This is a genomic window from Thioalkalivibrio sp. ALJ12 (assembly GCF_000378305.1).
Taxonomy (GTDB): domain Bacteria; phylum Pseudomonadota; class Gammaproteobacteria; order Ectothiorhodospirales; family Ectothiorhodospiraceae; genus Thioalkalivibrio.
Map to the genome: position 1 here is coordinate 279,887 of NZ_KB899538.1, position 57,378 is coordinate 337,264.

Genomic DNA, 57,378 nt, shown 5'->3' on the forward strand with positions numbered 1-57,378 from the left:
CACCCGAGAGCAGCGCGGCCTTCTGCCCGTTCACGTTCAGCCAGTCGCAGACCTTCTCGGCCCCGTGCTTGGTGTTCACGAACACGATGGCCCGCTCCGGCTTGAGATCGCGCGCCAGCCCCAGCAGCAGCGGGATTTTTTCCTCGTTCGCCGGGTAGTAGATCACCTGGCGCACGCGATCCGCGGTCAGGGTCTCGGCCTCGACCTGGACCTTTTCCGGGTTGCTCATGTGCTCGTAGGCCAGCTCCATCACACGCAGCGACAGCGTGGCCGAGAACAGCATGGACAGCCGCTCGCTGGCCGGCGCGCAGCGACGCATCAGGAAACGCACGTCCTTGATGAAACCGAGATCGAACATGCGATCGGCCTCGTCCAGCACCACCACCTCGGTGTGCCCGAGCCCGAACACCTTCTGCTTGAAGTAGTCGATGATCCGGCCCGGCGTACCAATCAGGATGTCGGCCCCGGCCTCCAGCTGCTCGCGCTGGCTGTCGTAACCGGTACCACCATAGGCCAGCGCCAGCTTGAGCCCGGTTTCGCGCCCCAGCATCTCGGCATCCTTGTGGATCTGGATGGCGAGTTCACGCGTCGGGGCGACGATCAGGGCGCGCACATCGGTCGCCCGGCGATCGGGCGCGGGCGCCTGGCGCAGCAGACGGTTGAAGGTGGCGATCAGAAAGGCCGCGGTCTTGCCCGTACCGGTCTGCGCCTGCCCGGCGACATCCCGCCCGGCCAGCGCAATGGGCAGGGTCAGCGCCTGGATCGGCGTGCAGGTCTCGAAACCGGTGGCGCGGATGCCCGCCTGTACGGCCTCGGGCAGATCGAGCTGGTCGAAGCGGGGCGTTTCCTGCGCGGGATCGGTCATGTGAATCCTCTATTACTTGAACTGTCTGGCGATCATCGTCGATAGTAAGAGCCGTGCAGCCGGCGTTGCGGGCTGTTCCCCCAACCCAAGTGATGAGGGCTCGGAGTGAGCGACAAAATTGTGTACACGTCAGACGCCGGTTTCGACGAAGACGTCCTGAAGGCGGATCAGCCAGTCCTGGTGGACTACTGGGCCGAGTGGTGCGGGCCCTGCAAGATGATCGCCCCCATTCTGGATGAAATCGCCGAAGAATACGCCGGCAAGGTCAAAGTCGCCAAGCTGAACATCGACGAGAACCCGTCCACGCCGCCGAAGTACGGCATTCGCGGGATCCCGACGCTGATGCTGTTCAAGAATGGCGATGTCGAAGCCACCAAGGTCGGCGCATTGTCCAAGTCGCAGCTGACCGCTTTCCTGGACCAGCACCTCTGATCCGGCATACCCCGGGGTCGCATGCGGCCCCGGGGTTGCAGTACCAAAAAAACGACGCCACCAGGCCTTGCCCCAAGCGGGCGCGTCGCTTACCATCGGTTCAGTTCAGGCGGTCGCCAGACCGCAACCTGCCCCCGATACTCAATCCAAGGCAAGCCGAGCGGCCATCCCCGGTCGCCGATCATCCACGTTGAACACAGCACCCCACGAATGAACCTGACCGAACTGAAGCGGATGTCCGCTGCCGATCTCGTCGCCTTTGCAGAAGAAAAAGGCATCGACAACATGTCCCGCGCCCGCAAGCAGGAGATCATCTTTGCCCTGCTGAAGGCCCATGCCAAAAGCGGTGAAGCCATCTACGGTGACGGAGTCCTGGAGATCCTCTCCGACGGCTTCGGATTCCTGCGCAGCGCCGACAGCTCCTATCAGGCCGGGCCGGACGACGTGTACGTCTCCCCCAGCCAGATTCGACGCTTCGGGCTGCGTACCGGCGACACCATCGCCGGCAAGATCCGCCCGCCCAAGGACAACGAGCGCTACTTCGCGCTGCTGAAGGTCTCGGAGATCAACTTCGAACCACCGGAGAATGCCCGGCACAAGGTGCTGTTCGAGAACCTCACGCCGCTGCACCCCTCCAAGCGCATGCGCATGGAGCGCGGCAACGGCTCCACCGAGGACATCACCGCCCGCGTCATCGACATCGTGGCGCCGTTCGGCAAGGGCCAGCGTGGCCTGATCGTCTCCCCGCCCAAGGCGGGCAAGACGCTGATGCTGCAGAACATCGCCCAGAGCATCGCGACCAACTACCCCGAGTGCTACCTGATCGTGCTGCTGATCGACGAGCGCCCGGAGGAAGTCACCGAGATGGACCGCATGGTCCAGGGCGAAGTGGTCTCGTCGACCTTCGACGAACCGGCCCAGCGCCATGTGCAGGTCGCCGAGATGGTGATCGAGAAGGCCAAGCGCCTGGTCGAGCACAAGCGCGACGTGGTGATCCTGCTGGACTCCATTACCCGCCTGGCGCGCGCCTACAACACCGTCGCCCCCAGCTCCGGCAAGGTGCTGACCGGTGGCGTGGACGCCAACGCCCTGCACCGTCCGAAGCGCTTCTTCGGTGCCGCGCGCAACGTGGAGGAAGGCGGCAGCCTGACCATCCTCGCCACCGCGCTGGTCGAGACCGGCTCGAAGATGGACGAGGTGATCTACGAGGAGTTCAAGGGCACCGGCAACATGGAAGTGCACCTGGAGCGCCGCATCGCCGAGAAGCGCATCTACCCGGCGATCAACGTGAACCGCTCCGGCACCCGCCGCGAAGAGCTGCTGACCGCCCCGGACGAGCTGCAGAAGCTCTGGATCCTGCGCAAGTTCCTGCACGGCATGGACGATATCGAGGCGATGGAATTCCTGCTCGGCCGCATGCAGTCCTCGAAGACCAATTCCGAGTTCTTCGACCAGATGAAGCGCAGCTGACGCGAAGCGGGCACCGCCCGCCTCCCGTCATCGCGAGCGCCAGCGAAGCGATCTCCAGGGGCGGGCCATACGCTCGCCGCGCAAGGCCGGCGTATCAGCCGGGCACCGGCTCGAAGCTGACCAGGCGATCCAGCCGCCACCACTGCCGTCGACCCTCGGCGTCACGCAGGATCAGGTACTCGGCCCCGCGCCGCGTGCGCAGATCCAGCGGCCGCACCACCGCAATCCGATCCATTTCGCCCCGGCGCCAGTGGGTACGCAGGTGCTGCCCGCGCAGGATCGCCAGCTCCAGCTCGGAGTAGCGCTCGCAGGCGATCGGCGTATACGGCGGGGCCACACTCATCCTCCCTCCCGAATGGCCTCCACCTGCGGGATCTCGGCATCCGGGGCCTCGACGCGCCGAAACACGATGGGCGCGCAGCACACGGCGCAGTCCTCGATCCATTCCCGGTCCGCGCTGACCATATCCACCGTCGTCTCGCCCGGTTCGCCACACCAGGGGCAGGTAAAGCCGACAAACTCCACCGGTCGCATCACCGCACCTCCTCCGGACCCTTCATTACCTGGGCACCGGCTGTCACACCCGCCGCATCCGGCAAAAAACGCTCCAGAATGTCATTGAGAAAGGCCAGGCCGCGTTCGGTCGGCTGCAGGCGCTGCGGATCGGACACCAGCAGACCCTCTGCCCGTAGCTCGCCCAGGGCCGGTTCCAGCGTAGTCAGGTCCAGACCGCAGCGCTCCTGGAAGCAATGCGCGGGCACTCCCTCCACCAGACGCAACGCGTTGAGCATGAACTCGAACGGGAGCTCGGCCTCGGGGACCGCCTGGTCGCGGTGCTGGTCGGGCGTCTCCAGGTAGGCTGCGGGCTGGCGCGGCTTGGTCCGCCGCAGCACCCGCCCCTGGGACGGCAACGTCAGCTTGCCGTGGGCCCCGGCCCCGATGCCGAGGTAGTCGCCGAACGTCCAGTAGTTGCGGTTGTGCCGGCATTCCCGCCCCCTCGTGGCGTACGCGGAAACCTCGTATCGAGTATAGCCAGCCGCAGCCAGCGCACATTGTCCTTGTGTGAACAATTCCTCGATCGTGGAATCCGGCGGCAATACCGGGGGCCGGGCTGCGAAATAGGTATTCGGCTCCAGGGTCAGCTGATACCAGGAAATGTGCTCGGGTTCCTGTTCGATCGCGGCCCGGAGATCCGCCAGCCCTGCCTCGACGGACTGCTGCGGCAGGCCGAACATGAGATCCAGATTGATGTTGTCAAACCCCGCGGCACGGGCATGCTCGACCGCGGCATGGGCCTCGGCCCCGCCGTGGATGCGCCCCAGTCGCTCGAGCATGACGTCGTCGAAGCTCTGGATACCCAGCGACAGCCGGTTGACCCCGGCCTCGCGGTAGCCATGGAAGTACGCGCGATCTGCGGTGCCGGGGTTGGCCTCCAGCGTGATCTCGGCATCCGGGCGCAGGGGCAGCCGCGCACGCAGACCGGAGAGCAGGTCCGCCAGCGCCTCGGGCGGGAACAGGCTGGGGGTCCCGCCGCCGATGAACACGCTGTCCACACGCCGCCCCCAAACATCCGGCAGCTGCGACTCGAGGTCGCGCATCAGCGCCTCGACATACGCGTCGAACGGGACCTCGCCCCGCGGCTCGTGGGAGTTGAAGTCGCAGTACGGGCACTTGCGCACGCACCAGGGCAGGTGCACGTACAGGGCTAGGGGCAGCGGGGTCGGGAATGCGCTCATGCCGCGAGCATAGGCGCCGGCTCAGTGATCGGCACGTTCCCGCAGTTGTGCCACCAGTTTGGCCAGGGCCTGGCCGCGATGGCTCAGGCGATTCTTGGCCTCCGGACTCAGTTCGGCCGAGGTGCAGCCCTCCTCGGGCACAAAGAACAGCGGGTCGTAGCCGAAGCCGTTGGCACCGCTGGGCTGCTCGACGATACGACCCGGCCAGACCCCTTCGGCGATCAGCGGAGAAGGGTCCTCGGCATGTTCCAGAAACACGACGACTGCGCGAAACCGCGCGGCTCGCTGGGCCTCGGGGACACCCGCCAGCGCCTTCAGCAGCCTGGCGTTGTTCGCGGCATCGTCCGCCTCCGGCCCCGCATAACGCGCGGAGTAGATGCCCGGCTGGCCGCGCAGGGCATCGACCTCCAGGCCGGAATCATCGGCGATTGCGGGCAGGCCGGTATGCTGCGCGGCGTTGCGTGCCTTGAGGATCGCGTTCTCGACAAAGGTCAGCCCGGTCTCGTCGGCCTCGGGCACCGCGTGCTCCGACTGCGGCTCGATCGCCAGCCCCAGCGGCTCCAGCAGGGCCCGGATCTCACGCAGCTTGCCGGGGTTGCCGGTGGCGAGGACGACGCGACGGGACGGGTCCATGACTCAGCCCCAGGGAGACACTGACTGATGGACACGTTCGCGCTCGAGTCGATTTTGCGTGCTGACAAGGCGTGGTGAGCGACGTGTAGCCGAGCTACATAAGCGAGCCGCAACGCAGTCAGCGGGCAAAATCGGCCGAGCCCCGTCCGTCAAGAATTTGTGGGGTTGGCACCCCATGTTCCCCGATCCTGCGTTGCGCCGCTTGCCGGTAGCACCACTACCGACTGCGCGCCGCGCCTGGTCTCGGGAAACATGGGGCGCCAACGCGAACGTGTCCATCAATCAGTGTCTCCCTTGGCCAGCGCCGCCCGCTGGGCCTCGACGATCTGCTGGATGCCCTTCTCGCCCAGATCCAGCATCTGGTTCAGCTCGTCGCGGCGGAAGGCATGGCCCTCGGCCGTCCCCTGGATCTCGATCACGCCGCCGGCCTCGTTCATCACCAGGTTCAGGTCGGTCTCGGCCTGGGAGTCCTCGTCGTAATCCAGGTCGAGGACCGGCGCACCGTTGAAGATGCCCACCGAGATCGCCGCCAGGTGCCCGTGCAGCGGGTCCTTGCGGATCATGCCCTGCTCGCGCGCCTTGCGGATCGCGTCGCGCAGGGCGACATAGGCACCGCTGATCGAGGCGGTACGGGTCCCGCCGTCAGCCTGGATGACATCGCAGTCGACGATGATCTGGCGCTCGCCCAGGGCCTCCAGGTCAACCACGGCGCGCAGGGAGCGGCCGATCAGACGCTGGATCTCCATGGTGCGTCCGCCCAGCTTGCCGCGCGCGGCCTCGCGCGCCATGCGGTCGTGCGTCGAGCGTGGCAGCATGCTGTACTCCGCCGTCACCCAGCCGCGACCCTTGTTCTTCAGCCACGGCGGCACGCGCGACTCGATGGTCGCGTTGCACAGCACCCGGGTGTCGCCGAACTCCACCAGCACGGAACCCTCCGCGTGCCGGGTGAAATGGCGGGTAAAACGCACCGGGCGCATCTCGTCGGCTTGTCGGCCACTGGGTCGCATGCTTGATCCTTGCTAGATTGGAGTGGCGCGCAGTATACGGGAGACGGGAGAGGCTCTCACATGAGCGCGCCCGCGGCGGATCTGGGGCAAAGGCGGCCGAAGACGCCAGCAAATCACACGCGCACCGGGCTGTTACCACGCGCAGGGCTATCAACAGGGGACCTTATGATCGCGAGCATGACCGGCTTCGCCCGGCAGCCGATGACGCTGGACCAGGGCGTTTACGACTGGGAACTGAAGAGCGTCAACCATCGCTATCTCGAGTTGCGCATCCACCTGCCGGAGGCCCTGCGGGCGCTGGAGCCCGAGGTGCGCAATCGCCTCAAGAAACGGCTGAGTCGGGGCAAGGTCGATGTGGTGCTGCGCGATCGCGGCCAGTCGGGCGGCTCGCCCACCGCATTCGACGTGGACCGCGTGCAGTCGCTGATCGAGGCGACCGAATCCGTCGCCGACATGATGAAACACGATGCCAGCGTGTCGCCGCTGGATATCCTCGCCTGGCCCGGGGTGCTGGAGGGGGCGAAAATCGACACCGACCGCCTCGCCGGCCCCATTCTTGCCGAGCTCGACAGCGCGATCGACGCCCTGGTGGCGATGCGCGAGGCCGAGGGCCAGGAACTGGTCAACGGCCTGCGCGATCGCCTGGAGGCCCTGGCCGAGCATGTCGTGCTCATCCGCGAGCGGCGCGAGCCGATGCTGGTCGAACAGCGCGAACGCACCCTGAGCCGCATCAACGAGCTAGACCTGAGCCTGGACCCGAAGCGGCTGGAGCAGGAGGTGGCGCTACTGGCACAACGCCTGGATATCGCCGAGGAGCTGGATCGCATCGACGGCCACGTGAAGGCGGTGCGCGAGATCCTGGGCAAGGACGGCCCCAGCGGGCGGCGCCTGGATTTCCTGATGCAGGAGTTCAACCGCGAGACGAATACCCTCGCCTCCAAGTCGCATGACCTGGAGATCACCCGCGCAACCGTCGAGATGAAGGTCCTGATCGAGCAGATGCGCGAGCAGGTACAGAACCTCGAATAATCGGTGTTTCCTTAATGCATCGCTACCGCGTGCACCTGTCCATCTCGCGCCACGAGATGGAGGACTACTACACCGGGCGCGCGGCGGTCGTCTACGCCGAGTCGGAAGGCGGCATCAGCGTGCAGTTTCCCGCCCGGCTGCTGCGTCAGCACCTCGACCAGCGCGGCGTCTATGGCGTGTTCGAGTTGGTCACCGACGACCAGCATCGCCTGCTGGATTTCCGCCGCCTCACACGGCCCTGACAGCGCGCCGCAGCCCCCTTTCCCACCCCTTGAAATTTACCCGGCGGCCCCTATCTCCATGGGTGAGTCAGAGTTGACACCCGGAAGAGGAGGGTAAAGCCATGACAATGATGCGTTACGAACCGTGGAGCCTGCTGGGTCAGCTGTCGCGCGAACTCGGCCGCATGCCGGATATGCCCGGCACGGACGACTCCGCCGCGACGTCCGACTGGGCGCCTGCCGTCGATATCCGCGAGGAGACCGATGCCTACGTGCTGCACGCGGACATCCCCGGCGTGGACCCGAAGGACATTGAACTCCACATGGAGAACGGCGTGCTGACCCTGCGCGGCGAGCGCAAGCACGAAAGCGAAGAGGAAAAGAACGGCTACAAGCGGATCGAGCGGGTGCGCGGCACCTTCTTCCGCCGCTTCTCGCTGCCGGACACCGCGGATGCCGAAAACATCTCCGCGCGCTCCGAAAACGGGGTGCTGGAGGTTCGTATTCCGAAACAGGCACGCGTACAGCCACGCCGGATCGAGATCACGGGCTGATCCGGCACCAACCCTGCCGGCAGCCGTCACGGCTGCCGGAATTCGGGCGCTGCCGGCGCAAGCGGGCGGCGCCTCGTTTTTTGATGGCGGCAACAGGATCATCGCCACCCGTTTCATGAAGCCGATGCACGGGTGACAGCCGAATCCCGGCTATCATGGGAAAGATCGGGTACGGGCCGACAACCACCAAGGGATCCGGGTGTCCCCCGGGGATCGGACAGAGGCAACTCTGGGAGTGCAATGGAATACAAGGACTACTACAAGATCCTCGGCGTCAGCCGCGACGCCAGCCAGGACGCCATCAAGAAGGCGTACCGCAAGCTGGCGCGCAAGTATCACCCGGACGTCAGCAAGGCCCCGGATGCCGAGACCCGAATCAAGGAGGTCAACGAGGCCTACGAGGCCCTGGGCGACCCGGAAAAGCGCAAGGCCTACGACCAGCTCGGCTCCAACTGGCGCCAGGGGCAGGACTTTCGTCCGCCGCCTGGATGGGACGGCTGGGCCCAGCACCGTGGCGCGGGCGCCGGAGGCGGAGCCGATTTCGGCGGCTTTTCCGACTTCTTCGAGTCCATCTTCGGCGGTGCCGGGATGGGCGGCGCGGGCCGTCGCCGCGGTGCGGGCGGCTTCAACATGCGTGGTGCCGACCGCGAGGGTAAGGTCGAGATCACGCTCGATCAGGCCCTTAAGGGCACGGAGATCTCCGTCAACGATGCCGACGGGCGCGTGCAGCGCGTGCGTATCCCGGCCGGGGCCAAGGACGGCTCGCGCCTGCGCGTGCGCGGCCAGGGCGACCCGGGCGTGGGCACCGGCGGCTCTGGCGATCTGCTGCTCGAGATTCGCATCAAGCCCGACAGCCGCTACCGCGTCGAGGGCCGCAACCTCTCCCGCGACATCCCGATCACCCCCTGGGAGGCCGCACTGGGCGCCACCATCGAGGTCCCCACACCGCACGGCTGGGTCAACCTGAAGATCCCGGCGGGTTCGCAGTCCGGCAAGCAGATGCGTCTGAAGGGCAAGGGCCTGCCGGGCAAACCGCCCGGCGACCTGTACCTGAAGCTGATGATCCAGGCCCCGCCCGAGGACGAGGCCGGCGACTGGTACCGCAAGATGGCGGAACAGTCCTCGTTTGCCCCGCGCGCAGGGCTGACACCGTAGTTCACGGACACGTAGTGCACGGACACAAGGAGCGCGCATGCGTCGGCTGGTCTCTTTCCTGATTCTGCTGTCGACCCTCGCCTGGGCCGGCCCGGCCCTGGCACAACTCCCCGCCGAGGTCGACGGCCAGCCCCTGCCCTCTCTGGCCCCGATGCTGGAACGCACCATCCCCGGGGTCGTCAATATCGCCACCCGCGCCCGCGTGGTGGAATCCGTCAATCCGCTGTTCGACGACCCGTTCTTCCGCCGTTTCTTCGACCTGCCCGAGCGCCAGCGCGAACGCGAGCGTCAGGGGCTCGGCTCGGGCGTGATCGTGGATGCGGCCGAAGGCACCATCCTGACCAACAGCCATGTGATCGCGCGCGCGGACGAGATCCTGGTGACCCTGTACGACGGGCGCCAGTACGAGGCGGAGGTGGTTGGTACCGACCCGGCAACCGACGTGGCCGTGATCCGCATCGACGCAGAGAACTTGCGCGCGATCCCACTGGCGGATTCCGATGCCCTGCGCGTCGGCGACTTTGTCGTCGCGATCGGCAACCCGTTCGGCCTCGGCCAGACGGTGACCAGCGGCATCGTCTCCGCGCTGGGGCGCAGCGGACTCGGCGGCTCCGGGTTCGAGGACTTCATCCAGACCGATGCCTCCATCAACCCGGGCAACTCGGGCGGCGCGCTGGTGAACCTGCGCGGGGAACTGGTCGGCATCAACACCGCCATCCTGGCGCGCGGCGGCGGCAACATCGGCATCGGGTTCGCGATCCCGACCAACATGGCGCGCCAGATCCAGGATCTGCTGGTCGCCGAGGGCCGCGTCGAGCGCGGCGCACTGGGCGTCGGCATCCAGGACCTGACGCCGGCGCTGGCGCAGGCCTTCGATCTCGACGTTACCCAGGGCGCGGTCATTACCGACGTACAACCGGACTCCGCCGCGAGCCGTGCCGGGATCGAGGCCGGCGACGTGGTGCTGACCATCGACGGAAAAGCCGTGCGCAATGCCGCGGACCTGCGCAACCGCCTGGGTCTGCTGCGGGTGGGGAGCGAGGTGGAGATGCTGGTCCTGCGCGACGGGCGCGAGCGCACCCTGACCACGCGCCTGGAACGCCCCGAGATCCGCCAGGCCGAGGGCGCTGCGATCCATCCACGGCTGGAGGGCGTGCGCCTGGCGGAACACACACCGCCCGGTGCCAGTCGCAGCCGTGTCGTCATCATCGACGTGGAGGCGGGCACCCCGGGCGCCCGAGCGGGGATTCGCCCCGGCGACGTGCTGCTGGCGGTCAACCGCCAGCGCGTCGAGCACCTGTCCGATCTGCCGCGCCAGCTATCGCCGCACCAGGCACTGGAGCTGCAGCTTCGCCGCGGCAATCAGACGCTCTATCTGACGTTGCGCTAGAGCTGCCCTTCCGGCTTTGGCAGGGGCTTCGCCTGCAAGCAGGCTCCCACAGAGCTTCGTCCACCTCGCCGCCCCCCCCATGTCGTCATCCCGGAAACCGCGCAGCGGTTATCCGGGATCTCGGGGCCTGATGTCAGCCTTGTGCAGGAGATCGCGGCTCTCCGCTTCGCTGCGGCCGGGATGACCGGGCCTGGCAGACTGCACCTCGAGCCGGGAAGGATCAGAAGCCGGGGGTGTTTTTCTCGACCCAGCGGTCGCTGCCGTCGGCGAGGCGTTCGCGCTTCCAGAACGGGGCCTCGTGCTTGAGGCGTTCCAGGATGTCGGAGCAGGCATCGCGCGCGGCGATCCGGTGCGCGGACCAGGTGGCCACCAGCACCAGGGCATCGCCCGGCCGCACGTCCCCTACACGATGCGCGACCAGACAGCCCAGCAGCGGCCAGCGCGACTCGGCCTCGGCGACGATGCGCTCCAGTTCGCGCTCGGTCATGCCGGGATAGTGCTCCAGGAACAGCCCGGTCACAGTGTCGTCTTCGTTGAAGTCGCGCATGCGCCCGACAAACACGCTGGCCGCCCCGCGCGCCTCGGCCGGGATATCCCGCTCTGCACGGGCCACCAGCGCCCAGGGGTCGAAGTCTTCACTGTAGAGCTCGACGGCCACCTCAGCCCCCGGTCACCGGCGGGAAATAGGCGACCTCGTCACCATCGCGCACAACCGTATCCAGTGCAGCCTGTTCCTGGTTGACCGCCACCATCAGGCGTTCCGGCGGGGCATCGCCATGCAGATGCCGCCAGAGATCCCCCACCGAGATCGATTCGGTGGGCAGCTCGGCCTGCTCGTCGGCGCGCCCCATTTCCTCGCGCAGGCGTGCAAAGTAGTGAACAGTTACGGTCATGCGGGCCCCTGTCATCACGGGTTCAAGTCAAGCATTATAGCGACGATGAACGATTTCACTCACTTCGATGCCGAAGGCCATGCGCACATGGTCGATGTCGGCGACAAGTCGATCACCCACCGGGTGGCGATTGCCGAAGGCCGCATCCACATGCAGCCGGAGACCCTGCAGCGTATCCGCGAAGGCCGCCATGCCAAGGGGGACGTTCTCGGGATCGCTCGTGTCGCGGGTATCATGGGAGCCAAGCGTACCGGTGACCTGATCCCGCTGTGCCACCCAATCGGTCTGACACGGGTGGCCCTGGAACTGGATATCGAGAGTACCGCCGTCCGTGTGCAGGCGACCTGCGAGGTCCACGCCAGGACGGGCGTGGAGATGGAGGCCCTGACCGCGGTCTCCACCGCACTGCTGACGGTGTATGACATGTGCAAGGCCGTGGACCGCGGCATGGTGATCGATGGCGTGCGCCTGCTGGAGAAGCGTGGCGGCCGCAGCGGCACCTGGCGTGCGGACACGACGCAAGGAGAACCCCGATGAAATGGATCAAGCGCCTGCTGGCCCTGATCGCGATCCTGTTGCTGCTGGCCGTGATTGTCGCCGTTTACCTGGTCGCGACCTTCGACGCCAACGACTACAAGGAGCGCATCGAGGCTGAAGTCCGCGATGCCACCGGTCGCGAACTGACCCTGGAAGGCCCGATCGGCCTAACCTTCTTCCCCAACCTCGGCCTGCGCCTGGAAGAGGTTCGCTTCGGCAATGCCGAGGGCTTTGGCGACGATCCCTTCGCCGAGCTGGATGTCGTCGATGTCTCCGTGGCGGTGATGCCGCTGCTTCGGCGCGAGCTGGACGTGCGGCACATCGAGGGGGATGGCGTGCGCCTGAACCTGGCGCGCGACGAAGACGGGCGCACCAACTGGGACGACCTGACCGAACGTGCCGAGGATGCCCGCGACGAGGCCGTCACCGGCGACAACGGCGAGGAACGCACCGCCACCGAATCGCGTCTGGCCATGGAGCGCATCGGCATCGCCGGTGTAACCCTGACCAACACCCGGGTGCACTGGGACGACCGCATGACCGGACTGCAGGCCACGCTGGATCCCTTCCGCCTCGAGGTCGGTCGCTTCCGCCCCGGGGTGGAAACACCACTGGAGATGGAGGCCGTGGTCAACGCCGAGGGCGGTGACCTGGACGAGCCGGTCGAATTCGCGATGAACCTGGAGGGCCTGATGAATCTGGACCTCTTGAGCAATCGCTATTCCATCCGCCGCCTGAACGCGAACTTTGGCGTAGAAGGTGCCGGACTGCCGCGCCCGATCGGCGTCTCTCTGGAAACCGACGTCGCGCTGGAGATCGCTGACGAGACCAAGATGCGCTTTGAGCGCGTAACCGTTGGCGTGGGTGATGTGCGCCTGACGGGCTTCACCGAGCTGACCGGGCTGGGCGCAGGCGAAGAGCTGGCCGTGCGCAGCGAACTGCGCAGCAACACCTTCTCGGTCCCGGACCTGATGGAAGATATCGGTCTCGAACCGCCCAAAACCAATGACCCGGACGCCCTCAAGCGTGTAGCGCTGGACCTCTCGGCCCGCGGCAGCCTGACGTCACTGGAGCTGAGCCCGTTCCTGGTGACCATCGACGATACGCGGCTGACCGGCAACGCCCGGTGGGACACCAGTGGCGAGCGTCCGCTGTTCGACTTCGACCTGAGCGGCAACGAGCTGAACCTCGATCGCTACCTGCCACCCGAAGTGGAACAGGCCCGCACCGAGGGCGGCCCCTCGAATGGCGAACGCGACGACGATGACGACATCGCCATCGAGCTTCCGGTGGAGCTGCTGCGCGGGATCGACGTACGCGGCGAGATGGCGCTGGAGCGCCTGGACGCTCTGGGTATGGTGATGCGCAACATCCAGCTGGAGATCCGCGCCAACGAAGGCGACTGGCGCATCGACCCGCTGGAAGCGCAAGCCTACGAAGGCCAGCTGACCAGCCGCGTGCGCGTCGACGTACGCGAAGACACCCCGCGCTACGAACTCGCGGCCGACCTGGCCGACCTGGACATCGGCGCCCTGCTGGAAGACATGCAGGGCGATGACGCTCGGCTCATGGGCATCGGCGATCTGGAACTCGATATCGCCACTCGCGGAAACACCGTCAACGCGCTGCGCAGCGCACTGAACGGCTCCGGCTCCATGCAGTTCTCCGACGGTGCCGTTCGTGGCATCAACGTCGCCCAGGTGATCCGCCGAGCGGAGGCGCGCCTGCGCGGTGAACGGCTGGAAGAAGACGAACCCAACCAGACCGACTTCAGCGACCTGACCGGCACCTTCGACATTCGCGATGGCGTCGTGCACAACGACGACCTGGTGGCCAACTCCCCGCTCCTGCGCGTGCGTGGCGAGGGCAGCGCCGATCTTACCGATGACACCCTCGACTACCTCGTCAACACCACCATCGTGGGCACCCTCGAGGGCCAGGGCGGACGCTCCCTGGAAGACCTGAGCGGCATCCGCCTGCCGATCCGCATCTCGGGCACCTTTGGCGACCCCAGCTTTCGCCTCGACCTGGAAGACATCCTGCGCGAGCGCTTCGAGGACGATGTCCGCGACCGCCTGGGCGAAGAAGAAGAGCGCCTGCGCGATCGCCTGATGCAGCGCCTCGACGGCGATCGCAGTGACGACGCCGAAGGCGAGACGGAAGAGTCCGGCGAACGCGATCTTCGACGCGAGCTGGAACGCGGCCTGCGCGAGCGCCTGCGGTAATCGTGCCGGCGAACTCGGCATTCAAGCGGCCGGCCTTCGAGGCCGGCCGCTTCATTTCGACACCCCCGCAATGACACCCTTTGCCGAACGGCTGCTTGCCTGGTTCGCCCGGCACGGCCGCAGCGACCTCCCCTGGCAGCACCCTCGCACGCCCTATCGCGTCTGGGTCTCCGAGATCATGCTGCAACAGACGCGCGTGGAGACGGTGACCCCGTACTTCCTGCGCTTCATGGAACACTTCCCCGACGTCGAATCCCTCGCGGCCGCCGACCAGGACACGGTCCTGCATCTGTGGTCCGGCCTCGGCTACTACGCCCGCGCCCGCAACCTGCATCGCGCCGCACAACACATCGTGAGCGAGCATGGCGGAGACTTTCCGGATACGCGCGAGGCCCTGGAACAGCTCCCCGGCATCGGCCGCTCCACGGCGGCCGCGATCATCGCCCAGGCCCACGACCGGCCGGAGCCCATCCTGGACGGCAACGCCAAGCGCGTCCTCGCCCGCCACGCGGCCGTCGAAGGCTGGCCCGGCAGCCCGAGCGTCCAGCGCGAACTGTGGGCCGAGGCGGAGGCACGCACCCCGACCACCCGCTGCGCCGACTACACCCAGGCCATCATGGACCTGGGCGCCCTCCTGTGTACGCGCACGCGCCCGGACTGCCCCCAGTGCCCCGTAGCCGGCGACTGCCAGGCCCTGGCGCAAGACCGGACCGGAGAGCTGCCCGCGCCGCGCCCACGCAAGGACCTGCCCACGCGCATCCGCCACGCCGCCCACCTGCAAACCGTCCAGGGCAGCCTGCTGGTACAACGCGCGGCACAGGGCATCTGGGGCGGGCTGTACAGCCTCCCCGAGGCCGCCGCGGCGCCCGAACTCGACGAGTGGGTGCGCAGCCAGTGGCCGCAGGCCGAGGCACAAGACACCAACGGGTTGCGCCACACCTTCAGTCACTACCACCTCGATCTGCGCATCCACTGCTACCGGCTCCCGCCGAACGCGTGTGGGATCATGGAAGGCGACAGGGCGATTTGGTATAAACCCGGCACATCACGGGCGGTCGGCATCCCGGCTCCCATCCAGCGTTATCTGCACGAACACAAGGATTCCGGCAATGGCACGAACCGTTAACTGCGTGAAACTCGGTAAAGAGGCCGACGGGCTCGATTTTCCGCCCTACCCCGGCGAGATGGGCAAGAAGATCTACCTGAACGTGTCCAAGGAGGCCTGGCAGGCCTGGCTCGGCCACCAGACCATGCTGATCAACGAATACCGCCTGACCCCGGTCGACCCCAAGGCGCGCAAGTTCCTGGAAGAGGAAATGGAAAAGTTCCTGTTCGGCGATGGTTCGGAAAAGCCGGAAGGCTTCGTCGACCCGAACCAGTCCTGATTCCCGGCGGTTCGGCGGCGATTGCTTGACGTAGCCGCCACGGACCGCTTTAATACCGCCCTTCGCCCGAAGGGCGAATCCCTCCGAGAAATGGCCGGGTAGCTCAGTCGGTAGAGCAGGGGATTGAAAATCCCCGTGTCGGCGGTTCGATTCCGTCCCCGGCCACCATTATCTCTCCTGTGGCACCATCCTTCCCATGAGCGTTCGCCGTATTCTGCGCATGGGACACCCTGATCTGCGTCGCGTCTGCGACCCGGTACCCGAATCCGATTTTGACAGCCCCGGGCTGCACGCCCTGGTGGACGACCTCGTCGACACCATGCACGCCAGCGAAGGCCTCGGCCTGGCTGCTGCCCAGATTGGCGTTCCGCATCGCGTCGCCGTGATCGAGATCCAGCCGGGCAATACCCGCTACCCCGGTGCCGTACCGACCGGCCGCCTGGCCCTCGTGAACCCCGTCGTCACCGTGCTGGACCCAACCCCGCAACGCTACTGGGAAGGCTGCCTGTCCGTACCCGGGCTGCGCGGGGAGGTCGCCCGGCCGCGCCACATCGCCGTGGATTACCACGAGCCCGACGGCACGCCCCGCCACCTGGAACCCGAGGGCTTCCTCGCCACCGTGTTCCAGCACGAGCTCGACCACCTCGATGGCACCCTGTTCATCGACCGCGTCACCGACACCACCCGCCTCGCCTTCCTCGACGAATACCGCGAGTTCCACGCGGAGCAGTAGCGCTCACGCCCCGTGGAGGCGCGGCCAGGCGTTGCGCACCACCTCCGCCCCCAGCGCATCCAGCACCGGGTGCGCAGCCAGGCCGAGCAGGCCATCGGTCAGGGGGTTCTCGTCGCCGCAGCGCACGGCTAGTTCCAGATGCGTGCCGCGTGCGCTCGGCGTCAGCCGGTAGCAGCCCTCGCAGGAGAGCCCGGCCAGCGCGCGCCAGCCGAGCAGACGCGGCGGGACCGCGACCAGCACCTCCACATCAAAGACCAGCGGCACCCCGGCCACCCGCACACGCCAGCGGTAGCGCTCGGGCCCGACGCAGGTGATGGACTCGATGGCCTCACTGTAGGCGGCGAACGCCTCCACCCGGGCCATCAGATCGAACACCGCTTCCGGAGCGGCGTCGATCTCCATCTCGTAGTGGATCACCGACATCGCCCACCGCTCCAGGTTGCAGTGTCGCCACCGGTCGGGCCAGAGGCCCAGGCCCGATCAGTCGTGCACGATGATGCGGGAGCCCTCGGCGTCGATATCCACGCGCGAGCTGGAGTAGGCGCAGGCCTTCGCGAGGTCATCCAGCCCCGCCATGTTGTCTACGCTGCGCATCGTGAGCCTCCTGCGCGATTCCGCGAGGTTGCGCCGGCCTTCGCCAGCCGTCCTTGCCCCTCCCTCTTGAAGCTAGACCCCGTCCTTGCAGCGGTCAAAGGTGCCCCCGGCGTCGATGGGGAGGGGGCGTGCCGTCCATCACCGATGGCATGGTGGCTTGCTTCACGGAGGGACACCGCTGGGCAAAACGCAAGGTCTGACCCCCGTGGTCCCTCGGAAACAGCCGCTGCCAAGGGCGCCTTACGCTACACGCCTGCAGACTTCGCAACACTTCAGGACTCGAGACGTGCAACGAGTTCGAGAAGGATCTGGGACTGTCTCTCCGTAGGAATTCGGCGCATCGCCGGGTCGCACGCGATCTTCAAGATGCCTGCGGTTTTCTCGGTTAGCTCCCCCGCGTCGGCGGCACGCTGGGCAATCTTCGTCCAGTAATCCGGCCCAAGCTCCATGACTCTGGATTGAGCCACTATGCCATCGTCAATGCGCTGCGTTGATCGCGCTTCCTTTCTCTCCTGCTTTACCTCCTCACGGGACACCAGCTCCTTGTCCAGAGAGGTCGGAAGCTTGATATCCAGCCGCCTGACCGTCTCCCAGCAGGCTTGCCGCTTTGCCCACTCAGTGACATTAGAGACGTTGGACGGGGTATCAACCAGCGCGTCATGGACGTAGCCAGCAACCACGCTCATTGCCTCTTCCAAGCCGGACCCCACGGACTGCTGTTTCCAGATCCTTTTAAAATCCACCAGATCCGATCGCTTGGACAGCTTGTCGCCTATATAACTAATGGTGTAGGCCACAATGTTCGCCCGGTACCCGCCCTGGTACCAAGGCTGCTTCGAAACCAACTTCTCGAGATGCCTGAAAATAATCGCCTTCGCGACGATCTCGCGGAAATAGCCTTCGTTGAAGTCAGCGTCTTGGTACTGCCACGCCTTGTCGATGTAATCCGCGAAATTCGCGAAATTCTTCTGCGCGCCCAGACTCACCGTATGCGGAATACACCGCCAGACGTTCTCGAACTTTGCAAGATCGGTCTTGGTAAACACCTGTGACCGCGGGAACTCGATCTGGAACTTCTTCTTCTGGGCTGGCGTGAGGTGCGACTGCTTGTCGAGATACTGTCCCTTGGTTCGCTCGTAAAACCACTTGGTCTCCTGTTGAGCGTCCCCGACGGCAGGCGCATAAAGGCGCCGCGATATCTCCTCGATCCGCTGATGAAAGGGGTGATTCGAAAAGAAATCAGCTTCGCTCACTTTGTTCTGGCTGTTCGCATAGCGCGAAATCCTTGGAACGACTGACTCGGTCTGCTCAGCGTCAACTACCGAAAGCTTCATCTGCACGGCGATCTCGCCTAGATCGGCCTTGTCCTTGTGCAAAGCGTTAAACAGCGAAGCGGTGGTCTGGGCTCCATTGACAATCTGAAGGTTGGTTATAGATCGAATGAGATGTCTGCCATCGTCTACAGTCATCTCGACATCCGATGCTGTCGCTGTGATGCCGTTGTTATAGGCGAAGAACATCCCCGGTTCTTCGTGGATGGTCTTGCGGATCCCTTTGTTTACTTTCCCGCGTGCCTGCAGGAAGTTGCGTACATTCTGCTCCAGCAAACGTGACCCCCATTGCCCGTACAGGCGTGCCAGGTAGTCGCCGGGCATGACCAGCATGTAAGAGGTGTACCCCGTGCCGTGGATCCCCGCAGGCAAGCACTGTATACCGCCGTCGAAATCCTTCTCGAAATCGATGACCAGTTCCTCACGTTCGCTCATCGAGCTTTCGAGGCGGAGCACCTTGGTGAGGTCCCACACCTTGAAATGCACTGGGATGCCGTGCAGATCATCTGGGTCAATGGCGCCGAAGCGCTGGCTTAGCTGCCCGTTACTCAGGACATACATATTAATCTTGTAGATGTCTTTCAGAACATGCTGAAAAAGGTTGGCAATTTCAAAGGCCGCCGAAGTCTCCTCCAAGCCTTCCACGAAGTTCCGGTCAAACGCTTTGTGAAGAAACCGTAGCCCTTTGTTGAAAAGCGGATTCGCTTCAGTGCGGATGAGCGTGTGAAGGTTCTCCTCCGGACGAAAATCGGTAAGGAACAGCGAGAACGTCCCAGTATCCTCGTCCCACGCATAACCGTCTGCACGCCAGTTTCCAGAGGGGTCCCGCGCGAAGTGGGCGCTAAACTCTTCGATCTCGCCAGCATCCTCTAGGTAGCCCGCCATTTTCTCGGCGAACTGACTTTCAAGGAAATCAGAGCCGGCCTGCGCGGAGGCAAGGACGTCCTGATGGAAGCCGTGGTAGAACTCTTCAATTGCCTGCACGGAGCAACTCCTGGAAAACCGGCAACTCAGTACGGTGCTCCTCGCACCAATTGAGATTTACCGAGTAGCGGATACTTTCGACGCCGGGTGGCAGATCCGCGTCCTGAAGCGCCGGGAAGCCCGGTCCGACGTGGTAAGCGGTTGGTTCCGCCGTTACAAACCGTTCCTCGTCGTATTCCCGTCGGTTGATGTAGCCGAAATCGATCAAGCGGATGTCCAGCCGGTCACGCGCCTGCCCACTGGCAAGACGTGTTCTCACGCTTTCGACTACTTGGTTCAGCGAAAGAGCATCCCCCTCAAGCTGCCCGACAGTCGCAATCGGGTAAACCACGAGGTAGAGGTTACCGTCGAACCACAGCTGATCCGCCGAAGAGATCAGCACGCTATTTCGTGAAGGGGGCCTCGACTTCACCTCAACAGCCTGGAATCCGTGGCGGAAATCCTGACTTCCGCCGTCCGGGCCCTCCCAGGTTTCGACCGCGTTCAGCTCGTTGGTCACTACTCCCAGCCAGATATCGCGTAGAAAAAGCAGTTCGGCGAGCAGCCCCCGCTGGGACTCTTCTGAAAGGATGCCCAAGCGTTGACGACGCCAGAGACGTCGCCATACCTCCAGACGCTCAGCAATCCGGCGCGGCAGCGCTTCCGGCTGCACCGTGTGCTCGCAGTAATCGACAAGGTCATCACAGACGTGCCCGAACGGTTCCCGGGCATCCGGTTCGTTAAGGGCAACTTGGATTCGGAACAGACCGGGTCGATCGATCAGCGCCCGGACTTCGAGCCCCTGAATGACAGGAAAATGAGTGCCCGACGGGTCGACATCCGTATTGATGAATAGCAGGCAGCGTCCGCGACTATCCCGGCCGCGATACCAATCCCAGCGTACGTTCGGGCCATAGCGCCTCGCGGTTATCTCGCCCGGCGCCGCCGGAATTCCGATTTCATCCCATGGATCCATCGTCACCGATTTCCTCGTCAACGTCCTCGGTCGCCCCGAACACGCTCTCGATCCATGTCTTGTTAACGACATACTCGACTGCTGGCTCCTTTCGGGACGTCCTTGGGAAACTGATTCCGAAAGCCACCACGTCGGGATCCAGGGTGCGACCTTGTCGTGCTTTCCGGCCCTCGGCGTTCGGATTCAGTTCATACAGGTGAATCCAGTGCAGCATGAGTAGAGGCCGCTCCCTCTTGGCGCGGTAGGCCTTGTCGGGGACGTTACTTTTGCCAGAATTCTCCTGCTGCGCCTCGTGGGCCTGTTCAGGTGTCAGGCCGATCTTCTCGATACCCCGGGACGAGACGCGCTGTCTTCCACCAATCGCATAGCCATGCCAGCGCTTGTATGAAAGGTCAATGCCGGTGCGCTCCTGCTTGAACAGGCGCACACCACACGGCAACTGGAACCTCTTGTCCTCCCTTTTGCCGTCCAGCCCGCAGAGTACGACGTCCCACAGCGCCAGCTCGTCTTCCGCGCCTTTCCGGATGAACTTGCGAATCGGCTCCTGGTAGAGCAGCAGTAGTTCCGGATGCACATGGAACCCTTCAATAAACTCGAGCACATCACTTACGGGAACGCGGTGATGGAACTGGTTCCCGGGACCGCAGCAGAAATCTTCCGGGTTGGATACCCGGTAGCCAGCGATCCGATCCACGAAAGAGTCAAGGAGACGGAAGTTTGCAGCGGTTTCGTCAGGATCGCTGGAAACCTTGTGGGTTTCGATCAGCTCGCTTGAGAGGTCGACTTTGTGTGGAACCTCCTTGCTCGCGCGCATCTTGTTCCGCGCGGTGACGATCAGCGACTCCGGATGCGATCGTACCTTGAGGCCGAAGTCACGGGGGGCCATCCCCGAGCGCTCCATTCTCTGCACCTCGCTCCGCAGCTCCTCGACCGCTTGGTGAATGTGCATAAACCAGCCCATCCCCTCTGGTTCCATCCACAGCCGGCAGAGGTCTTCGTATCCGGGTCGGTAACCGAACCAGCGGGCCATCTGCAGGAGGGTGTCGTACATCACGGAATTACGGCGGAAGTAGCTAACGCAGAGGCCTTCCAAAGTCAGTCCTCTGGATAGTGAGAACCCCCCGATGGCAATTGCCTTCAGGCCTATCCCCTCATAGGCTGGATAATCGAGAACATCCTGTGATCTCCCGTTGATAGCCACGACCCGAAGCGTCACAGTCGCACTGTAGAGTTCCCGCTGCACGTCGGCCCAGCTGAACTCGGTAACACCGGAAAATTCGTGCTTCCAAGTCTCGTGGAGCGCCGCCATCGACGAGTTGCGAATCGCCTCGGTTGTGGGAAGTTTCGAGTAGTGCCTGACGTCTCTCAGGTAGCACCAGATGATCTCGCCTATCTGCTCCCGAAGATGTGCCTGAACGTCGATGAACCGGGAAACGTTGACTAGCATGGATGCATGCTTGTTGCCATCACCGCGGAGACTACGAATCGTCACCGCCAAGAGAAACGTGCGAATCGCCTCGTAGAGGCTGCCGGGAAGCTCATCAGGCCTGAACTCCTTGGAATGCTTCAGCGGCAGCAGGTCACTTGCATCAACGATATCTCGGAGATACTTACGTTCCTCGTCCTCCTGCTCCGAGAAGAAGGTGTCCGCCCCCATGTAGTTGCTTGGCGGATCAAGACTTACGAGGAAGTCCTCAGGGAACAGATCCCTGCCGTGTTCTTCCGTCTCCACATCCTTGTCGATGAAGATGTTGGCGAAGGGTGTTGCGGTATATCCGACGTAACAGGCCTTGGCGAACAGATGAAATACTTGGCGGATCTGGGTATTAATCCGGGTGGCTTCTTCCGGGTTCTTGGCAGTATTAATCGACGCGTTGTCAGCCTCGTCGTCGATCAAAAGCATCGGAAGATCGTGGATTATCCCGTCGGAGCCCGTGTTATGGGCCCTGAGCCATTCGATTAGGTGGCGAAGCGTCGAGGGGTTCTTCTTTATGACGAACACAACCGGCGCCTGGATGGAGGCAAGCTCATGCCCCGCCTGACGCCCGAGCGCCACGCGAAAGTCCGATTGCTTGTTCGTATAACTGAAAGGTCGGCGCACTCCAGGCCAGTTCCCGACACCCACTGGCTGCCCCGTCTGCATCTTCTGGGCACTGTCATACCCTGTGAAACCTTCATCGATGCGGGCCTGAGTCTGGCGCCGCAGATCCTCCTGAATACCCGCAATGACGACGATAACTCGATACCCTGCATCGGCTGCTTTGTTGATCAGCCCGATATAGTTCGCCGTCTTGCCAGACTGGACATGCCCGAGTACCAGCCCGCGACGTCGCCATGCCCCCTCCTTGTGAGGATTCTCTGTCAGCCCCAAGATCTTGCCCGTGAGCTCGTCCATCCGCGAAATAATGCCGACGGGCAAGCCCTTCTGGAGGAGGAGTTGGTGGTAGCGATCCCAGTAATCCCAGTTGATCTCAGCCTTCCGCTCGTCCAGCCACGGTGACCAGCCAGGTGCCATAAGAGTCGAACCGGCCATCATGCGGATGTCATTCTCGGACTCTATCTTCCGGACAATTTCCTCTATGTCCGCCTCCGAGGCACCCAGAGCGCCGCCGACCTTGCGCGCCAGACTATCGATTTCGTCATGAGTCATTGAGCCGTCTCGGAGCTGGGAGATCCTTAACATGTCCATGACAGTCTCGACTGCGTTCATAGGCTCTCTCCGAGAACTTCGGCAACGATCTCTGGATGTGCGCTGTACGGTCTCACGCTGACGAGATGCCCCCGAATGGCATCCTCGTCGAAGCCGGATTCGCTCAACACCGCGATAAGTGCTCGAAGATCGGTTCTGAGTCCATCTGCATCCTCCAACTCGTTGGCATCCAGGCTGGAAGGGTCACCGGACATGTCGGAGAAAATCATGTCAGCCGGGATGTTCTCCCCCGCAAGCCGCAGGAACATGCTCAGCATCCGGTTCTGCTCGTCGCCCATCCCCTTCCGCAGTGAGGCAAGCAAGGGATGCTCGTGGTTGATCACGTAGTGGATCTCCCCGTGCCGAAGCAGACGCCGCCAGATTGGCGCTGTTGTCTGGCTTACGGCCTTCTTCCCTCTGTGTGTGTAGACTTTGCCCGCAGACTCCGTGATTCTTCCGATCACCCGTTTGAGGCTCTCGCGAATCACACCGGGGGGGGTTGCTCGTGACTTGCGAACGTCGATTCCCCAGAGATGATCCAGCGTGTTCGGGATGTCGATCCGGACACGGGCCAGACGGGTGATTTCACGCTTTGGAATTAGTCGGAACCAAGTGCCGTGGTCAATCAGACGCCTGTTGCGGTAGACGTAAAACCCCTGCGTATGGGCGTACCCGTCCCTGCCGGCGTAACGCTCGTACGCATCCTTGCCAACCCGGGAGTGGTGCGGCAACACGTAAGGCTGTATGCGCACGTATGAGCCCTCAACCGGAATATCCTCGGTCACCAGCATCTGGCGGGCATCGGTATCCGGGAAGAATGGATTGAATGCCTCTAGGGCGAGACCGTTCATCTCGATACGAATACGCGGCAGGTGCCTCTCATCCGCCATGGGTTCCAGAAAACGATGAAAGACGAGCTGGAGGTGATAGCGAGCTTCGTCGAAATGGTCATTAAAAAGGTCCTCGGCCCGCTGAGAGGTGAAGTCCATCAGCCGATCTATCTTCTCCCAGACGACAAGAGTGCCGTGGTTACCCAGTAGCTCTCGAAAACGGAGTTGCTTGATCGCCCCGGGGGACAAGGGCTGAACTGACCAAGCGTTGGTTTCCGCGATGTAATCGAGATCCCAGCAATACCCAGCGATCTCGCCGCTGTCCGTGTGCGAAACGACAGACAGACGTCGACACTGCGAGAAAGAGGCGGTCTTGAGCCCCAGACCGAAGCGCCCGAGATCGGTCGCCGCCCGCTCGCCACGCGGATTGTGCGTGCCGGGTCGCATAGCCTCGAGCAGAGTATCGGCATCCATCCCATCACCGTCATCGGCGATGGCGAGGACTGGGTCCCCATCGTTCCAGAGAAAGTTGATTGCGATGCGCCGTGCGTTGGCGGAAATACTGTTATCGACAATATCGGCTATCGCGGCGGGAAAGGAATAGCCGATGTCCCTCATGGACTCCACCATGGACGAGGCATGCGGCGGAAGTTCAATCGCATTCTGCATTGCGCACCCTGCTTGACCCATCAGGCGGAACTCATAACCGCATCGATAATGAGGGTGCCACAAGTATTGTCAAACCTTAAGACATCCGGTCAACGCAGTAGCGAGGGCCTGCGACCACTTGGCGACGATCGCGGGGCTCCCGGTCTGCCTCGCCTCTCCGGGCGCAAACCAGCAAGTCCTGAACGACGACCGCGATCTGGCGAGCCAACCACGGGGGCACCGCGTTCCCGACTTGATGATACTGCTCGGTACGATTGCCCTCGAAAAAGTAGCTGTCAGGAAACGTCTGGATGCGGGCGGCTTCGCGTACCGTAAGGGATCGGCACTGTTCTGGGTCGGGGTGGATGTAGTAATGCCCGTCCTTGGATATGTGGCTTGTGATCGTCTTCGCCGGCTCGTCGCGCAGCTGGACACGGAAGCGGTCCGCAAATTTTCCACTCATCCAGTTTGCGTGGTTGGGGGCCAGACTCGGCAAGGAGAAGTCTCCAGCACCAGCAGGGGAACGGCCGTACTCCCTTGCGAATGTCGCTGCGTAGACGTATCGGCCCAAGTCACTCGGCATATGGGAGCGGGCTTCGTGATTGAGTACGCTCTCCAGCCTGTTGTCGTTCCACCACTGTTCGAGTGCTTCGTGTTCCGGAAGCCGGCAGCTCGCCACCTTCGGACATCTCAGGCCGCCACGGGACCAGCTTTGCTTGTCCCGTATCTCGCGACTCGTACGATCGAGGCTGGCCGCAATATCGCTCTGACTATAACTCCGCGCGTCACGGGCGAGCTGGCTGATCTGATCCCGGACAGCGTCTACCCAGGCTTCCTGGCTGTCATCCCGAGACAGCCCGCTTCGAAGCGGCGGAAGATCGGCCAAGGCCTGACTGAGGGAGATCTTCTGGCGAGTTTCCAGCACCCCCGGGGAAGCGTCTATGTCTTCCCGAACGCCGACCAGGAAGACCCGGTGCCGGGTCTGTGGAATACCATAATCTTCGGAGCGGACCAGAAATTCATGGCCTCGCAGGCAAGCGGGCGAATGCCCCCGTCTGAAGACGACCTCGGGATCAACGAGAGAATGGATGCGATAACCCGGACCGTTGCGGTCGCGCCCGAGGGCTTTGTCGGGATCCACCAGGTCTTCCAGAATTCGGTGAAAGATGCGTTCGCCGCCTACTCTGGAGGTGAGAATGCCCTTCACGTTCTCCATGACAAAAACGGCCGGGCGATAGTGCTGGATCAGCTTGAGGTATTCACGGTAAAGGAAATGCCTCTTGTCTTCCTCGGGCACGTACCCGGCGATACCGCGATTCCGGGCACGGCCGACAAGCGAGTACGCCTGGCATGGAGGGCCGCCGATCAGGACGCCATTCGCGCCGTCGAACCCTCGTTCGTCAAGCTTGCCGGCAAACCACCTGTCATCGTCCGGGTCACCGAGCGTGACTCGCAGCGCTTCGTGGCTGGCCTTTTCCCATGCATCTCGGGTTTTGTCCGAATAAGGGACGGAGTTGTGTCCCTGAACGTACCGGTAATAGTCGTCCAGGGAGCTTCCGCCTTCCTCGAGAAGTCGCTTGAATGCCCGGAGCCTCAGTGTCTTGTGGGCAGGAACCGAACATTCCGCGGACACCTCTATGCGAAAGAAGTCGCTGAGCGAGGCAAACCCTTCACCCAGCCCGCCAGGACCCGCAAAGAGATCAACTACCGGTATGCGCTGGTTCACTAACCTGTCCTTGAGGCCGAGAGTTGCCCCTGAGGAGCAGAGACCGGGATCATGTGCGAATGGTTGACGTAGTGGACAAAGCCACCCGTTCCCGGATGATGTCCGGGATTCGGTCTGGCAACACGCAGCCTGAAATGAGGGTCCGACGCTTCCTTCACTCCCGAGGGTTTCGCTATCGGCTGCACGTTTCGGCACTCCCCGGAAAACCGGACCTGGCACTCAAAAAGCACAACCTTGCTGTCTTTGTACATGGCTGTTTCTGGCATCGACATCAGGGTTGCCGGCTCTGTACTACCCCCGCCACCAATCAAGACCGCTGGCAGGCGAAATTTGCAGCCAACATCAGGCGAGACCGCCGCAACCGGGAGACGCTTCTCGCTTCAGGCTGGCGCGTTCTCACGATCTGGGAGTGTGGACTCAAGGGACCGCAATCCAAAGACTCTGATCTGGCTTGGCTCCCCGGATGGATCAAGGGCGCCCAGCAGCAATATGAATGGCCTCACCCAAAGTAGCCAGCCAAGCCCTGCGCGGCATGGTACCAGGTTCGACCCAGCCTTTCCCATACAGTCCCGATGGAAACCGGATTTCATGCCGCTGGAATCATCGAGCTATCGCGAGCCCGCGAGGCCAACCGCCCGCTCGCCCAACGGACGCCGGCACTCTTCCGCCCGTCACTGAGGCGGCAGCGCACCCGGCTACCAGCGCTTACTCAAGCGCGATGAATTGATGGGAGACGAGGCATGAGGGATGTACTCTCTCGCCCCCCCGAAAGGCTCGTAACCGAAACCGGCGTACGGTCCTGTAACGGGAGAGGCTGCCCGCTTGCGGACGGCCGCCTCAACGGAGGATCAGGGGGCGCTGTAGGCGTGGGCGGTGGTTTCCGATATGGCCAGGGGGCGGAGGCGGACGGCCAGGTGGGGTGCGGCGGCGGTGGTCATGCGGCGTTCCCAGGTGAGGGCGTGGCGGACGATGAGGTCCAGGTCGTCGTATTCGGGGGACCAGGCCAGGAGCTCGCGGATTCGGGATGCGTCTGCGGTCAGGGCGGGCGGATCGCCGGCGCGGCGGGGGCCATGGATGACGGGGAATCGGTAACCGCTGATGCGCTGCACGGACTCGAGGACCTGCAGCACGCTGTAGCCGTGGCCATAGCCGCAGTTGAGGGCCTGCGAGGGGCCGCCCGCCACCAGGTAGTCCATCGCGCGCAGGTGGGCGGCGGCGAGATCCTCGACGTGGATGTAGTCCCGTACGCAGGTGCCATCGGTGGTTGGGTAATCGGTCCCGAAGACGGTGATGTTCTCGCGCTCGCCCAGGGCCGCCTGGCAGGCGACCTTGATCAGGTGGGTCGCGTTGGGGGTGGCCTGGCCCAGCGTGCCGTCGGGGGCCGCGCCGGCCACGTTGAAATAGCGCAGACAGACGTAGCGCAGATCACTCGCCTGGCCGAAGTCGGCGATCATCCGCTCGGACATGACCTTGGACGCGCCGTAGGGGTTGATGGGCAGTAGCGGACTGGTTTCGTCGACGGGGTTATTTTCCGGGATGCCGTATACCGCGGCGGTCGACGAAAAGACGAGGAAACGCACGCCCGTCGCCTGGCACCCCTCCAGGAGGTTCAGGGTGTTGCGGGTGTTGCTGCCGTAGTACCCCAGCGGATCGGCCAGCGACTCCGGGACGACGATCCTGGCGGCGAAGTGCAGGACGCCGTCGAACGCGTAGTCCGCAAGGACACTGTGCAGGCGCTGGCGGTCAGCCATGTCGCCGACGATCAGCGCGGCATGACCAATGGCCCAGCGATGCCCTGTGCTGAGATTGTCGTACACGACGACATCGTGACCATCGGCCAGCAACTGGCGCACGACATGTGAACCAATGTAGCCCGCCCCACCCGTTACCAGGATTTTCATCGTCGAACCTTCGCCTCGTCGTTGATCGAACGGCTGCACATAAATGAGTGTCGTGCCGGGCTATTCCGGCCCGTATTGCCAGCGATACCAGGCCATGCCCCAGTACTCGTGCAGCGCGAGCCAGCTGGCCCAGACCGCACTGGCCTGCGGGCGAAAGCCCTCCAGGGACCAGCCGTTATCTCGCGGCACATAGGCACCGGTCGGGGCCGGGATGATCTCCAGGCCCGCGCGCTCGAATGACCATGTGGCGCGCGGCATGTGGTGGGCATGGCTTACAAGTGCCACGCGCTCGATCCCATCTGCGTGCAGCTGCTCGGCGGAATGCCGGGCATTGCCCCAGGTGTCGCGTGCATTGGGCTCCCGCAGGATCGGGTGGACGCCATATTCTTTCAGTACCTCTGCCATGTAGTCGGCTTCTGGAACTCGCCCCTCGGGGCCACCCCCCGAAACCATCACGGGCAGCCCGGTGTGGTGGTGCAGGTACGCCGCATAGCGCAGGCGCACCAGTGCAAGGTCGTGGACGGTCTCGCCCGAGAATTCCTCGGCTCCACTGCGATACCCCGCCCCCAGCACCACAATCGCTTGTACGTCCGCCAGCTGGTTATCGTCCGGCGGCGCAAAACCCTCCTGTAAAGGCTTGATGAGGGCGTAACTAAATACAGGAGTAGACAAGGAATAGCTCAACAGGAGGCCGATTACCAACAGCACTTTTCCAACATTTGTTCGGTAAATCGCCCACCCGATAATGGCAAGTATGAGAGGACCGGAAGGAGGTAGCAGAAGCCAATTGGCTAGCAGACGCAGAGGGATGGGGTCCAACGTTTTTCCCCGGTAGTAGACGCAAAATCAAGGACCCTATTTTGAGCCCACCAACGGGATTTGAAAGGACCAAATAAACCGAACGGAAAACACCCCATCGTCAGTCTAAAGACTGATGGTCTGGGCCGGGGGTCACGTCTAACATCGATTATCCAGGGGAATAGCCAATACTAATAATTGCTTGCTATTGCCCGCACCGTTCCGAGGCTAAACGGAGACGGGTCCGGGCACGATCAGGGCCGGGTCCGGGTTTCGCCGGACAATGAAGTCGGCGGTGTCAAATTGGACTGACTCAAGGAAGCGGCAGCGTTTCCTTACACGCCCAAAGGGGAGACAAGCGATGACCGTCAAGACCAGCCCACAAAGTGCTTTTGTTGTTCTCATTTTGTCCCTGGCATTCGTCCTGGTGACGACCAGCGCCTGCACCACCACGCCCTATCCGGATGCCCCCTCGACCGTGGAAAAAACGGTGGTGGACCAATACATCATCGGGCCCGGAGACACGCTGAATATCGCGGTCCGCAACAACCCGGACCTGTCCACCGCAGTGGCGGTGCGACCGGATGGCCAGATCACCACACCGCTGGTGGAGGACGTGCAGGCCAGCGGGAGAACCCCCAGCCAGCTCGCGCGGGACATGGAAGACAAGCTCTCCGACTTCCTTCGCGACCCGATCGTGACGGTGATGGTGACCAGCTTTGCCGGCCCCTATGACCGCCAGGTGCGCGTGATCGGCCAGGCGGCCGAGCCGCAGGCGCTGCAGTACCGCGAAGAGATGACGGTAATGGACGTGATGATCGCGGTCGGCGGGATTACCGATTTCGCGGCCGGCAACCGCGCCGTGCTGGTACGCAACGAGAACGGCGAGCGCCAGCAGTACCGCGTCCGCCTGAACGACCTGATCTACGGGGGCGACATCTCGGCAAACGTGGACATGTTGCCGGGCGACATCCTGATCATCCCGGAACGCCGCTTCTGACCGCCGGCTGGCGCGACGTCCTGTCGCGTCAGCCGACCTCAGGCCGAGCGGACAACCCGATTTCGGGAAAGAAACAGGCATCGATCGTCTCCCCGGCTCTGGGGGAGGTGACCGGGGGGCATCTTGAGCATGCGCATACTTGGACATTACGTATCGCGACGGATCCTGGCGCTGCTGGGGCTGGAGCTGGTTGCGATCTACATTGCGCTCTACCTGACGCTCGCCCTGTTTGCCCTGTCGCTGGGTCCGGTCGATCCCTGGATGCCGGAACTCCTGATCGCCGTGGCGGTGGTGTTGTTCGCGGTGATGCTGGTGGGGCTTTACGAGCAGGAGTGCCTGGCAACATTCAGCCTGCGATCCGCTGTGGTGCGCCTGGGCGGGGCTCTGATCCTGGCCGGTGGCACGCTGGCGATCTACGGGTTGCTCACGGCCAGCAGCGTACTGACACCGACGATCGTGGGCAGTGGGGCGGTGATCCTGCTGGCAAGCCTGACGGCCGAGCGCAGCCTCTTTCGCGGGCTGTCGGAGACCGATGCCTTCAAGCGGCGCATCCTGGTCCTGGGCACGGGCAGCCGCGCGCGCTCACTGGAGGTACGCCATGCCGGACCCGACGGGGGCGATGCCACCTATCAGGTCGTCGGGTATGTGGCGACCGAGCGCGAGACCGACCGGCTGGTGGACCAGCAGCGACTCCGGGTGCTGGACGACAAGACCAGCCTGCTGGATGTGGCGCGCTCGCTGCGGGTAGAGGAGATCGTGGTGGGCATGCGCGAGCGCCGCGAGAACCTGCCGGTCAACCAACTGCTGGAATGCAAGCTCAACGGCATTCGCATCACGGATCTGTCGACCTTCTTTGAACGCGAGGACCGCCAGCTCCAGCTGGACGGGATCAACACCAGCTGGCTGGTGTTTGGCGAGGGCTTCCGCCAGCACCGCGCACGCGCCGTGGTCAAGCGCAGCTTCGATCTACTGGCGAGCACGGCCCTGCTGGTGGCAACCCTGCCGGTGATGCTGCTGACCGCGATCGCCATCAAGCTCGACAGCCCGGGGCCGGTCCTCTACTGGCAGACCCGGGTCGGCCAGGGCAACACGCCGTTCGAGATCTGCAAGTTCCGCAGCATGCGCAGCGATGCCGAGGGGGACGGCGTGGCCCGCTGGGCAAGCGGCGACGACGACCGCATCACGCGCGTGGGCCGGGTAATCCGCAAGCTGCGCATCGACGAGCTGCCGCAGATCATCAACGTATTTCAGGGGCGTATGTCGTTCGTAGGGCCGCGCCCGGAGCGCCCCGTGTTTGTGGAACAGCTCAGCGAGGAGATCCCGTATTTCCTCGCCCGCCACAGCATCCGCCCCGGCATCACCGGCTGGGCGCAGGTGCGCTACGCCTACGGCGCGTCGGTCGAGGATGCCCGGCAAAAGCTCCAGTACGACCTGTACTACGTCAAGAACCACAGCCTGTTTATGGATCTGATGATCCTGTTCGAGACGGTCCGCGTCGTCCTGTTTGGCCGCGGGGCCCGCTGAGCCATGAATCTCGCTGCGCCCAGCTATCTCCTGGCCACCCTCGCCTTCCTCGTCCTGGCAGTGCTGGCCCTGTGGACCTGGCGGCAGCGCCCGGGAAGCCTTTGGGTCGCGGGTGCCGCGCTGTTATCCGTGATCTGGGCGCTGCACATGGCGCTCGTGGCGCACGCGATCGGCGAGGCCCCGGTCTCCGGCGGGGCCTTCGAGGTGCTGCGCAACGCCGGGTGGTTCGCGGTCCTGTTCGCGCTGCTCGCGCGCCGCGGCGAGCCGAGCACGCGTCCACCCGCACCTTTGCGCACGGCGATGATCGTCACCGCCGCACTGATGTTCGGGCTGTTCGCGGCTCTGGCCCTGCCGCTCCCGCTGACCTATGGCGCCTGGGTGGGCACTGCGATGCTGGGCATGGCGGTGCTGGGTCTGGTCCTGGTCGAGCAGGTCTTTCGCAATACGCCCCTGCAACGGCGCTGGGAGATCAAGTTCCTGAGCCTGGGCCTCGGGGCGATGTTCGCCTTCGACCTGTTCCTGTTTGCCGATCTCGTGCTGTTCGGGGCGATCAACAGCCCCGTCTGGCAAGCCCGCGGCCTGGTGAATGGCCTGGTCGTGCCATTGATCGCGATTTCCCTGGCCCGCCGGCCGCTGCAGGCCCGCGAGGCCCCGGTGGTCTCGCGCCACCTGCTGTTTCACACCGCGGCGCTGATCGGCGCCGGGCTTTATCTGTTCGCCATCGGGGCCGCCGGGTACTACCTGCGACATGTCGGGGGCGATCTGGGTGCCTTCCTGCAGGTAGTGTTTCTGTTCGGCGCCGCATTGCTGCTGGCCGTCATCGTCGCCTCGGGCAGTCTGCGGTCGCGTCTGCGCGTCTTCCTGGCCAAGCACTTCTTTCGCTACTCGTTCGATTACCGCCAGGAGTGGCTGCGATTTACCGGCACGCTCTCGGCCGAGGATGACGAGATCCCGTTCCGCCAGCGCGCCATCCAGGCGATCGGCGAGCTGGTGGACAGCCCCGGGGGGCTGCTGTGGGTGCGCGACCGCAACGGCCCCTACGCCCTGGAGGGAGTGCTGAACCTGGGCGATCCGAGTTATCCCCCGGAGGAGCCCGACGGGGCGTTGGTGGAGTTCGTCGCGCGCACCGGCTGGGTGATCGACCTCAACGAATATCGCCGGGACCCCGAGCTGTATCAGGGCCTGCAACTGCCGGAATGGCTGGCACAGAACACGCGCCTGTGGGTGGTGGTGCCGCTGCTCAAGGGCGAGCGCCTGCAGGGGTTCGTCGTGCTCGCCCAGCCGCGCGCGCCGCGCAAGATCGACTGGGAGGAACGCGACCTCCTGAAGACCGCCGGGCGCCAGCTCGCGGTGTATGTCGCGCTGGTGCAGACCGACGAGGCCCTGCTGGAGGCCCGCCAGTTCGAGGCCTTTCACCGGCTGGCGGCGTTTCTGGTGCACGACCTCAAGAACGTCTCGGCCCAGTTGTCCCTGGTGTGTTCCAACGCGGAGCGTCACCTGTCCAATCCGGACTTTGTCCGCGACGCCCTGAATACGGTGAGCAATGCCCGCGACCGGCTGGAACGAACCCTGGCCCAGCTGCGCCACGCGCAGGCCACGCCCGACACACCGAGCCGCATCATCCCGCTGGACCGGCTGCTCGCCGAGGTCTCCGAGGCCAGCAGCCATCGCTCGCCCCTGCCGCGGCTGGACCTGCGCGAATCCGCGGCCGTCATCGGCGACCAGGAAGGTCTTAAAAATGTACTACTCAATCTTGTAAGAAACGCTCAAGAAGCTACGCCGGATGACGGCTCAATCAATCTCAATCTTTACACCGAAGGGGGTTGGGCTATTGTTCAAATTGAAGACACGGGGAGCGGTATGGAGCCGGCTTTTCTAAAAAATCGGCTCTTCAAGCCCTTTCAAACCACCAAGGGAAATGCAGGGATGGGGATTGGTTTATATGAGGCGCGGGATCGTGTTTTGCGCATGGGCGGACGCATCACCGTCGACAGCGAGGCCGGCGTCGGAACGATCTTTACCCTGAAGCTCCCCTTGCAGATCGCACCGGCCATGGCTGAACCGTCATGAAGGCCGCTGGTGATTGTGAGGGTTCCATGCTGAAGCTTCTCATCGTCGAAGACGATCAGGGTCTGCGCAACCAACTGAGCTGGTGTTTTGAGGGATACGAGATCCTGGAGGCCGAGGACCGCGAAAGTGCCATGTCCAGGATGCGCCGCCATCAGCCGGAGTTGGTGACGCTGGACCTGGGCCTGCCGCCGGACCCGGCCAACGCCTCCGAGGGCCTGGCCCTGCTGCAGGACATCCTGGCGATGGACCCGGAGACCAAGGTCATTGTCGTCACTGGGAATGACGATCGCGAGAACGCGCTCAAGGCCGTGGCCCTGGGGGCCTACGACTACTACATCAAACCGGTCGAATCCGACCTGCTGCGGATGATCGTCGATCGCGCCGCTCACCTGTACGAGCTCGAGGCGGAGAACCGCAAGCTGGCACGCAGGCCCGGGGCATCCCTGAGCGGGGTCATCACCGCCGACCCGGGGATGCTGGATGTCTGCCGGGTGGTCGAGCGTGTCGCGCCCTCGGATGCCACCGTGCTGCTGCTGGGCGAGAGCGGCACCGGGAAGGAGGTGCTGGCGCGCGCCCTGCACGACCTGAGCGGGCGCGCCAGTGAACGCTTCGTGGCGATCAACTGCGCGGCGATCCCGGAGAACCTGCTGGAAAGCGAACTGTTCGGGTACGAGAAGGGCGCCTTTACCGGGGCCACGCGGCAGACCATCGGCCGCATCGAACACGCCAACAACGGGACCCTGTTCCTGGACGAGATTGGCGACCTGCCGCACAGCCTGCAGGCCAAGCTGCTGCGCTTTCTGCAGGAGCGCAAGATCGAACGCCTGGGCGGTCGCAGCGAGATCCCGGTCAACGTGCGCATCATCGGCGCCACGAACCAGGACCTGAAGGCGCTGATCCAGCGGGGCGAGTTCCGCGAAGACCTGTATTACCGCATCAGCGAGATCTCGGTCTCGATCCCCCCGCTGCGCGAGCGCAAAGGGGATGCAACGCTGCTGGCGCACTACCTGCTCGACCGCTTCACCCAGGATCAGCGACGGCCGCGCCGCGGCTTCACCCAGGATGCCACCCACGCGATCGAGGCCTACGACTGGCCGGGCAACGTGCGCGAGATGGAAAACCTGATCCGCCGCGCCGTGATCATGGCCGACAGCCAGTTGATTACCGCAAAGGACCTGGGCCTGGAGCCCCCCGAGGGCGAGGCCCCGGCGGTACGACTACGCGACATCCGCGACAGCGCGGAACACGAGGCCATCCTGAAGGCGATGGCCCGCAGCAAGAACAACATTGCCCAGGCCGCCGACCAGCTCGGAATCACACGGCCGACGCTCTACAGCCTGCTCGACAAATTTGGCCTGAGGTAAACCCGCCATGAAGACTCCCCGTTCTGTATCCCGTGTAGTGGGCTCGCCCCGCCGCACCCTCCCGCGCCTGGCCCCGTTGCTGATGGCGCTGACCCTGGTCGGTTGCGATGCCCTGGGCACCCCGACCGAGGCCGAGCACCGCGAACGTGCCGAGCGCCACATGGAGGCGGGCGAATATGCCGCAGCCACCATCGAATATCGCAACGCGCTGCAGCACAACCCGGACCCCGAGGTGCGCGGCCGCCTGGGCCTCGCCTATCTGCGCGACCAGCAGCCGGAACCGGCCGTGCGCCACCTGCAACGAGCCCTGGAGACCGGCGCGGACCCGAACGAGTACGCCCTGCCCCTGGCGCGGCTGCTGTTCATGCTGGGCGGCAGTGGGGCAATCGCCGAGATCCCCGAGGCCGATGGCCTGGAAGGCGAGGATGCCGCGCGCCTGCTGGCCTATCGGTCGCTGGCGGCCTATCAGGCGGGAGACGCCACTGCCGGGTCGGATTATCTTGAGGTCGCCCGCGAGGCGCAGGACGACCTGGTCGAGATTCATCTGGCGCGCGCCTACAAGGCGATGTCCGATGGCGACGCCGAGCAGGCCATGAAGATGACCGACGCGGCCCTGGAAACGGACCCCGAGTTTTCCCCTGCCTGGTCCCTCAAGGGCGATCTGGAACGGGTGCAGGGCGACCCCGAGGCCGCGCTCAAAGCCTTTAGCCGTGCCGTCGAGCTGCGCCCGGATGCGATCGCGGAACGCCTGAAACGCGGGCTGATGCACGTCGAACTGGGGCAGTTCGACGAGGCCCGGGCCGATGCCAAATTCCTCAAGGATGGCGCACCCAACCACGCCGGTGGCCACTTCCTGATGGGGCTGATCGAGTTCGAGACGGGTGAACCCCTGCAGGCTCGTCCCCATCTGGAAGAGGCGCTGGCGGCCTCGGCCAACTACCGTCTCGCGATGCCCTATCTGGCGGCGATCCAGCTGGAAGAAGGCAACTGGTCCCAGGCGGAGCGTCTGCTGGAGCGCCATCATGCGCTGGGCCCGCCGAATGCGATGAGCTACCGGCTGCTGGCCCAGTTGCGCATCGAACAGGGCCGCACGCAGGAGGCGCGACGGATCCTGGCCGAGGCACTGAGCGAACGGCCCGACCTGATCGAGGCCCTGGGCGATCAGCTGGCCGCGCTGTACATCGGCGAGGGCGACACCGAAAGCGGGATCGAGGTCCTGCGCGAGGCCCTGGCCAACCGCGCGGACCGCCCGGAGCTGCAGGAGATGCTGGGGATTGCCCTGGTGCGGCACGGCGATCACGAGCAGGGCATGGCGCTGCTGCACCGGGTCGCCAGCGAAAGCGCGGATGTACGTCTGGCCGACTACTCTGTGGCCCTGGCACATATCCGGGATGGGCAGTACGAGCAGGCCCTGGAGGCCACTCAGCGCCTGCGCGACAAGGACCCGGAAAACCCGCAGGGCTTCAACCTGATGGGCGCCGCCCTGCTGGGGCTGGGCGAAATCCACGAGGCCCGCCTGATCTACCAGGAAGGATTGTCGCTCCACCCGGACAACAGCACCCTGGCACTGAACCTGAGCTCGCTCGAGGTCCGCCAGGGCAACCTGGAGACGGCCCGCGAGATCCTCGAGGACCTGCAGGAACGCGACCCCGGGCATTCCACTTCGGCGATTCGGCTGGCAACACTGCACTTTCAGCAGGGCGAGATGGAAGCCGGCAAGCGTTGGCTGCAGGACGCAATCGAGGCACACCCGGATCGGATCGAGCCCTACCTGATGCTGGCACGCGCCCAGAACCAGCAGGAGGATCACGCCGCCGCCCGATCCACCCTGGAAAAAGCACGCGAACATCACCCCAACGACACCCGAGTGCTGGGCCTGCTGGTCGATCTGCAGGAACGCGAAGGGGACTTCGCGGGCGCGGCACAGACGCTTGGGCACCTGGCCATATTGCGGCCGGATGCCGCGGAGCTGCGCTTCCGGCAGGCGCGTAATCTCGCCGCGCTGGGCGAGACCGAGCAGGCGGTCACGGCCCTGCGCGAGACGCTGTCGATCGACTCCAGCCACATGAGCGCGCGCATGGTGCTGACCCGCCACCTGAGTCTGGCCGGCGAGGTCGACGAGGCGCGTCAGGTCTTCGAGCCCGTCGCGGAACGCGCCCCGGAGGCGGCGCAGGTGATCGCGCAGCAGGCCTGGTTCGACGCGCAAGCCGGCGAGCTCGAAAAAGCGATCGAAGGCTACGAACGCGCCCTTGAGCGCGAGTCCCGACGCGACTGGCTGGTGGAGAAATACCAGGCTCAGCAGCGCGCCGGCCATTCCGAGGCGGCCCTGGAGACGCTGAAGGGCTGGCTGCAGGACCACCCGGAAGATGCGGCCTCGCGCCACCTGCTCGGCTCGGCACAGATCAACGCCGGCCACGAGGCCGAGGCCCTGGAAACCTACGAAACAGTGCTGGAACAGCGGCCCAACGATGTCATCGCGCTGAACAATGCGGCGTGGCTGGCCCGCGAGACCGACAACCCTCGCGCCCGCGAGTACGCCCAGCGAGCCGTCGAGCTGGCCCCGGATCAGCCCGCGATTCTCGACACCCTGGGCGTGGTGCTGCTGGAGGGCGGCGACACCGAGAGCGCCCTGGAGACCCTGCAGCGAGCCTACCGGATGAGCCCGCAGGCACCGGATATCGGGTTCCATCTGGCACAGGCCTACCAGGCCAGCGGCGAAACCGAACAGGCGCGCGCCCTGCTGACGGAGCTACTGGAGGCCCACGAAGACTTCCCGGAACGCGAACGGGCCCAGTCGCTGCGCGAGTCGCTATAGGCGAGACAAGCGGGAAGGATGCCCTGACCTGAAGCCCACGCTCGCGTGGGCTTCAGTGTTTCTCCGGGACGATTACGGTCGCTTCAACAGCAGATTGTAGCAGTTGCCCGAGATCGAGGAGTCGACCACCTGGAATCCGGCGCTGGTGAAGCGGCTCAGGATATCGCGGGCCTCGTACGGGGTATGCAGGATGCCCTTGCGCATGCCCCAGCGGTTGATGCGTTCGGCAATCGCCTTGAGTGGTTGCGGCGTGCGCGGGTACAGCAGGACGTTCGCAGCCAGGGTGCCCCCCGGCTTGAGCACCCGAAAGGCCTCGTGGATGGCGCCGTCCACATCCGGAAAGCAGTGCACGGAGTTGGCGATATTGGCCGTATCGAACTCGCCGTCGGCGAACGGCAGCTCCGCAGCGTCGGCGTGTTTGACAGTCACGTGCTCGTCCTTTGCGAAGCGATGGCGCGCGCCCGCCAGCATGGATTCGGCGTAATCCACGCCGACGACCTCGCTCTCCGGCAGTTTGCGGCGGCGCCGCCACTTGATCGCCATCTCCAGCAACGTCCCGGTGCCGCAGCCGATCTCCAGATGCCGGGCCCCCATATTGCCGCCGAAAAACCGGATCTGGGCGCCCAGGGTGCTGTTGTAGGCAAAGGTCAGGATGAAAAACCCCCGCGCGTCGTACCACCACGGTGGCGACTTGTAGGCCTCGGCAATCTCGTCGCGGGTCTTGGCACGCTTGGACATGTGACATCTCCTTCACGGAAAGAACGGCCGAACCCCCAACCCCCGCCGTCCGTTTTTTTTACATGGCCCCTTTACAAGACCAGAACCAAAACATGAAAACCTCTGTTAAATCCTACAGTTAAATGGTTTGGCACGCAGCCTGCTTTACTTCACTCGCAAGACAGGACGACTAGCAAATTGAAGTGGAAGTAAGCGTTAACCCAAACACATTGAAGCTAACTGGTGGAGGATTTCAACATGGAAAGGTTCAAGCAAACAGCGCTGGGGGCGGTACTGGCAATAGCCAGTCTGGGGCTTGCGGGCACCGCACATGCCGGCGTCTTTACGATTGATGATTCGCAGCTCGATCTCTCGACGATCGCAGTCGGCGAACGTCAGGTTGACCGTATTACCGGCGGGTATGAGGAGCTGCTGACCCTCGATACCGACGGTTCCTTCGACGCGGCGGCCTACTGGAACGTAGGTCAGTACTTCCTTGGGGGTACAAGCGTCAGCAATCGCCTGGGCGCCAGCGGGGACGATGGTGATCTGTTCTATGGCCTGTATGCCGTGTTCCAGTCCTCCGGGACTTTCGACGCGGGCACGGGCGAATTCACCGGCACCACCGGCTCGATCGCGCTCTACCTGGACCCGGACCTGAATACCACGTTCGGGTTTACCTCGGGCGATGCGGCCGACGGTGTGGCCCTGGGCGGCACGGGCGACGACATCCTCGTCGGCTGGTCCGACATCTTCGAGCGGGGTGCTGGTCGCTTTGAACCCGGCTCGGACGATATCGGCAGCTTCGCGCTGATCTTCAACGAGTGGATGCTGACGGATGAAGGCAAGCAATTCTTCACCAGCCCGGACCCGTTCTACATGAATGTCCGTGTATCGGGCCAGTTCGACTTTATCGAGGGTTTCGAGGAAGTCGATCAGCGCACTACGTTTGATGTGGTCGGCTCCGCCGACGCCCGGTGGTACGGGGTCCCCGAGCCGGGCATGCTGCTTCTGCTGGGAACCGGACTGGTATTGCTCGGCTTCGTCGCCACGCGACGCCGCCGCCGCGACACCGGCCTGGCTGCCTAGCAGCCCTTGTGGTTGGGCCTTCTGCTCCCCCCTGGGTGGAAAGCCTCTCCCGGCCCCTCGTCTTCGGACGAGGGGTTTTTTTATGTCTGGATATACGAAACGCGAGGCTGGATGTCGGCTGTTCAGACCTGAGCCCGCAGGCGCGCGAGCCGGCGGCGGCCGATGGCCAGTAGCAGGCGTTGCAGGGGGTTGCGATTGCCACCGGGGCGCCAGGTGCGGGCGAGGCGCTGGCGGTAGGCATCGAAGTGAACGCCGTGCGGGGCCCAGACGACACGGCCGCGTCCCAGCAGGATCTTCAGGGCCTCGGTACCCATCACCCCGGCGCACAGCTCGCAGGCCATCACGGTGGACGGGCCATGCTGCGCCCTCAGGTCGACGGCGGCAGGATCGGCCAGATAGCCCATCTGCATCATCGACGGGGCCAGGCCCATCATGAAACGCAGCGCCAGCTCCTCGTCGGGCAATCCATCGCGCAGGTCGAAGTAGTCATCGAACGACAGACCACCCGGGCGGAAATTGAGCAATGCGGCCCCCATGCCGAGCGGGGCCACGGTGATCGCCGGGATCCCCCGCTCCGCGCACGCGGCGAAGACCTCGCGGCGGACCTGAAACACGAAAAAGTCGAGCCCGTCGACGTAGAGATCCACACCCTGCAGGAAGGCCTCCAGATTGTGCTGGTACACCCCCTCCGGGAATGTGGTGATCTCGAGCTCCGGATTGATGTCCAGCGCCATCTCGCGCAGGACCTCGACCTTGGGTCGGCCCAAACGGGACATGCCGGCCCCCGCCTGGCGGTTCATGTTGTGCAGCTCGAAGCAGTCGAAATCCGCGATATGAAAGCGCCCCACCCCCAGGCGGGCGAGCGTCAGCAGATGGCTCCCGCCGACACCGCCAAGACCGGCGATCGCCACCCGCGCACCGCGCAGGCGTTCCATCTCCGGCCAGGTGACCCAGCCGTGGGTGCGCCGGAACGCCGCGTGATAGTCGAACTCAGGCATCAGGCCGCGCTGGCAATAGCGTCCCAGAGAGAGTCGGAGGGATGAGGGTCGGAGAGATTGGTATAGGAGTGTGCATACAGCTGGCTCAGCGATGGAGAACGGTGAATCCCGGACAGGGCTGTAAGCAGACTAATATGAAATGGCGCGCGGCGACCGTGGTAGTTCTGAAGCGTGCCGATCTGCTTCACCTTCAGGCCGTGGCGCCGCAGGATGCGCGCCAGCGACGGCTCCATCATGGCGAAGGCATGCGAGCGGCCCTGGATCTCCATCATGGCGACCGCACTCATGAACAGGCTCAACGCCAGCAGCGGGAAGGTGCGCGCCTGCTCCAGAGGCACATTCAGCAGGTGCAGGTCCCCGACAGGCGTGACCGACTCCCCCAGACGTCGCCGGAACAGGCCATTGACGGCCAGCCGGGAGACCTCGCAGATCGCGTCCCGCTCCAGCCGGTCCGGGCGAAATTCGGTCTCGTAAAAGCAGTTATCGCAGTGGCGCTCCATCGGGAGTTCGTGGATCTTCTGACGCGCGTCGACATGCACGACCCGGACGCATCCCGCGTGGGTACCGCTCACCACATGCTCCAGCAGGCAATGCGTGGACTGGGCGTCATATTCGTCGATCTCGCGCTCGCCCGGGCAGTTCTCCGGAGACTCGTAACGAAACTCTCGGCAGTAGACCTCGTAGCGCAGTCGGTACACCGCCTCCAGTTGCTCCTTGTCCGGCTTCACCAGAGAAAAATAGCGGCAGAATGCCGTGATGAGCGGGTCATCCTGCACAGGGCACTTCCATAGCCCTTGGGGCGTGATACACACGCGGGCGCCAGCAACGCTTGTACCCCGGCGCCGCGCGGTACGGGAACGGTGGGTGCCCGGCCAGTTGCGCATAGTGGGGACGCGCCGGTGCGTCGCCCAGCCCCAGCCGGCGGCGCCAGGCGGACAGCGCCACGCCGGACTCGGCAGTCAATGCACGAAACGGCAGCCGCAGCCCCCGGTGATCACAGGCCTCGCCACACAGCTCGATGGGGATATGGTGGCGCTGGAGCAGACGCGCGAGGGCTGGTCGAATCATGAACAGCAGAAAGTCATACCCGTGGTCTTCGGCATAGGCCTGGGCGGCCTGGCAAAGGTGATACAGCAAACGCGGCGATCCGCGTTCCGGTGAACCACGAGCAATCAGACGGGAAACCTCGAGCACCCGCGGGGACTCGACCCTGGGCGTCGCGAAGGCATCCTCAAACAGATGCCCGGCGGCCATGGTCGGGAGGAGACCCGCCTCCGGCCGGATCAGACGCATGGCGCCAACCCAGTGCCCACCGTCGTACAGCCCGCCCATCCGCACCAGAAAATGAGCGGCGTGCTCGTCGTGGATGTCGCGCTCGAAACCTTCCGGGTAACGCTCGGCCGCTTCGAAACCAGTCTCCAGACAGTACACCGCGTAGCGCATCCGATAGTGGATGCGACGCGCCCGGGCGCCCGTGGCGAGATACACCTGATAGGACGGGGAGTGCCCATCCGGCAGGCAACGATCTGAGGTGGGGCGTCCCGGTTCGACGCCAGCATGGGTATACAAACGTTCGTCCTCCATTGCGTAATTCAATACGGATTTCCCCGGCCAGAGGCGCATGCCTTCAAGCCGTCGTGTCGATGCGTTGACCCGGACCATTGCGCCTGAGAAAACGCAGGCCCAGACCCACTCGGCGATCGGATACCACGACGGCATCGAAGGTCCCGGCGGTCGGGAGCATTAGCTGCAAGGCGGTATCCGGCGGCAAATACGGGTACTGCCCGACCAGCGCAATCCGCGCGCCACCACGCGAAAGATCCATCAGGCGGCACTTGCGCCACTCCTTTCGGATGCCGATCTCGGTCAGCAGGTTGACCGCATACCGAGGCCAGCAGCGCTGCTCGGGCCGGCCGGGTGTCTTGCGGCCGTAGCGCCAGGCGAATGCGGCCGACCAGTGCCTCGGGTTCGGCGAACAGGCGTAGAGATCGGCCTGAGCCGGATCCGTAATCGGGGGTTCCCCGAGTCGGTCGATTACGGCCTCCACCAGCTGTCCGGCCCAGGACTCGTACTCTTCGTCACTGGCACTGAACCGATGGAGCTGTCGGTAGATGTCGTTCATCAGCGCGAGGCGCTCGCTCCAGTTCCGCTTGAGCATGGCGGGATGCCAGAACTCCGCCAGATTCTGCGCGAGACTTCTCTGGCCCAGATCGTCGTGCATTTGAGAATCCCTCCCAACCGCCAGGCCACCCCCCTGCCGCAGCCGTTTCGAGCCTAATCGAACAAAGCCCAGCAAACTGCGTACCAGTTAACGTAAACCCCTGATCCGTTATAAAACCGCGAAAATTTATTAGAAAACTCAGCTTCAAAATTTTTTCAGGTGTAAACATTCTCGACACGTGTAGACAAGGGAAAACAAACGATCTTCAATAGCCCTAGACGTCTCCCGAGGTGGGGCTCAAGCAAGGTGCCAATCGACCTTGCGGGGAACCCTTTTACCGGAGAACTGTTACTCCGTTCGAAGACCCACAAGGCGTCATTGAACGTCAAAGGGTTTAACAGGGGGCAACAAGAAATGGAAAAGATTGTTCAGGATTTTGTTCAGCGGGCGCGCGCCACCTGGCGCCGCCGCTGGTGGATTCTGCCGATTGCCTGGATTGTGTGTCTGGGCGGATGGGCTTACATCCAGAGCCTCCCGGATACCTATCAGGCTAATGCGCAGGTATTCGTCAACACTCAGTCCGTCCTGAACCCGCTGCTGCGCGGGATGACGGTGCGCCCGGATACAGAAGAGCGGCTGCGGATGGTGACGCGCACCCTGCTCAGCCGCGACAACCTGGAGACCATCGCCCGGCAAAGCGACCTGGACGTCTACATGGGTAGTGCCGACCTCGACGCGCAGGTCAGCCTGCTGCGCAGCAGGCTGACCCTGGACGGCGAACGGCGCGAAAACATCTTCACGGTGCGTTTTCGCCACAGCAATCCTGATGTGGCCGAGCGCGTGGTCCGCGAGACGGTGAATCTGTTCATGGAGCGCGGCCTGGGCGACTCGCGCCTGGATCTGAGCACCTCGCAGCGATTCATCGAGCGCCAGATCGAGATCTACGAGCGCCAGCTGCAGGCCAGGGAAGCCGAGATCGAAGACTTCAAGCGGCAGAATGCGCGCTTTATCAGCGGCGACGGCAACTTCTATTCGCGCCTGGAACGCGGCCGCGAACAGGTGGCCCAGGCAGAGCTGCAACTGCGCGAGGCCCACAGCCGCCTGGCCGCATTGCAGCGCCGTGCCGAGGAGAGCCGGTCGGGTGGCGGCACGGTGAGGGCGCAGTACCGCAACCCGGAGCTGGACCGCCGGATCAACGACCTGCAGGAAAACATCGATGCCATGCGGCATCGCTACACCGACGACCACCCCGACATCGTCGCCGCAAGGCGCATCCTCTCGGAGCTGGAAGAGCGCCGCTCGCGCGAAGCCGCCGACTACGCGCGCAACCCGGCGGTCGTACCCATTGGGGCTACCGGGGGTGGCGACGCGCTGCAGGCCGCGATCACCGACGCCGAGAGCGAGATCGCGATGCTGGAGACCCGTATCGAGGAGTTCCAGGCGCGGGTCGCGCGGCTGGAACAGGACGTCGACCGCGCTCCGGCCGTGGAGTCGGAGCTGACCGCGCTGACCCGCAACTACGACGTACTGCGCGACTCCTACCGCCAGCTCCAGAGCCGCCGCGAACAGGCGATCATGTCGGGCGCGGTGGAGTCGGAAACCGACTCGGTCGATTTCCGCGTCCTCGAGCCGCCGCGCCGACCGACAGCCCCCTCGGCACCCGACCGCCCACTGATGGCCACCGGCATCCTGCTGGTCGGTCTGGGCGCGGGCACGGGCTTCGCCTTCCTGCTTTCACAGCTGCGGCGGACGGTCAGCAATCGGCGGCAGCTCGCGGAGATCGCCGGTCGCCCGGTTCTGGGCACCATCTCGGCCGTACGCACACCCCAGATACGGCGCCGCCGCAGGCTGGAGCTGTCGGCCTTTTCAATCGCCCTGGCCACCCTCCTTCTGGTGTATGCCGTGGTCATGGGTCTTTACCTCACCGGATCGGCCGGTGTTCTCGACGAACTGCTGAGCCTGTTGCGATGAACGGCCGCGGCCATCGGCCCGGTGTATCGCACGCAACGCATCAGGGACCGGGATGCATTTGTTCCATGGAGGCGCGGGCCCTGCGGGCCGGCGCACGGCAAGGGGAGCCAGACGCTCATGAGCATCATTGAAAAAGCCCTCGACAAGAGCCGGTCGGCTCCCATACAGCCCCTGCCCGCCGACGCAGCATCCGGACACACGGACCGGGAAGCGGGGGGCACGGAGGCCCCGGCATCCGGGCACGGCGAGCACTCGGCGGCAGCTCGCATCGACTTCGGGCACCTGCGGCGGCAGGGGCTGATCGTGCCCGGCGACCAGCGCTCCACCCTGGCCGAAGAGATCCGCATGATGAAGCGGCCGCTCTTGAACAACGCGTTCGGGCGCCACTCCGCAATGCGGATACCCCGCGGACGGCTGATCATGGTGACCAGCTCGCTGCCACGCGAGGGCAAGACCTTTCTGACCACCAACCTGGCGATCAGCATGGCGATGGAGGTCGACCGCACGGTATTGCTGGTCGACGCCGATGTGGCCCAGCCGACCGTTCCGAGGGTCCTCGGGTTCGAGGCCGAGCGCGGGCTGATGGATGTCCTCACGGAGCCGGACCTTGGCATCCCCGATGTCCTGATGCGGACCAACATCGAGAACCTCTCGGTGCTGCCCGCCGGGCGCCCGCACGGGCGATCCACCGAGATCCTGGCCAGTGACGGGATGCGGGCCTTGCTGGACGAACTTCACGATCGCTATCAGGACCGCATCATCCTGTTCGATTCCCCCCCGCTACTGGCCACCAGCGAGCCGGGCGTGCTGGCCGCCGGGATGGGACAGGTCGTGATGGTGGTCGACGCCGAGCGCACCCCGGCCGCCTCCGTGGAGAACGCGATGCAGCAGCTCGCCGGCTGCGATGTGGTCCTGACTGCACTCAACCGAGCGCCCTCCACCCCGGGGCTTGGCTATGGCACGGGCTACTATCACGAGCGCCCGTACGGGGAGGTGAGCCATGAGCACTAACCAGGGACGGGTGCGGGTCACACACCGCAGGGAGGCCCCGGTACGGAACGGCCGGGCGATCTGTCTGATCGCCGTGCTGGGCGGCGGCACGCTGGCGCTGCCCGCCTCGGGCCTGGCCACCGAGTGGGACTTCACCCCGCGAGTCACGGTGGGGGTGGAGGCGACCGACAACGTCCGCCTGGCCCCCCGCGGGCAGGAGGATGCGGACCTGATCGGGCATGCGCGCCCCGGCTTCACCCTGCGCCGGGACGGCGTGCGCAATGACACCCGCGTGGACTACCAGCTCAACCATCGCACCCACCTGTCCGAGTCGAGCGAAGACCGCACGACCCACATGCTGCGCGCCCGCAACCAGACCGAGGTCATCGAGGACACGTTCTTTGTCGACGTGACCGCCTCGCGCCGGGAACAGGCCACCTCGCTGCTGGACCCGGTCGGCATCGGCGGCAGCACGCCACGCAGCAACATCGAGGAGACCTCGTATTACAGCGTGTCGCCCAACCTGCAGAACGAGTTCGGCACCTTTGCCCGCCAGGACATTCGCTACACCTACGACGAGCGGCACTACCACCGCAGCAACCGGGCCAGCAGCACGGGCAACCGCGCGGAATACACCCTGGACAGCGGCCCGGCTTTTGATCGCGTGTTCTGGCAGCTGGCGGGCTTCTACGACCGGCTGAAGTACGAAGACGGGCTGGAGGGCGAGTTCAGCGAGATCAGCGCAACCCTCGGGTACAACATTGGCCGCACCCTGCGCGTATTTGGCGTCGTGGGCGAGGAGTTCAACGACTACGAAACCCTGCGCGACGACGACGATGGCAGCTTCTGGGAGGTCGGTGTCGGCTGGACCCCGACACCGGTGACCTCCGTCGAGGCACGTTATGGCGAACGCTTCTTCGGCACAACACGAGCCCTCAGCGCGACACACCGCAGCCGCCGCGCCAGCTACGGCGTCAGCTATTCCGAGGGCATCAGCTCGACCCGCGATCGGCGCGAATTCATGTTCCTTGACGTGTCCCAACTGGCCGAACTGGAGGGCATGACGTTCGAGGAGATCTTCGACCAGTACACCTTCGAAGAGCTCCAGTTACTGTTCACGAGCGCGCTGGTTACGCAAGAAGCGCTGATCGAGGGGTTCTATCTGACACGCAGTGCCCGTGCGAACTGGCGCTACGATACCGGGCGCAGCGTGTTCGGGGTTACCGGCTACCAGACCCGACGCGAGGCCGAGTTCGACACCGGTGCCGGCATTTTCGAGGACGACAATCGCCGCACCGGCGTGATCGCCTTCTGGGAGCTGACACTGGGGCCGCGCACCACCACGGAGCTGAGCTCCGGGGTCTCGCGCACGGAGTTTCTGGGCAGCGACCGCGAAGACGACTTCTTCTACTTCCGCGCCAGCCTGAACCGCCAGTTCGCCCCGGACCTGCGGGGCAGCCTGGCCTATCGCTATCAGCAGCGGGATTCGAACAGCCGGGTCAACGAATACCGGGAAAACTCGATCATCGCGCTGATCACCAAGGAGTTCTGAGCATGTACGAGAACTTCTATGGGCTGCAGGGCAAGCCCTTCGCCCTCAGCCCGGACCCGAAATTCTTCTACGCCAGCAAGGGCCATCGGCGGGCCATGGCCTACCTCGAATACGGCGTGCAGCAGCAGGAGGGTTTCATCGTCATCACCGGCGAGGTCGGGGCCGGCAAGACGACCCTGGTGCGCAGCCTGTTCGAGACACTCGGCACCAAGCGGGTACTCGCGGCACAACTGGTCAGCACTCAGCTGGATGCCGAGAACCTGCTGCGCTCGGTGTGCCTGGCCTTCGGCCTGGAAGGAACCGGCGACGACAAGGCCAGCCAGCTGCGCCACATGGAGCGCTTCCTGCTGAACACGCGTTCACGCGGGCAGCGCGCGCTGCTGGTCGTGGACGAGGCGCAGAACCTGAGCATGGATGCGGTGGAAGAGCTGCGCATGCTGTCCAATTTTCAGGGCGTTGACGGGCCGCTGTTGCAGAGCTTCCTGCTGGGCCAGCCCGAATTTCGCGACATCCTGCGCAGCGAAAACATGCAGCAGCTGCGCCAGCGGGTGATCGCCACCTATCACCTGGGCCCGATGGACGAGGGCGACACCCGGGCCTACGTCGAGCACCGCCTGTCGCGCGTGGGCTGGGAGGGAACGCCCCACTTCGCCACCGATATCTGGCCCGTGATCCATGAGTTCACCGGCGGCATCCCGCGCAAGGTGAACACCCTGTGCGACCGCCTGCTGCTGATGGGCTATCTCGAGGAGCGCTACGACCTCGACGCCGACGAGGCCCGCCGGGTGATCGACGAGATCGAGGAGGACTTTGGCGCGCAGCAGGAGACGGCCGAGCCGAAACCCGGGAACGCCGTGAATGGCGTGATCGATACCGAACGCGCCGTTGCCAACGAGCTGACCCTGATCCGTCTGGAAGACAGCTACGAGGCGATGGAAAAACGCCTGGACCGGATCGAGCACGCCCTGGCGATCAACTACCGACAGTCGCAGCGCATCCTCGACGCCCTGGACTCGCTGGACAAGTTTTCGGGCTTCGACCACAAGGAGCTCGCCCGGCACTAGTGCCGGGGAAACCGCCATGCCGTCCGCACCGCCCACCGTAGCCAATGCCCTGACCGTCGATGTCGAAGACTATTTTCAGGTCTCGGCCCTGGCGCCGCATTTCCCGAGCCATTGCTGGGAGAGCCAGGAGTGCCGCGTGGAGTACAACCTCGAGCGGATCCTGGCGCTGTTCGATCATCACCGCGTGCGCGCGACCTTCTTTACCCTTGGCTGGATCGCCGAGCGCTATCCCCAGGCGGTGCGCCGAATCGTCGACGCCGGGCACGAGCTGGCCAGCCACGGTTACGGGCACCAGCGGGTGACCGAACTGGAGCCTCAGGCATTTCGCGCGGACATCGTCCGCGCCAAGGCCATCCTGGAAGACATCGCCGGTGTCGAGGTGCGCGGCTATCGCGCCCCCAGCTTCTCGATCGGCGAGGGCAACCTGTGGGCGCTCGACCTGCTGGCCGAAACGGGCCACACCTACAGCTCGAGCATCTATCCGGTCCAGCACGATCACTACGGCACGCCGACCGCGCCGCGTCACCCCTATCGCCCGCGGGGCCCCCAGGGCGTGCTGGAACTGCCCCCGGCCACCCTGCGCGTTGCTGGCCGCAATCTGCCGGCGGCCGGTGGCGGCTACTTTCGGCTGCTGCCCTATGCGGTCTCCCGCCAGGCGTTACGGAGGATCAATAACAAAGACGGTTTGTCCGGGGTGTTCTATTTCCACCCCTGGGAGATCGATCCCGGACAACCGCGTGTCCCCGGCGTGAGTGCCAGGACGCGTTTTCGTCACTACCTCAACCTCGGGCGTACGGAACGTCGACTGCAGCGGCTGCTGCAGGACTTCCGCTGGGGCCGCATGGACCAGGTCTTTGCCCACCTCCTCGCCACTCCGGCGCCGCCAACTCCGACGACAGCGAACAGCCATGCTCAAGTCCACTGACCAGCGACCCACGACTACGCGCGCGACCGCGTTGCGGGTCCAGGACCTCACGCCTGCCGATGTTGCCCGGTGGGATGCCTTTGTCGAGACCTGCCCGGTGGCGACGTTCTTCCATCGCGCGGGCTGGCAGACGGTCATCGAACAGGCCTTCGGGCACTCGACCCATTTCCTGTTTGCCGAAGGCCCGAACGGGATCGAGGGTGTCCTGCCCCTGGCGCGCGTGCGCAGCTTTCTGTTCGGCCATTCCCTGGTTTCGCTGCCGTTCTGTGTGTACGGCGGCATCGCCGCGCGCACCGAAGAGGCCTTCGTGGCCCTGGACAACCGGGCCCGGGAGCTCGCGCAGCAATACAAGGTGGATTATCTCGAGTACCGCCATATGGCGCCCTACCACCCGGACCGACCGACCAAGCACCTGTATGTGACCTTTCGCAAGGAGATGGCGAAAGAGGTCGAAGAGAACCTGGAGGCGATCCCGCGCAAACAGCGGCGCATGGTGCGCAAGGGCATCAAGGCCGGCCTGGTCAGCGAGATCGACCGGGACATCGAGCGATTCTTCCCGATCTATGCGGCCAACGTGCATCGCATGGGGACGCCCGTGTTCAGCCGGCGCTACTTCCGCATCCTGCGCACCGTGTTCGGCGACGACTGCCGGATCCTGACCGTCACCGACGCGGGGACCCCTGTGGCCAGCGTGCTCAACTTCTACTTCCGCGACCAGGTCCTGCCCTACTACGGCGGCGGCACGCCGCGCGCCCGCGAGGTGGCCGGGTATGACTTCATGTACTGGGAGGTGATGCGCCGGGCCTGCGAGTCGGGTCTGCGCCTCTTCGATTTTGGCCGCAGCAAGCGCGATACCGGGTCATTCAGCTTCAAGAAGAACTGGGGCTTCGAGCCCCAGCCCCTGTACTACGAATACGACCTGGTGCGTGCCCGGGCCATGCCCGACGTGAACCCGCTCAACCCGAAGTACCGCTACTTCATCCAGGCGTGGCAGCGACTGCCGCTGGCGGTGGCCAACCGGGTGGGGCCCTGGCTGTCCCGCAATCTCGGGTAGTGCTCGTGACCGTTATTCAACACCCCAGCACACCCGGGGACGGGTCGCACCGGGGCTTCCGTTTCGACCGCAGCAGCGGGTGAGCTTGCAATGGATGCCGTACTTTATCTGACCCATCGAATCCCGTGGCCGCCCAACAAGGGCGACAAGATTCGCTCGTACCATATCCTGCGCGATCTGACGCGGCGCTACCGGGTCTACCTGGGCACCTTTATCGACGACCCGGCCGACGCGGCCTACGTCAAAGAGCTGGAGCGCTGCTGCGCGGGCGTCTGCGTGCGCCCGCTCCCGCCGGGGCGCGCAAAATGGCGCGCCCTGCGCGGCCTGCTGACACAGGAGCCGCTGACCCTCCCCTGGTATCGCGATTCGGAACTGCAGCACTGGGTCGACCGGGTACTGGAGCAGCAGGAGATCTCGCGCGCGCTGGTGTTCTCCTCGGCCATGGCGCAATACCTCCCGCCCCGGGCCCGCCTGACGCGGGTGGTGGACTTCGTCGATGTCGACTCCGACAAGTGGACCCAGTACGCCGCCAGCAAGCCCTGGCCGATGAGCGCGATCTACCGCCGCGAAGGACGCCAGTTGTTGCGCTATGAACGACAGGTCGCGGCGCGCAGCGAGGCCAGCCTGTTCGTATCACCGGACGAAGCCGCGGCATTTCGGGCCCTGGCGCCGGAGAGTGCCGAGCGGGTGCATGCACTGAACAACGGCGTCGATGCGGCGTACTTCGACCCGCAGCACCTCCCGAAGAAAGGCCCCTATCCGGACCGGGTCCAGCCGATCGTGTTCAGCGGGGCCATGGACTACTGGCCGAACGTGGAGGCGGTGGTCTGGTTCGCGGAATCCGTCCTGCCACGCATTCGCCAGGTTCACCCAGATGTGCGTTTTTACATTGTCGGCAGCCGGCCCGCGCCGGAGGTCCGCGAACTGGAGCGCCAGCCGGGCGTCGAGGTCGTGGGACCAGTGGAAGACATGCGCCCCTGGGTCGGCGGTGCCGCGGTTTCGGTGGCGCCCCTGCGGATCGCGCGCGGAGTCCAGAACAAGGTGCTCGAGGCCATGGCGCTGGCGCGGCCGGTCGTGGCCTCCCCGCAGGCGCTCGAGGGGATCACCGCCGTACGCGATGACGAGGTGATCGAGGCCGAGACCGACCCCGAGGTGTTCGCCCGCGCGGTCCTGCAGTGCCTGGAACAGCCCGATCCCGAGATGGCCGCCCGCGCCCGCCGACGCATCACCACGGACTACGACTGGGGCCGCAACCTCGCGTGCCTGCACGACTATCTCGAGAGCGGGCTGGCGCACGAGGGCGAGGCGATCGTCTCCCGGGGGGATGCATGAGCACGCCGGCCACTGTGATGTCCCAGCCGCTGGTGCAACGGTGGTGGGCGCCCGTGCTGGCACTGGCCGCCCTGATTGCGACCACGCTGGTTGTGTTCGCGCCCACATTCGTCTCGATGGTGGATACCTGGGCGCGTTCGGATACCTTCGCGCATGGATTCCTGGTCGTACCGATCGTCCTGTTTCTGGTCTATCTCAAGCGTGACGAGCTGGCGGCTGTATCGCCGCGCCCCTATCCCCTGGCGCTGGTCCCGATCGTGCTGCTGGGGCTCGCCTGGGTCATGGGCGAGCTGGTGGATGTCATCTCGGTGCGCCAGTTCGCCGCAACCCTGATGATCCCCTTCCTGGTGTGGCTGGTCATGGGCACCACAGTCGTGCGCGTCCTGCAGTTCCCGCTGGCCTACCTGCTGTTCGCCGTCCCGCTGGGCGAATTCCTGGTGCCTCCGCTGATGGACTTCACCGCGGAGTTCACCGTCGCGGCGGTTCAACTGTCCGGGATACCGATCTACCGCGACGGCCTGCACTTCGAACTGCCGACCGGACGCTGGTCGGTGATCGAGGCCTGCAGCGGTGTGCGCTATCTGATTGCGTCGGTCGCGCTGGGGACGCTGTACGCCTATCTGATGTACCGCAGCCTCTGGCGGCGGCTGGCCTTTGTCGGTGTCGCGATCATCGTGCCGATCATCGCCAATGGCCTGCGCGCCTACATGATCGTGATGATCGGACACCTGAGCGACATGGAGTATGCCGCGGGCGTCGACCACCTGATCTACGGGTGGGTCTTCTTCGGTGTCGTGATCTTTCTGATGTTCTGGATCGGGGCCTTCTGGCGCGAGGATGGGGCAGCCGGGGAGCCCGCCCGCCGAGTCCCGGCACGAGCCCAGCAAACCGGGGCCATGGGCTTTGCTCATATGGCCGTGATCGCCGCGCTGGTGGTCACACTGGGTCCCGTCTATGCCCACTGGATGGACACCCGGGATCTCGGCCCGATACAGGGCCTGGGCACCGGACCGATCGTTCCTTCCGGCTGGACCGCCGTGCCCGCTCGGGAGCGGCCCGGCTGGCAGCCCGGCTACCAGTTCATGCGTGCGGAGCGCGGGGGCTGGGTCGTAAACGATTCACAGGTGGAGGTCGGCATGCACGTAGGCTTCTACCGCGAACAGGCGCGCCACGGAAACATGCTCGGCTGGCACAACACGCTGGCGGGCCGGGAGCGGGCCGAATGGAGCCAGGCCCGGCGCGGCCAGGCGGAGGTCGCGGGCTATCCCGATCCGCAGCGGGTCCTGCTGCGCGGGCGCCAGCAGCAGATGGTGGCCTGGCAGTGGTACTGGGCGAACGGGCATCTCACCACCCGGCCCTTCGAGGTCAAGGCCCGCGAGGCCATTAGCCGACTGCTGGGCGGGCGCGACGACGCCGCGCTGATCGTAATCTACGCCGAATACCACGACGAACCGCAGCAGGCCGAGGATGCGATACGCGCCTATGTGGAGGCCGCGATGCCGCAGGTGCTGGAACGGCTGCAGGACGTGAACCAGCGATGAGCGCCCTGGCATCCAAGGGGAGTGCCGCCGACCCGCGCCCATGCGTGGCCCATGTCATCCATCGCCTGGATGTCGGCGGCATGGAGAACGGACTGGTCAACCTGCTCAACCACATGCCCGCCGAGCGCTACCGGCACGCGATCATCTGCATGACCGACTACACGCGGTTCAGCGAGCGCCTGCAGCGGGAGGACATCAGCCTGCATGCCCTGCACAAGCGCGAGGGCAAGGACCTGGGCGTACACCGGCGCCTGTGGCGGCTGCTGCGCGAACTGCGCCCCGCGATCGTCCACACCCGCAATCTGGCAACACTGGAGGGGCAGGTCACCGCCGCCCTGGCCGGCGTGCGCGCCCGGGTACATGGCGAGCACGGCTGGGACATCGCCGACCTCGATGGCTCCCGCGACAAGCATCGTTACATGCGACGGTTGGTGCGCCCCCTGGTCGGCCGGTACATCGCCCTGTCGCGCCATCAGATGGACTACCTGCAGCAACGGGTTGGTGTCGGAACCAAGCGGCTGACGCACATCTGTAACGGGGTGGATACCGGGCGATTCCACCCGCGCGAGGGCACCCGCACAGGCCCCTGGCCCCCGGGCTTTGCCGGCCCGGAGGACATCGTGATCGGGAGCGTGATGCGGATGCAGGCAGTGAAGGCCCCGCTGGACCTGGTAGAGGCATTCATTGCCCTGCGCGAAAACACCCCGGTGCCCTTCGACCGTCTTCGCCTGGTGATCGTGGGAGACGGCCCGCTGAGGGAACAGGCCCGCCAGCGCCTGGAGGCCGCCGGAGTCGCGCAACAGGCATGGCTGCCGGGGGCCCGCGAGGACATCCCGCAGTGCCTGCGGGCGATGGACCTCTTTGTCCTCCCCTCTCTGGCCGAGGGGATCTGCAACACCATCCTCGAGGCCATGGCCTCCGGGCTTCCGGTGATCGCGACCGACGTTGGCGGCAATCCTGACCTGGTGACCCCCGGAAACACGGGGGCCCTGGTCCCCGCAGGGGCGCCGGCCGCCCTCGCCGAGGCCATCCGTGATGCGCTCGCCAGTCCGGATACCCGCAAGCGCATGGGACAGGCGGCCCGCATTCGCGCCGAGGCCGCATTCAGCATGGACGCCATGGTGGCCGGCTACCTCGGGGTCTACGACAGCCTGCTGGACAGGGCCAACGCCCGAACCCCCTCGGTTCGGGCAAGGGGCCGCCGGCGACAACACGAAACGATGGGGCGCTGACATGTGCGGTATCGCCGGTATTTTCGATCTGCACGGGCGGCGCCCGATTGACCGCGCCTGTCTGGAGGGCATGAATGCCAGCCAGTTCCACCGGGGCCCGGACGAAGGCGGTATCCACCTGGAGCCCGGGGTCGGGCTGGCGCATCGCCGCCTGTCGATCATCGACCTTGCCAGTGGCCAGCAGCCACTGTTCAACGAGGATGGAAGCGTCGTCGTCACCTACAACGGCGAGATCTACAACTTCCCGGAGTTGACCCATGAACTCCAGCGGGCGGGCCATCGCTTTCGTACCCACTGCGATACGGAAGTCATCGTGCACGCCTGGGAGGAATGGGGCGAGGACTGCGTCCAGCGCTTTCGCGGGATGTTCGCTTTCGCCCTCTGGGACCGCCACACCCAGACCCTGTTTCTGGCCCGCGATCGCCTGGGCATCAAGCCGCTTTACTACAGCACGCTGCCGGATGGCCAGCTGATCTTTGGCTCCGAACTCAAGGTCCTGCTGGCCCATCCCGGGCAGACACGCGAGCTCGACCCCTGCGCGGTAGAGGAATACTTCGCGTATGGCTATGTGCCCGAGCCGCGCAGCATTCTGGGCGGCGTCCACAAGCTTCCACCGGGGCATACGCTGACCGTACGGCGCAACCAGCGCTCCGCCGCCAGCCCGCGTGCGTACTGGGATGTCCCCTTTGCGACAACCGCCCCCATCGGCATGTCGGAGGCGGCGGAGGAGTTGACCGAACGCCTGCGCGAGGCCGTGCGCATCCGCATGGTGGCCGAGGTGCCGCTGGGCGCCTTCCTGTCGGGGGGCGTGGATTCCAGCGCCGTGGTGGCGATGATGGCCGGGCTCTCCACCGAGCCCGTGCGCACCTGTTCCATCGGCTTTGCCGACCCCGCCTATGACGAGTCGCGCTATGCCCGGGAGGTCGCCGAGCGTTACGCGACAGAGCATCACAACCGCGAGGTCGACCCCGATGACTTTGCCCTGCTGGGACGCCTGGGCGATCTCTACGATGAACCCTTTGCCGACAGCTCGGCCCTGCCGACCTACCGCGTCTGCGAGCAGGCCCGCCGACAGGTCGTGGTCGCGCTGTCCGGTGACGGGGGCGACGAAAACCTGGCGGGCTATCGCCGGTATCGGCACCACCTGGCCGAGGAACGCCTGCGCAACCCGCTGCCCCTGGGCCTGCGGCGGGTCCTGTTCGGCAGCCTGGCCCAGGTCTATCCCAAGGCGGACTGGGCGCCGCGCCCGCTGCGCGCCCGGGCGACCTTCCAGGCACTGGCGCGGGATGCGGTCGAGGGATACTTCCAGGGCGTGTCGGTGCTGCGCGACGAGCAGCGCAACTCTCTGTTCTCGCCCGCACTCCGCCGCGAGCTGCAGGGCTACGGGGCGGTCGAGGTGCTGCGCGCCCATGCCGGGCGGGCCCCGACCGATGACCCGCTCTCGCTGGTGCAGTACCTGGACCTCAAGACCTACCTCCCGGGCGACATCCTGACCAAGGTCGACCGCGCAAGCATGGCGCACTCGCTGGAGGTCCGCGTGCCGCTGCTGGATCACCCGCTGGTGGAGTGGGCCTCCACGCTCGCACCGGAACTGAAGCTGCGCGACGGCGAAGGCAAGGCGGTCCTGAAAAAGGCGATGGAACCCTACCTGCCCCACTCGATTCTCTATCGGCGCAAGCGGGGCTTCGCCGTACCCCTGGCCAACTGGTTCCGGGGGCCACTGCGCGAGGCGATGCACGAGCGGGTGCTGGGCGAGCAGATGCGTGATTCCGGCCTGTTCGACGAACGCACCCTCAAGCGTCTGGTCGACGAGCATGGCCGGGGCGCGCGCGATCACAGCGCGGCGTTGTGGTCACTGATGATGTTCCAGACCTTTCTGGACAAGGTACAACCGACCAGCCCGCGCAGCGGCTGCGTCCTGCCTGGAGCCTAGCCATGTATGGACGCCGCCCGGTTGCCGATGCCTCGCGAGCCACCCGCGCGATCCTCAGCAACCTCCTGGCCCGGGGCGCCCCCGGACTCTATGTCCGTCTGACCCACGAGACCGGCCGTGGCCGTGGCGCGGAGACGGCGGAATCCGTGGCGCAGTACTTCACCACCTGTTTCTTCGACTACTTCGATCAGCTGGGGGTCCCGCCCGAGGCGATCGAGGACGCCCTTCGCGACAAGCACCTGCTGGAGTACGGGCCCGGCGACGTGCCCGGCGTGGCGCTGCTAATGCTGGCCCATGGCGCGGCCCGGGTAACCTGCGTTGACCGCTTTGCGCTGTCGCAGCGCAGCCCCTTTCAGCTGGAGGTCCTGCAGTGCCTGCTGGACGGCCTGGGCCCCGAGGCCCACGAACGGGCGGCCGCGTGCTTCGAGCGCCCCGGCGATCCGGCCTCGGGGTTTCGCAGCGAGCGGCTGGAATACCGCGTGACCCGGGATGGGCTGTCGGGCCTGAACGCCGAGGTCGACCTGATCTATTCGCGCGCGGTGCTGGAACACGTCAATGACCTGGAAGCGACCTTTCGCGACATGGCGACGGCCCTGAAACCAGGGGCGCTGGCGGTCCATCAGGTGGACCTCAAGAGCCATGGCCTGCACCGCGAAAACCCGCTCGACTTTCTCACCTGGCCGGTGGGCCTGTGGCACTGGATGTATGCCGGCAAGGGTGTCCCGAACCGCTGGCGTCTGGACCGCTACCGGCAGGCAATCAAGCGTGCAGGACTCGTGGTTCGGCATCTCGAGTCCACGGCCGAGGCACTGGACGAGGATGTGGCTGCAGTGGCCCCTTATCTGGCCGAACCATTTCGCGGGCTCGACAAGGCCACGCTGCGCTGCCTGGGATTCTGGCTCGTGGTGACCCGCCCGGCGCCCGACGACGAAGCGAGGGCTGCAGCATGAAGATCCTCCACGTCCTCGACCATTCCATCCCGCTGCACAGCGGGTACACCTTCCGCACTGCGGCCATCCTGCGCGAGCAGCGCCGCAGGGGCTGGCAGACCTGCCACCTGACCAGCCCCAAGCATACCGGCGCGAACGCGGACGAGGAGACGATCGACGGCCTGCATTTCTACCGCACGGCCTACAACCCGAGCGCGATCCCGGGGATCGAGCAATGGGGGTTGATGCAGGCACTGACCCAGCGGCTGACCCGCGTCGCCTGCCAGGTCGCGCCCGACGTCATCCATGCGCACTCGCCCGCGCTGAATGCCCTGCCGGCCCTGCGTGCCGGTCGCCGGCTGGGCATCCCGGTGGTCTACGAGGTGCGGGCATTCT

The 57,378-nt window shown here is 64.9% G+C and carries 52 protein-coding genes and 1 tRNA gene (2 of these 53 only partly in view); 32 read left to right on the forward strand and 21 right to left on the reverse strand.

Annotation, left to right across the window (positions count from 1 at the left end; translation table 11 throughout):
• Positions 1-865, reverse strand: the 5' portion of a protein-coding gene (locus F467_RS0101405; protein WP_012983829.1) for a DEAD/DEAH box helicase. It extends 458 nt beyond the left edge of the window; only the first 865 of its 1,323 coding nucleotides appear in the window; its start codon is at positions 863-865; the stop codon falls past the left edge of the window.
• Positions 866-970: 105 nt separating this feature from the next.
• On the opposite strand from F467_RS0101405, the gene trxA reads away from it, so the two are divergent.
• Positions 971-1,297, forward strand: coding sequence for a thioredoxin TrxA (trxA, locus tag F467_RS0101410; protein ID WP_012983830.1), 327 nt, complete (start codon positions 971-973; stop codon positions 1,295-1,297).
• Between the two features lie 210 nt (positions 1,298-1,507).
• Positions 1,508-2,767, forward strand: coding sequence for a transcription termination factor Rho (rho, locus tag F467_RS0101415; RefSeq protein ID WP_012983831.1), 1,260 nt, complete (start codon positions 1,508-1,510; stop codon positions 2,765-2,767).
• Between the two features lie 94 nt (positions 2,768-2,861).
• Here the strand turns inward: rho and F467_RS0101420 are convergent, their stop codons facing one another.
• The 5 genes from F467_RS0101420 to rph form a co-directional block, all read right to left on the reverse strand.
• Entirely contained in the window at positions 2,862-3,110 is a 249-nt protein-coding gene (locus F467_RS0101420; RefSeq protein ID WP_012983832.1) for a transcriptional antiterminator, Rof, read from the reverse strand.
• A complete protein-coding gene (locus tag F467_RS0101425; protein WP_012983833.1) occupies positions 3,107-3,301 on the reverse strand; it encodes a CPXCG motif-containing cysteine-rich protein in 195 nt (64 codons plus the stop codon). Before F467_RS0101425 ends, F467_RS0101420 begins: the two co-directional genes overlap by 4 nt.
• A complete protein-coding gene (gene hemW, locus F467_RS0101430) occupies positions 3,301-4,503 on the reverse strand; it encodes a radical SAM family heme chaperone HemW (RefSeq protein WP_018139467.1) in 1,203 nt (400 codons plus the stop codon). Before hemW ends, F467_RS0101425 begins: the two co-directional genes overlap by 1 nt.
• A gap of 21 nt (positions 4,504-4,524) precedes the next feature.
• Positions 4,525-5,136: an RdgB/HAM1 family non-canonical purine NTP pyrophosphatase gene (gene rdgB / locus F467_RS0101435; RefSeq protein WP_012983835.1), complete on the reverse strand. Its 612-nt coding sequence runs from the start codon at positions 5,134-5,136 to the stop codon at positions 4,525-4,527.
• A gap of 278 nt (positions 5,137-5,414) precedes the next feature.
• Positions 5,415-6,143, reverse strand: coding sequence for a ribonuclease PH (gene rph / locus F467_RS0101440; RefSeq protein ID WP_012983836.1), 729 nt, complete (start codon positions 6,141-6,143; stop codon positions 5,415-5,417).
• A gap of 165 nt (positions 6,144-6,308) precedes the next feature.
• On the opposite strand from rph, the gene F467_RS0101445 reads away from it, so the two are divergent.
• The 5 genes from F467_RS0101445 (at position 6,309) to F467_RS0101465 (ending at position 10,492) form a co-directional block, all read left to right on the forward strand.
• Positions 6,309-7,172 carry a YicC/YloC family endoribonuclease gene (locus tag F467_RS0101445; RefSeq protein WP_012983837.1) on the forward strand — a complete coding sequence of 288 codons (864 nt, stop codon included), beginning with the start codon at positions 6,309-6,311 and terminating at the stop codon, positions 7,170-7,172.
• A gap of 14 nt (positions 7,173-7,186) precedes the next feature.
• A complete protein-coding gene (locus F467_RS0101450; protein ID WP_012983838.1) occupies positions 7,187-7,414 on the forward strand; it encodes a DUF2835 family protein in 228 nt (75 codons plus the stop codon).
• A 101-nt stretch (positions 7,415-7,515) separates the two neighbouring features.
• Entirely contained in the window at positions 7,516-7,947 is a 432-nt protein-coding gene (locus tag F467_RS0101455) for an Hsp20/alpha crystallin family protein (RefSeq protein ID WP_012983839.1), read from the forward strand.
• 240 nt (positions 7,948-8,187) lie between these two features.
• A complete protein-coding gene (locus F467_RS0101460; RefSeq protein WP_012983840.1) occupies positions 8,188-9,102 on the forward strand; it encodes a DnaJ C-terminal domain-containing protein in 915 nt (304 codons plus the stop codon).
• Between the two features lie 37 nt (positions 9,103-9,139).
• Entirely contained in the window at positions 9,140-10,492 is a 1,353-nt protein-coding gene (locus F467_RS0101465) for a Do family serine endopeptidase (protein ID WP_018139469.1), read from the forward strand.
• A 220-nt stretch (positions 10,493-10,712) separates the two neighbouring features.
• Here F467_RS0101465 and F467_RS0101470 read toward each other — a convergent pair whose 3' ends face one another.
• Complete coding sequence (locus F467_RS0101470; RefSeq protein WP_012983842.1) at positions 10,713-11,150, reverse strand: molybdenum cofactor biosynthesis protein MoaE; 438 nt, start codon at positions 11,148-11,150, stop codon at positions 10,713-10,715.
• Between the two features lies 1 nt (position 11,151).
• On the reverse strand, positions 11,152-11,385 hold the full coding sequence (gene moaD / locus F467_RS0101475) for a molybdopterin converting factor subunit 1 (RefSeq protein ID WP_018139470.1): 234 nt from the start codon (positions 11,383-11,385) through the stop codon (positions 11,152-11,154).
• 45 nt (positions 11,386-11,430) lie between these two features.
• On the opposite strand from moaD, the gene moaC reads away from it, so the two are divergent.
• The 6 genes from moaC to def all read left to right on the forward strand — a co-directional run bounded on the left by moaC (position 11,431) and on the right by def (position 16,265).
• A complete protein-coding gene (gene moaC, locus F467_RS0101480; protein ID WP_018139471.1) occupies positions 11,431-11,922 on the forward strand; it encodes a cyclic pyranopterin monophosphate synthase MoaC in 492 nt (163 codons plus the stop codon).
• A complete protein-coding gene (locus tag F467_RS0101485) occupies positions 11,919-14,147 on the forward strand; it encodes an AsmA family protein (RefSeq protein WP_018139472.1) in 2,229 nt (742 codons plus the stop codon). The genes moaC and F467_RS0101485 overlap by 4 nt, the downstream gene beginning before the upstream one ends.
• A 70-nt stretch (positions 14,148-14,217) precedes the next feature.
• Entirely contained in the window at positions 14,218-15,273 is a 1,056-nt protein-coding gene (gene mutY, locus F467_RS0101490; RefSeq protein ID WP_012983846.1) for an A/G-specific adenine glycosylase, read from the forward strand.
• The gene (locus F467_RS0101495; protein ID WP_012983847.1) at positions 15,257-15,532 is read left to right on the forward strand and encodes an oxidative damage protection protein; all 276 of its coding nucleotides are present in this window, start codon (positions 15,257-15,259) and stop codon (positions 15,530-15,532) included. Before mutY ends, F467_RS0101495 begins: the two co-directional genes overlap by 17 nt.
• A gap of 92 nt (positions 15,533-15,624) precedes the next feature.
• Positions 15,625-15,700 (forward strand) — tRNA-Phe (locus F467_RS0101500).
• Between the two features lie 28 nt (positions 15,701-15,728).
• The gene (gene def / locus F467_RS0101505; protein WP_018139474.1) at positions 15,729-16,265 is read left to right on the forward strand and encodes a peptide deformylase; all 537 of its coding nucleotides are present in this window, start codon (positions 15,729-15,731) and stop codon (positions 16,263-16,265) included.
• Positions 16,266-16,268: 3 nt separating this feature from the next.
• Here def and F467_RS0101510 read toward each other — a convergent pair whose 3' ends face one another.
• The 6 genes from F467_RS0101510 to F467_RS13295 all read right to left on the reverse strand — a co-directional run bounded on the left by F467_RS0101510 (position 16,269) and on the right by F467_RS13295 (position 26,022).
• Positions 16,269-16,688, reverse strand: coding sequence for an SRPBCC family protein (locus F467_RS0101510; RefSeq protein ID WP_018139475.1), 420 nt, complete (start codon positions 16,686-16,688; stop codon positions 16,269-16,271).
• A gap of 443 nt (positions 16,689-17,131) precedes the next feature.
• The gene (locus tag F467_RS0101520) at positions 17,132-19,174 is read right to left on the reverse strand and encodes an AIPR family protein (protein WP_018139477.1); all 2,043 of its coding nucleotides are present in this window, start codon (positions 19,172-19,174) and stop codon (positions 17,132-17,134) included.
• Complete coding sequence (locus F467_RS13290; protein WP_081601224.1) at positions 19,161-20,129, reverse strand: PD-(D/E)XK motif protein; 969 nt, start codon at positions 20,127-20,129, stop codon at positions 19,161-19,163. The genes F467_RS0101520 and F467_RS13290 overlap by 14 nt, the downstream gene beginning before the upstream one ends.
• Complete coding sequence (locus F467_RS0101535; protein ID WP_018139480.1) at positions 20,113-22,839, reverse strand: Z1 domain-containing protein; 2,727 nt, start codon at positions 22,837-22,839, stop codon at positions 20,113-20,115. The genes F467_RS13290 and F467_RS0101535 overlap by 17 nt, the downstream gene beginning before the upstream one ends.
• On the reverse strand, positions 22,836-24,317 hold the full coding sequence (locus F467_RS0101540) for an ATP-binding protein (RefSeq protein WP_018139481.1): 1,482 nt from the start codon (positions 24,315-24,317) through the stop codon (positions 22,836-22,838). The genes F467_RS0101535 and F467_RS0101540 overlap by 4 nt, the downstream gene beginning before the upstream one ends.
• A 76-nt stretch (positions 24,318-24,393) precedes the next feature.
• Positions 24,394-26,022: a DNA cytosine methyltransferase gene (locus F467_RS13295; RefSeq protein WP_081601225.1), complete on the reverse strand. Its 1,629-nt coding sequence runs from the start codon at positions 26,020-26,022 to the stop codon at positions 24,394-24,396.
• 59 nt (positions 26,023-26,081) lie between these two features.
• On the opposite strand from F467_RS13295, the gene F467_RS13300 reads away from it, so the two are divergent.
• Positions 26,082-26,534, forward strand: coding sequence for a very short patch repair endonuclease (locus tag F467_RS13300; RefSeq protein ID WP_018139484.1), 453 nt, complete (start codon positions 26,082-26,084; stop codon positions 26,532-26,534).
• 336 nt (positions 26,535-26,870) lie between these two features.
• Here F467_RS13300 and galE read toward each other — a convergent pair whose 3' ends face one another.
• Positions 26,871-27,923, reverse strand: a complete 1,053-nt coding sequence (gene galE, locus F467_RS0101555) for a UDP-glucose 4-epimerase GalE (RefSeq protein ID WP_018139485.1) — start codon at positions 27,921-27,923, stop codon at positions 26,871-26,873.
• 60 nt (positions 27,924-27,983) lie between these two features.
• Entirely contained in the window at positions 27,984-28,520 is a 537-nt protein-coding gene (locus F467_RS0101560; RefSeq protein ID WP_196799687.1) for a YdcF family protein, read from the reverse strand.
• Positions 28,521-29,082: 562 nt separating this feature from the next.
• On the opposite strand from F467_RS0101560, the gene F467_RS0101565 reads away from it, so the two are divergent.
• The 5 genes from F467_RS0101565 to prsT all read left to right on the forward strand — a co-directional run bounded on the left by F467_RS0101565 (position 29,083) and on the right by prsT (position 37,494).
• Positions 29,083-29,721, forward strand: a complete 639-nt coding sequence (locus tag F467_RS0101565; protein ID WP_018139487.1) for an XrtA/PEP-CTERM system exopolysaccharide export protein — start codon at positions 29,083-29,085, stop codon at positions 29,719-29,721.
• A gap of 129 nt (positions 29,722-29,850) precedes the next feature.
• Positions 29,851-31,245, forward strand: a complete 1,395-nt coding sequence (locus tag F467_RS0101570; protein WP_018139488.1) for a TIGR03013 family XrtA/PEP-CTERM system glycosyltransferase — start codon at positions 29,851-29,853, stop codon at positions 31,243-31,245.
• A 3-nt stretch (positions 31,246-31,248) separates the two neighbouring features.
• Positions 31,249-33,315, forward strand: coding sequence for an XrtA/PEP-CTERM system histidine kinase PrsK (prsK, locus tag F467_RS0101575; protein ID WP_018139489.1), 2,067 nt, complete (start codon positions 31,249-31,251; stop codon positions 33,313-33,315).
• A gap of 26 nt (positions 33,316-33,341) precedes the next feature.
• A complete protein-coding gene (gene prsR / locus F467_RS0101580; RefSeq protein ID WP_018139490.1) occupies positions 33,342-34,679 on the forward strand; it encodes a PEP-CTERM-box response regulator transcription factor in 1,338 nt (445 codons plus the stop codon).
• Between the two features lie 7 nt (positions 34,680-34,686).
• On the forward strand, positions 34,687-37,494 hold the full coding sequence (prsT, locus tag F467_RS0101585; protein ID WP_038049759.1) for an XrtA/PEP-CTERM system TPR-repeat protein PrsT: 2,808 nt from the start codon (positions 34,687-34,689) through the stop codon (positions 37,492-37,494).
• Positions 37,495-37,566: 72 nt separating this feature from the next.
• On the opposite strand, the gene F467_RS0101590 is transcribed toward prsT, so the two are convergent.
• Entirely contained in the window at positions 37,567-38,232 is a 666-nt protein-coding gene (locus F467_RS0101590; RefSeq protein WP_018139492.1) for a class I SAM-dependent methyltransferase, read from the reverse strand.
• 237 nt (positions 38,233-38,469) lie between these two features.
• Between F467_RS0101590 and pepA the strand changes: the two genes are divergently transcribed.
• Positions 38,470-39,300, forward strand: a complete 831-nt coding sequence (pepA, locus tag F467_RS0101595) for a flocculation-associated PEP-CTERM protein PepA (protein WP_038049763.1) — start codon at positions 38,470-38,472, stop codon at positions 39,298-39,300.
• A gap of 122 nt (positions 39,301-39,422) precedes the next feature.
• Here the strand turns inward: pepA and F467_RS0101600 are convergent, their stop codons facing one another.
• From F467_RS0101600 to F467_RS0101615, 4 genes are read right to left on the reverse strand one after another with little or no spacing between them, the layout of a single operon-like run.
• Entirely contained in the window at positions 39,423-40,298 is an 876-nt protein-coding gene (locus tag F467_RS0101600) for a ThiF family adenylyltransferase (protein WP_018139494.1), read from the reverse strand.
• Complete coding sequence (locus F467_RS0101605; RefSeq protein WP_018139495.1) at positions 40,298-41,074, reverse strand: PEP-CTERM/exosortase system-associated acyltransferase; 777 nt, start codon at positions 41,072-41,074, stop codon at positions 40,298-40,300. Before F467_RS0101605 ends, F467_RS0101600 begins: the two co-directional genes overlap by 1 nt.
• Complete coding sequence (locus F467_RS0101610; protein WP_018139496.1) at positions 41,064-41,882, reverse strand: acyl-homoserine-lactone synthase; 819 nt, start codon at positions 41,880-41,882, stop codon at positions 41,064-41,066. Before F467_RS0101610 ends, F467_RS0101605 begins: the two co-directional genes overlap by 11 nt.
• Positions 41,883-41,925: 43 nt before the next feature.
• A complete protein-coding gene (locus tag F467_RS0101615) occupies positions 41,926-42,519 on the reverse strand; it encodes a PilZ domain-containing protein (RefSeq protein ID WP_018139497.1) in 594 nt (197 codons plus the stop codon).
• 354 nt (positions 42,520-42,873) lie between these two features.
• Between F467_RS0101615 and F467_RS0101620 the strand changes: the two genes are divergently transcribed.
• The 12 genes from F467_RS0101620 to F467_RS0101675 form a co-directional block, all read left to right on the forward strand.
• Positions 42,874-44,430 (forward strand): XrtA system polysaccharide chain length determinant, encoded by a 1,557-nt coding sequence (locus F467_RS0101620; RefSeq protein ID WP_018139498.1) that lies wholly within the window; start codon positions 42,874-42,876, stop codon positions 44,428-44,430.
• 117 nt (positions 44,431-44,547) lie between these two features.
• Positions 44,548-45,441: an XrtA-associated tyrosine autokinase gene (locus tag F467_RS0101625; RefSeq protein WP_018139499.1), complete on the forward strand. Its 894-nt coding sequence runs from the start codon at positions 44,548-44,550 to the stop codon at positions 45,439-45,441.
• 73 nt (positions 45,442-45,514) lie between these two features.
• Entirely contained in the window at positions 45,515-46,972 is a 1,458-nt protein-coding gene (locus F467_RS0101630; protein WP_018139500.1) for a TIGR03016 family PEP-CTERM system-associated outer membrane protein, read from the forward strand.
• A gap of 2 nt (positions 46,973-46,974) precedes the next feature.
• Positions 46,975-48,036, forward strand: a complete 1,062-nt coding sequence (locus F467_RS0101635) for an XrtA/PEP-CTERM system-associated ATPase (RefSeq protein ID WP_018139501.1) — start codon at positions 46,975-46,977, stop codon at positions 48,034-48,036.
• A gap of 16 nt (positions 48,037-48,052) precedes the next feature.
• Positions 48,053-48,961: an XrtA system polysaccharide deacetylase gene (locus tag F467_RS0101640; RefSeq protein ID WP_018139502.1), complete on the forward strand. Its 909-nt coding sequence runs from the start codon at positions 48,053-48,055 to the stop codon at positions 48,959-48,961.
• Positions 48,945-50,015: a FemAB family XrtA/PEP-CTERM system-associated protein gene (locus F467_RS0101645; RefSeq protein WP_018993301.1), complete on the forward strand. Its 1,071-nt coding sequence runs from the start codon at positions 48,945-48,947 to the stop codon at positions 50,013-50,015. The genes F467_RS0101640 and F467_RS0101645 overlap by 17 nt, the downstream gene beginning before the upstream one ends.
• A 90-nt stretch (positions 50,016-50,105) precedes the next feature.
• Positions 50,106-51,347, forward strand: coding sequence for a TIGR03087 family PEP-CTERM/XrtA system glycosyltransferase (locus tag F467_RS0101650; protein ID WP_018139504.1), 1,242 nt, complete (start codon positions 50,106-50,108; stop codon positions 51,345-51,347).
• Entirely contained in the window at positions 51,344-52,888 is a 1,545-nt protein-coding gene (gene xrtA, locus F467_RS0101655; RefSeq protein WP_018139505.1) for an exosortase A, read from the forward strand. The genes F467_RS0101650 and xrtA overlap by 4 nt, the downstream gene beginning before the upstream one ends.
• Entirely contained in the window at positions 52,885-54,120 is a 1,236-nt protein-coding gene (locus F467_RS0101660) for a TIGR03088 family PEP-CTERM/XrtA system glycosyltransferase (protein ID WP_018139506.1), read from the forward strand. The genes xrtA and F467_RS0101660 overlap by 4 nt, the downstream gene beginning before the upstream one ends.
• Position 54,121: 1 nt before the next feature.
• A complete protein-coding gene (locus F467_RS0101665) occupies positions 54,122-56,053 on the forward strand; it encodes an XrtA/PEP-CTERM system amidotransferase (protein ID WP_018139507.1) in 1,932 nt (643 codons plus the stop codon).
• 2 nt (positions 56,054-56,055) lie between these two features.
• Positions 56,056-57,003 carry a methyltransferase domain-containing protein gene (locus tag F467_RS0101670; protein WP_018139508.1) on the forward strand — a complete coding sequence of 316 codons (948 nt, stop codon included), beginning with the start codon at positions 56,056-56,058 and terminating at the stop codon, positions 57,001-57,003.
• Positions 57,000-57,378, forward strand: partial view of a TIGR04063 family PEP-CTERM/XrtA system glycosyltransferase gene (locus tag F467_RS0101675; protein ID WP_018139509.1) — the beginning only. Its footprint extends 839 nt past the window's final position; 379 of the gene's 1,218 nt are visible here — the first part of the coding sequence; its start codon is at positions 57,000-57,002; the stop codon falls past the right edge of the window. Before F467_RS0101670 ends, F467_RS0101675 begins: the two co-directional genes overlap by 4 nt.

Excerpts from the sequence above, each read along its gene's own strand:
- prsT (WP_038049759.1), top strand. The coding sequence starts at position 34,687 with ATGAAGACTCCCCGTTCTGTATCCCGTGTAGTGGGCTCGCCCCGCCGC.
- rho (WP_012983831.1), top strand. The coding sequence starts at position 1,508 with ATGAACCTGACCGAACTGAAGCGGATGTCCGCTGCCGATCTCGTCGCC.
- F467_RS0101625 (WP_018139499.1), top strand. The coding sequence starts at position 44,548 with ATGAGCATCATTGAAAAAGCCCTCGACAAGAGCCGGTCGGCTCCCATA.
- pepA (WP_038049763.1), top strand. The coding sequence starts at position 38,470 with ATGGAAAGGTTCAAGCAAACAGCGCTGGGGGCGGTACTGGCAATAGCC.
- F467_RS0101495 (WP_012983847.1), top strand. The coding sequence starts at position 15,257 with ATGGCACGAACCGTTAACTGCGTGAAACTCGGTAAAGAGGCCGACGGG.
- F467_RS0101610 (WP_018139496.1), bottom strand. The coding sequence starts at position 41,882 with ATGGAGGACGAACGTTTGTATACCCATGCTGGCGTCGAACCGGGACGC.
- F467_RS13290 (WP_081601224.1), bottom strand. The coding sequence starts at position 20,129 with ATGGATCCATGGGATGAAATCGGAATTCCGGCGGCGCCGGGCGAGATA.
- F467_RS0101615 (WP_018139497.1), bottom strand. The coding sequence starts at position 42,519 with ATGCACGACGATCTGGGCCAGAGAAGTCTCGCGCAGAATCTGGCGGAG.
- F467_RS0101665 (WP_018139507.1), top strand. The coding sequence starts at position 54,122 with ATGTGCGGTATCGCCGGTATTTTCGATCTGCACGGGCGGCGCCCGATT.
- F467_RS0101635 (WP_018139501.1), top strand. The coding sequence starts at position 46,975 with ATGTACGAGAACTTCTATGGGCTGCAGGGCAAGCCCTTCGCCCTCAGC.
- mutY (WP_012983846.1), top strand. The coding sequence starts at position 14,218 with ATGACACCCTTTGCCGAACGGCTGCTTGCCTGGTTCGCCCGGCACGGC.
- F467_RS0101600 (WP_018139494.1), bottom strand. The coding sequence starts at position 40,298 with ATGCCTGAGTTCGACTATCACGCGGCGTTCCGGCGCACCCACGGCTGG.
- rph (WP_012983836.1), bottom strand. The coding sequence starts at position 6,143 with ATGCGACCCAGTGGCCGACAAGCCGACGAGATGCGCCCGGTGCGTTTT.
- xrtA (WP_018139505.1), top strand. The coding sequence starts at position 51,344 with ATGAGCACGCCGGCCACTGTGATGTCCCAGCCGCTGGTGCAACGGTGG.
- F467_RS0101640 (WP_018139502.1), top strand. The coding sequence starts at position 48,053 with ATGCCGTCCGCACCGCCCACCGTAGCCAATGCCCTGACCGTCGATGTC.
- F467_RS0101565 (WP_018139487.1), top strand. The coding sequence starts at position 29,083 with ATGACCGTCAAGACCAGCCCACAAAGTGCTTTTGTTGTTCTCATTTTG.
- F467_RS0101650 (WP_018139504.1), top strand. The coding sequence starts at position 50,106 with ATGGATGCCGTACTTTATCTGACCCATCGAATCCCGTGGCCGCCCAAC.
- F467_RS0101425 (WP_012983833.1), bottom strand. The coding sequence starts at position 3,301 with ATGCGACCGGTGGAGTTTGTCGGCTTTACCTGCCCCTGGTGTGGCGAA.
- F467_RS0101535 (WP_018139480.1), bottom strand. The coding sequence starts at position 22,839 with ATGAACGCAGTCGAGACTGTCATGGACATGTTAAGGATCTCCCAGCTC.
- F467_RS0101660 (WP_018139506.1), top strand. The coding sequence starts at position 52,885 with ATGAGCGCCCTGGCATCCAAGGGGAGTGCCGCCGACCCGCGCCCATGC.
- galE (WP_018139485.1), bottom strand. The coding sequence starts at position 27,923 with ATGAAAATCCTGGTAACGGGTGGGGCGGGCTACATTGGTTCACATGTC.
- F467_RS0101445 (WP_012983837.1), top strand. The coding sequence starts at position 6,309 with ATGATCGCGAGCATGACCGGCTTCGCCCGGCAGCCGATGACGCTGGAC.
- F467_RS0101455 (WP_012983839.1), top strand. The coding sequence starts at position 7,516 with ATGACAATGATGCGTTACGAACCGTGGAGCCTGCTGGGTCAGCTGTCG.
- F467_RS0101670 (WP_018139508.1), top strand. The coding sequence starts at position 56,056 with ATGTATGGACGCCGCCCGGTTGCCGATGCCTCGCGAGCCACCCGCGCG.
- moaC (WP_018139471.1), top strand. The coding sequence starts at position 11,431 with ATGAACGATTTCACTCACTTCGATGCCGAAGGCCATGCGCACATGGTC.
- F467_RS0101420 (WP_012983832.1), bottom strand. The coding sequence starts at position 3,110 with ATGAGTGTGGCCCCGCCGTATACGCCGATCGCCTGCGAGCGCTACTCC.
- rdgB (WP_012983835.1), bottom strand. The coding sequence starts at position 5,136 with ATGGACCCGTCCCGTCGCGTCGTCCTCGCCACCGGCAACCCCGGCAAG.
- F467_RS0101465 (WP_018139469.1), top strand. The coding sequence starts at position 9,140 with ATGCGTCGGCTGGTCTCTTTCCTGATTCTGCTGTCGACCCTCGCCTGG.
- F467_RS0101540 (WP_018139481.1), bottom strand. The coding sequence starts at position 24,317 with ATGCAGAATGCGATTGAACTTCCGCCGCATGCCTCGTCCATGGTGGAG.
- F467_RS0101485 (WP_018139472.1), top strand. The coding sequence starts at position 11,919 with ATGAAATGGATCAAGCGCCTGCTGGCCCTGATCGCGATCCTGTTGCTG.
- moaD (WP_018139470.1), bottom strand. The coding sequence starts at position 11,385 with ATGACCGTAACTGTTCACTACTTTGCACGCCTGCGCGAGGAAATGGGG.
- def (WP_018139474.1), top strand. The coding sequence starts at position 15,729 with ATGAGCGTTCGCCGTATTCTGCGCATGGGACACCCTGATCTGCGTCGC.
- F467_RS0101590 (WP_018139492.1), bottom strand. The coding sequence starts at position 38,232 with ATGTCCAAGCGTGCCAAGACCCGCGACGAGATTGCCGAGGCCTACAAG.
- prsK (WP_018139489.1), top strand. The coding sequence starts at position 31,249 with ATGAATCTCGCTGCGCCCAGCTATCTCCTGGCCACCCTCGCCTTCCTC.
- hemW (WP_018139467.1), bottom strand. The coding sequence starts at position 4,503 with ATGAGCGCATTCCCGACCCCGCTGCCCCTAGCCCTGTACGTGCACCTG.
- F467_RS0101570 (WP_018139488.1), top strand. The coding sequence starts at position 29,851 with ATGCGCATACTTGGACATTACGTATCGCGACGGATCCTGGCGCTGCTG.
- F467_RS0101645 (WP_018993301.1), top strand. The coding sequence starts at position 48,945 with ATGCTCAAGTCCACTGACCAGCGACCCACGACTACGCGCGCGACCGCG.
- F467_RS0101510 (WP_018139475.1), bottom strand. The coding sequence starts at position 16,688 with ATGTCGGTGATCCACTACGAGATGGAGATCGACGCCGCTCCGGAAGCG.
- F467_RS13300 (WP_018139484.1), top strand. The coding sequence starts at position 26,082 with ATGGTTGACGTAGTGGACAAAGCCACCCGTTCCCGGATGATGTCCGGG.
- F467_RS0101450 (WP_012983838.1), top strand. The coding sequence starts at position 7,187 with ATGCATCGCTACCGCGTGCACCTGTCCATCTCGCGCCACGAGATGGAG.
- prsR (WP_018139490.1), top strand. The coding sequence starts at position 33,342 with ATGCTGAAGCTTCTCATCGTCGAAGACGATCAGGGTCTGCGCAACCAA.
- F467_RS0101460 (WP_012983840.1), top strand. The coding sequence starts at position 8,188 with ATGGAATACAAGGACTACTACAAGATCCTCGGCGTCAGCCGCGACGCC.
- F467_RS0101620 (WP_018139498.1), top strand. The coding sequence starts at position 42,874 with ATGGAAAAGATTGTTCAGGATTTTGTTCAGCGGGCGCGCGCCACCTGG.